The organism is Azospirillum sp. TSH58 (assembly GCF_003119115.1).
Classification (GTDB): Bacteria; Pseudomonadota; Alphaproteobacteria; order Azospirillales; family Azospirillaceae; genus Azospirillum.
On the sequence record NZ_CP022363.1, the window covers coordinates 719,225 to 775,076 of the forward strand.

Sequence of the window (55,852 nt, forward strand, 5' to 3'; positions counted from 1 at the left end):
GTTCCCCCGCGCCCGGACGGGCTGACCGGAGGGCGGACCCCGATCGCCGTGCTGCTGATCGACGACCGCTCGCTGTTCGGCGAAAGCCTTGCCGCCGCCATCAACGCGTTCGCGCCGGACGTGGCGGTCAGCCACCGCCGCAGCGCCGTGGCGCTGGCGGACCTTCCCGCCGCGCTGCGCGGCACCGACGTGGTTCTGGTGAGCATCGGCCGCGCCGACCCGGCGAAGGGCGGCATCGGCCAGCTTCTGGACGCGCTGTCGGGCGGCAGTTCCCATCCTCCCGTCGCCGTTCTGGCGGACCGGCCCGGCGTCGCGGTGGCCGCCGCCGCGGCGCGCCTCGGTCTGCGCGGTGTGCTGAGCGGGCGGATGCCGCTGGCCGAGGTGATCGCCGCCCTGCGGCTGATCCACGGAGGCGGCACGGTCAGTCCCGAGTCCGGCCCCGGCCCCAATCCCGGTTGAACGGTTCCTGAGCGGCCGGTTCGGCCGGTTGCCAGACCTTGCGCACGGCCTCGGCGCGGTTGGAAGCGCCCAGCGCCCGCAGGATGCCGCGGACATGGACCTTCGTCGTGTTCTCGCTGATTCCCAATTCCTGCGCGATGACGCGGTTCGATTTCCCCTCGCGAAGCCGTTGCAGCACGCCGCGCTGACGCGCGGTCAACGCCGCGCCGCCGGACGGCATCGGCGGGTCGTCCTTCATGTCCTCGCGACGCTGCAGCCGGTGGAGGAAGGGGGAGGGGAAGAAGGTGCCGCCGCCCGCCACCAGACGCAGCGCCTCCTGGGCGACGACGAGGCCGACGCTGGTCGGCAGACACCCCCGGACGCCCAGCCGGCTGGCCTCCAGCGGCAGGTCAGCCTCCTCCCCGTCGGACAGGATGACCAGCGGCGTGCCGCCGAGGGCACGGGCCACGTCGCGCAGCGTCGCCAGGACGCTGCCGTTCGGCGGGGTCAGGCTGGCGAGGTTGCACAGCACGACCGTGGGTGGCGTTCCCGCGGCGAGCGCCGTCCTGGCCTCGTCCACCGACGCCGCGGTCCGCATCTGCAGGGACGGGTCGCGCAGGCTGAGGCCGGCGGACAGGCTTTCGCGGGTCAACGGGGTTTCATCCAGAAGAAGGGCTGCGATGCTCCCGCGCCCGTTCACCGGTTCCGGGCCGCGTGCGGCGGCGCAGGGCGATGGAACCGCCTTCCCGCTCGATGCCATGAAGCATGTCTCCCGACCCGTTTTCCTGGTCTGATGCTGCGCTGCACCCAAGCTCCCGTCAACGTCAATCCCGCGCAGAAATAACTATGTCGGTTCTTGCCTTTACCACCTATTTGAAGTGTTTCCGTTCGAATTCCGTGTATTCCGGAGGGGTTCTGGCCAAAGCCATCCGGAAGCGCAGTGCCTTGTCCTTGATATATTTCCATTGGTCAGAGTGCGTCAGTCCCTGACTTGTGTCGTTCGGGTCTGTTCTTTTGGCCGCAGAGCGGAAGACAGCGACCGGCGGTCCCCTGCGGTCCGGCGGTGGGGTGGGGGTGAAACAGGCGCTCTACTCCGCCGCCATCCTCACAAAGGCGTACGAAGCCGGCGAGGCACGGCGCGATGAGCGCCGGAATGGGTACGGAATAAAACGGCGGGTCGTCACAACCTTGCATCGAAGTGCGTATTTACCAAGCCTGCTGTTCTGGTAACGTTGAAAACATCAAATGCAAACCGCGCAAGCATTCCTGATGATCTTCCAACAGAAACAATCCATGTGGTCGACAGGGAAAGGCGCTTAAAATGAAAAAAGTGAAATCTTTCCGAGTATCCGCGAGCGGACGCGCTCACCCGAGAATTGAGGTCCTTCTCACCGGCGAGGACGGGTCACGGCCTGCAATCCTGGTTTGAAGAGGTGAGAAGAACTGGTGTTTGACCGATAGGGGGAGCGGATGACGACGGACATCAAAAAGCAATCTGCGGTTGTTTCAGGAATCGCCCCAGGCGTTGCCCCGGGCATCGCCCCAGGGATCGCCCCAGGGATCGCCCCAGGGATCGCCGTGGTCCTGGCGGACCCGAACAGCCTGACGCGGGACTGCTTCTCGCTCGGGCTCAGCACGCTGTGCCAGGATATGACCGTGCGGTCGGTGGCCTCGCTGAAGGACGCCGCCGGTGTGCTGGCGCGGGACGGGCGGACCGAGGTCGTGTTGTGCAACATCGGTGCGCAGATGGGACTGAATGACGTCCTGTGCGCCGCCATCCGCGACGCCGTGTCGGCCTGTCTGCCGGTGCCGCTGGTGATCATCTCGGACCGCGACGACGGCGGGATGATCCTGGAAAGCCTGCGCCTCGGCGTGCGCGGCTACATCGTGCCCAACCTCGGGCTGGGGGTCATGCTGGAGGCGATCCGGCTGGTCGCCGCCGGGGGGACCTTCGTGCCCGCCACGTCCCTGCAATCGCTGATCGAGCCGGTGCCGGGCGGCATCGCCCTCCCGCAGACGCCGCCGGCGGGCGCCTCCGTGCCGGTGACGGACCGGATCGGCGGGCTGACGCCGCGGGAAATGGCCGTGCTGACCTGCATGCGCGAGGGCAAGTCGAACAAGCTGATCGCCTACATGCTGGGCATGTGCGAGAACACCGCCAAGGCCCATGTGCGCAACGTGCTGAAGAAGCTGGGCGCCACCAACCGGACGGAGGCCGCCTTCATGGCGCACGCCCATCTGTCCCGCGGGGCGTCCCTGGAATCGAACCAGCCCTGATCGGTTGGCGCCGCAACGGAACGGTGCGGGACCAACCCGCGCCGTTCTTCCGCGTTGCGCTCAGTTCTCCTCGCGCATGACGCGGCACACCGCTTCCGTCCGGTTGGTGGCGCCGAGCCGCCGCAGGATGTTCCGGACATGCACTTTGACCGTGCTTTCCCGCATTCCCAGCTCGTGGGCGATGAGCTTGTTCGGCTTGCCCTCCTGAAGGCATTCCAGGACGGCGAGCTGACGGGGGGTCAATTGCGTGAGGTGCGGCTTGCCGTTGACCGCGGGCGCCGGGACGGATAAGGCGGCGTGAAGCACCGGTTCCGACATCTCGGCCTGGTCGATGATCAAGCGGTGCAGAATGGGTGCCGGAACGAAGATGCCGCCCGCCGCGACCAGACGGATCGCCTCCAGCGCCATGGTGAGCCCGACGGTGGTGGAGATGTAGCCGTGCGCGCCCTGGCGGATGGCTTCCAGCGCGGTCACCGTTTCGTCGGAATCCGACAGCATGATGAGCGGGATGCCGTCCAGCACCTCCAGAAGTTCGGCCAGCCTCGGGCGGAACTCCGGATCGGAGGGGAGCCGCCCGCTGAAATTGACCAACGCCACATCCGGTGAATCGTCCCGCCGCATCACGCTTTCCAGATCGGCCACGGACGCCGCCGTCAGCACCCGCACACCCCGTCCGCACAGGTTCAGGCTGGTGGACAGACTCTCCCGCGTCAGCGGCGTTTCGTCGTGAAGGATGGCTGTGACGATCTGATCCTCCCCCAGGGGGCGCGTGCCCCCGGACATCCGGTAATAGGACCCGAAGGAGCCGGAGTCGTTCATCGGTGCGGCGGTGAAGGGGGTGGCCGTCAACGGGGTGGCGGCTAGGATGTGTTTGGGCGTGAAGGATGTGGCCGATGGGGCGCGGCGGAAGGCGTTGGGCAGGCGCGTTCCGTCTTTGCACGGCAACATACAGGATCTCCCTCAGCCACACGCCATGGACACGCCGACCCGTGGAACCGCCCGGGATCGTCGCCAAGGTCGCCGCCGACATCACCGGAGCGAAGACTTTGGCCCTATTCGATCAATTGAACCGGATCAAGCGGGAAGGCGATGCTGCAAGAGGTCTGTGCGACCGCTTCGAGCCTATAACATCGCAGCCGGTTTTGACCGTCAATCGCAAACAAGATCATAATACTGTGCGCGGATATCCGCAAAGTACCTCCAAATTAGTAACTTTTTCAAAGTTGTAACAGTGGGGCTGAAACCTATGCTTGCCTGAGGCGTGTATTGCGCTCTCCTGAGAGGAGTGGGCCGAGAGGAAGGTCATCGAACCCTGTCCATTTGGGCCATCGCAGGGCAGGCCAGCGACCTCTTCTGCGGAATATCCGTATGCATGACGCTGTCCATTTCCTGTCCCTGGGCGCGGATGGCGTTCCAGTCGGCCTCCGCGTCGTTCCAGAACCAGACGCGCTCCCCCGGATCCGCCAGATGGTAGCGGTTGCGGTAGAGCCGGTTGCCGGCGGCGACCATGGCGTTGTCGGCGTCGACGTCGGTGACGGCGCCGACCCGCGCGTTGGCGTTGCGGATGACGATGCTGTTGTCGAAGATCTCGTTGCCGACGGCGGGGGTGTAGGGCGCGCGGTCCTGGGACACCACCGTCACCGCGTTGCCGTAACTGCCCGGCACGTCGATGTCGTTGCCGTAGACCTTCACGCCCTGCGCGCTGGAGATCAGGATCTGGGCGCCCCAGAACCAGCCCTGGCCGCGTTGCCCGTTGTCGGCGACCCGGTTGTTGCGGATCACCCCGTCGTAGCTGATCTCGTAGGTGATGCCGTTGTCGGCGTTGCCGAAGACCAGATTGTCCTCGATGAGCAGCCGGTGCACGTCGATGTCGGCCCAGATCCCGGCGCCCACATTGTCATGCACGCAATTGCCGCGGACGATGCCGCCGCCGCCGGATTCGGTGATCTTGCCGCCGCCGCCCTCCCAATGGAAGTCGACGCCGGCATAGCCGTTGCGGGCGATCTCGTTGCCGGCGATCAGGAAATCCGTCCCCGATCCGGAAAAGCCGGCGTGGCCGTTGTCGAGGATGCGGTTGCCGAGGATGCGGCTGCCGTTGCCGGCGTTGACGCCGACGCCGTGGTTCAGGCGCAGCACGCTGTCGCGGACGGTCCAGCCGGGGCCGAACTCCGCGTCCACGGCGGCGGCCTGGATGGGGGCGGCGTATTTCTCGATGGTCAGAGCCTGGATGACGACGCCCGACGCCGTGCCGCCGAAGGCGCGGGGGTGACGCTGGTTTCCACGGTCCGTCCGGTGGGATCGTCGCCGATCACGATCTCGTCGGCGTCGTAATCGAAGAACCAGCGCCCCGGTCCGACGGCGGACCGGTCGCCGACATGCAGCATCGGCGTGTCGTCGATGAACAGGTCCTCCGGGCGGGCGCAGCGGGGAAAGCCGGAACGGCAGAATTCGGCCGCGTTGACCCGGCCCTCCTGCGTCTGCCCGCGGGCCACCCAGACGGAGCCATGGCGGACGAAGGCGGTGAGCCGCCGCGCTCCGCTCAGCACCGCGCCGGGGGCGCCCTCGAACAGATCGCGGTCCTTCGGCACGATGGAGTGCAGGCGGTGGATGCCGGCCTCCAGCCGGAAGCGCGTGCCGGGGGGATGGCGGTCCACCGCCGCCTGGATGTCGGCGCCGGGCCGCAGGGAGACGGTGGGAGGCTCCGCCGCCGCCGCCCCACCCGCAGCCATCGCAAGACCGGCGAGAAGGAGGGCCGCCGCCGCGAGACGGGCGGGTCGGGGGGCATGCCGCCGGGGCGTGGCGCGTCCGGTGTCCATGGTGGCCTCGATGGGTCGTCCTTCGGCGATGGGCCTCCGGCGATGGGTCAAGACGCTAACACGCGGGTCCGGCGGCCAGAATCGTCAAACCGGATGATCGACCTTCGTCGGCTCCGGGGCCTGACCGGAGGGAACCGGAGAGGTCACGGGCCGTTGCCCAAGGGCACACCCCCCAATCGTTCGAGAGCGTACCATGGCCTCCCGCATCGAGGATTATGCCCTTTTGGGAGACTGCGAGACCGCAGCCCTGTTGTCCGCCGAAGGTTCCATCGACTGGCTGTGCTGGCCGCGCTTCGATTCCGATGCCTGTTTCGCCTCGCTGCTGGGCACGCCGGAGAACGGGCGCTGGCTGCTGCGCCCGAGCGATCCCGATGCCCGCACGACCCGTCGCTACCGTGGCGACAGCCTGATCGTGGAGACGGAGTTCGAGACGGAGGGGGGCGCCGTCACCATGATCGACTTCATGCCGCCGCGCGGCGAGGCGTCCGACATCGTGCGCATCCTGCGCGGGCGGCGCGGGCGCGTCGCCATGCGGATGGACCTGACGCTGCGCTTCGGTTACGGGCACGTCGTGCCGTGGGTGACGCGGATCGGCCCGAACACCCTGCGGGCCATCGCCGGGCCGGACATGGTCGTCCTGCACACCAGCGCCCCGATCCACGGCGAGAATCTGAGCACCGTCGCCGACTTCACCCTGGCGGAGGGCGAGAGCATCAGCTTCGTGATGATCTATTCGCCGTCGCACCTGCCGCTGCCGCAGCCGGTCGATGCCGAGCAGGCTCTGTCCGAGACCGAACGGTTCTGGGCGGAATGGAGCGGGCGGTGCACCTACAGCGGTCTCTGGCGCGACGCGGTGGCGCGGTCGCTGGTCACGCTGAAGGCGCTGACCTACCGCCCGACCGGCGGCATCGTCGCGGCGCCGACGACCTCCCTTCCCGAACAGCTCGGCGGGGTGCGGAACTGGGACTACCGCTATTGCTGGCTGCGCGACGCCACCCTGACCCTGCTGGCGCTGATGAACGCGGGCTACCTGCAGGAGGCGCGGGATTGGCGGGACTGGGGCATGCGCACCATCGCCGGCAGTCCGCAGCAGATCCAGATCATGTACGGCATCGCCGGGGAGCGGCGCCTGCTGGAATGGGAGGTGCCGTGGCTGCCGGGCTACGAGGGCGCCAGCCCGGTCCGCGTCGGCAACGCCGCGGCTCCCCAGCTCCAGCTCGACGTCTATGGCGAGATGATGGACGCGGCGCATCAGGCGCGGATGCGCGGCATCGAGATCCAGCCGGAGGCCTGGCACGTCCAGTGCGCCTTGCTCGACCACATGGAATCGGTGTGGGACCAGCCCGACGAGGGCATCTGGGAGGTGCGCGGCGGGGCGCGGCATTTCACCCATTCCAAGGTGATGGCCTGGGTCGCCGTGGACCGCATGGTGAAGAGCGCGGAGAAGTTCGGCCTGGACGCGCCGCTGGAGCGCTGGAAGGCGCTGCGGCAGGCCATTTTCGAGGATGTCTGCGCCAACGGATTCTCGAAGGAGCGGAACAGCTTCGTCCAGCATTACGGCGCCAGCCACGTCGATGCCGCTCTGCTGATGCTGCCGATGGTCGGTTTCCTGCCGGTGGAGGACCCCCGCATCCAGGGCACCGTCGCCGCCATCGAGGAGGAACTGCTTCAGGACGGGCTCGTCAAGCGCTACCGGACGGAGAGGACCGACGACGGGCTTCCCGACGGGGAGGGGGTGTTCCTCGCCTGCTCCTTCTGGCTGGCCGACGTCTACGTGCTGCAAGGGCGTCAGGCGGAGGCCGAGGCGCTGTTCAACAGGCTGCTCGCCCTGCGCAACGATCTGGGCCTGCTGTCGGAGGAGTACGACACGAAGGCGAAGCGGCTGGTCGGCAACTTCCCGCAGGCCTTCTCGCACATCGCGCTGATCAACACCGCCTTCAACCTGACCCGCGCCGAGAAGCCGGCGGAGCAGCGGCAGGACGGCGACTGACGGCGGACAGGAAAAGCCCCTCCCGCCGGTGAGAGCGGGAGGGGCGGATCGGTCACGGTCAGCGGATGTTGCTGCCCGTGGTGGTGCCCGTGGTGGTGCCGGAGGTGCCGGTGCGGCTGGTGCTGTCCGTGGTTCCGGAGGTCCCGCTCATGCCGGTCCCGGAGGTGCTGGAGGTTCCGGACGTGCCCGTCGTGGACCCGCCCATACCGGTGCTGCCCATCCCGGTGCCGCCCATGCCGGTGCCTGAGGACCCGGTGGTGCCGAGCCCGGCCATCGCCGACGCCCCGGCGGTCGTGCCAGTGTCGCCGAAGCTCCGCTCGCGGACGCGTAGGTTGTTCTGCACATGGCGGACGCCGGAGATGGTTTCGGCCATGTCCTCGGCGCGGCGCTTGGTCCGGCGGTCGTCCACCGTGCCGCTCAGCGTGACCTCGCAATTGCTGACGGTCACGTCGATCTCCGACGCGTCGATGTAGGGATCGTCGGTCAGACGGTCGTTCACATCCTCGCGGATGCGGTCGTCGGAGCGGGTATAGCCGCGCGGCCCGCGGCCCCGATGGTGCTGGGCGCCGGGATCGTCGTTGCGGGCGTCCATGCGGCGGCGGCGTTCCGCATCCTCGTCGCCGAACCAGGAGGCCATCTCGTCGCCCGCCCGTTCGAAGAAGCCGCGCTCCTCGTTGCGGCCGGAGCCGCCACCGCCGTAGCCCATCCGGCCGTAATCGCGGTTGCCGTAATCACGGCTGCTGTAATCCCGGTTGCCGGTGCCGCGGGACCCGTAGTCCATGCCGCCGTAGTCGCGGCTGCCGTAGTCGCGGCTGCCGTAGTCACGGCCGCCATAGGCTCCGCTGCCGTAATCGGAGCGGCCATAATCGGAACGCCCGAAGCCGCCGCGGTAGCCGAAGTCCTGGCCGTAGTCGCCACGGTCCTCGTAATTCTGGCGGTCGTCGCGGGAGCGCCAGTCGCGCTGGCCCTGGCCGAAGGAGCCGCGGGACCCGTAGTCGCGGCCATACTCGCGCCCATACTCGCGCCCGGACTCGCGATTGCCCGAACCTTGGCCGTAGGAACCTTGACCATAGGAGCCCTGGCCGTAATCACCCCGGCCTTCCTGCTGGCGCCAATAGTCGCGGCCATAGTCGAAGCCTTCGCGGCCCTGGCCCTCATAGCCGTAGCCGGGCTGGCGGCCACCGCCGCCCATCATGCCGGACCGGCCGGACTGGCCCGAACCGGATTGGCCCGAACCGGACTGGCCCCAATTCGATTGACCGAACTCGTCACGGCCACGGTTCTGGCCACGGTTCTGGTATGAGCCGGCGCTCCACTCGCGGCTCTCGCCGCGTCCGTGGTCGCGCTCCCACCGGTCGTCATCGCGGCGGGTGCCCTGGTCGTTCCTCCACCTGGATTCATAGTCGGACATGGGATACTCCCCATTTGGACAGTGCCCGTTCGCCGGGCGTCCGCAAACAACAGGGGAGGCGGCGAAGGATCGCGGGCCGGCGGCGGCGTCGCCATGCCTTTGGCTTTCATCGTTGCCATGCGCCTTGCACAGGCCAGCCAATCGGAGCGCCTTCGGGAGCCCGCAACCGCCCGCAATTCCAGCCTTCGCGCCGTCCGCCGCCGTGCCGCGCGGAGTCCGCAGGGATTCAGGCGCGGACCCGGGCGCGAACGGCCCCTTGAACGGCGCGGGAAAGGAAACATATGTGCAACATCGCCGGCGGATGGCCGTAACCTTCGGGTGACCGACCGGCAAACCCCTTTGCGGGTCGTGATTCAGCGGTTGACCGGCGTCTCCATCTGGATTACTGGCTCGAACACCGCTCTCCCTGGCCGCTTCGGCCGGCTGCCTCGACCCATCCCCATGGTCCTGGCGCCGCCGTTGGCCGGGGAGACCCCCGAGATCCGCATCGACACGCGATGCACGCCCGTCCGGCAGCGTTGAATGCCGGCTGAGATGTTGTGAAGCAGAAGGACGTATGACGTTTGATAACAAGCGCCGCCGCGCGGCGCCCAAGGGCGGCAACCGCCCGAACTCGAATTTTGGCGGCAACCGCCCGAACACGATTGTTGGCGATGTGCGCAGCGGCAAGTCCGGCGGCCCGCGTTTCCAGAAGAACCAGAACCCCAAGCCCTACGAGCGCCCGAAGGCGACCCGTCCGCCTGGCGCGCCGGTCCCCGGCCCGGTGCCGGGCAACGACGAAATCCTGTTCATCCCGCTCGGCGGCTGCTCGCGCATCGGCATGAACATGGCGCTCTACGGCCATGCCGGAAAATGGCTGATCGTGGACGCCGGCGTCGCCTTCATGGGCGACGAGGCGCCGGGCATCGACAGCCTGATGGCCGATCCCTCCTTCATCGAGGAGCGGATGGACGAGGTGGTCGGGCTGGTCGTCACCCACGCCCACGAAGACCACATCGGCGCCATCCACCATCTGTGGCCGGGGCTGGAATGCCCGATCTACGCGACCCCCTTCGCCGCCCACGTCATCCGTGAACGGCTGAAGGAGTCCGGAGGTCTGCGCCACGCCCGCATCCGGGTGTTCGAGCCGGGTGCCTCCTTCGAGATCGGCCCCTTCGGCATCGAGACCATCACCGTCACCCACTCGATCCCCGAGCCGGTGTCGGTGGCGATCCACACCAAGGCCGGCACCGTCCTGCACACCGGCGACTGGAAGTTCGACCCGCACCCGCTGGTCGGCCCGACCATGGACCTGGACGCGCTGAAGCGCCTGGGCGACCGCGGCGTGCTGGCGATGATGTGCGACAGCACCAACGCCAACGTCGACGGCACCACCGGCTCCGAGGCGGACGCCCGCGCCGGCCTGATCGAGGCCTTCGCCGGGCGCAAGGGCGCCATCGCGGTGACCGGCTTCGCGTCCAACGTCGCCCGCATGCAGGCGGTGGCGGAGGCCGCGGCGGCCCACGACCGCAAGGTGGTGCTGGTCGGCCGGTCGATGCTGCGCATGGAGAAGGCGGCCCGCGCCAGCGGCTATCTGGAGAAGGCTCCGGAGTTCATCTCCATCATGGAAGCCTCCTGGACGCCGCGCCGGAACCTCGTGTTCCTGTGCACCGGCAGCCAGGGCGAGGAGCGGGCGGCGCTCAGCCGGCTCGCCCGCGACGGCCATCGCGAGCTGTGGCTGGAGAGCGGCGACACGGTGATCTTCTCCGCCCGCGCCATCCCCGGCAACGAGGTGGTGCTGGCCGACGTGCAGGACCATCTGAAGGCCAAGGGCGTGACGGTGGTGACTCCGGCCGACGCGCCGGTGCATGTGTCGGGCCACCCGAAGCGGGATGACCTGATCCGCATGTACGACCTGATCCGCCCGCGCTTCTCCGTGCCGGTGCACGGCACCATCGAGCATCTGGAGGCCCACGCCCGCCTTGCCCGCGCCTGCGGCGTGGAGAGGGCGCTGGTTCCGGAGGACGGCGACATCCTGCGGATCGCCCGGGAAGGCACCGCGGTGATCGGCCATATGGAGGCCAAGCGCCTCGCCAACACCGGGCGGGAACTGATCCCCTGGACGGGCCTGCCCGTCGCCGAGGACGCCGACGCCCTGGCCGAAGCCCTGGAGTCGATGGCCGCCTGACGCGGCCATCCCCTCCCTCACCGCCACGTTCCATAGGGCCACGAATCACCAGAAGGGGGACACCCGCCCTCCGTTCGCGCGCACCAGGGGCCGGTTCACGGCCCTGTTTTTTTCTTGGAGAGTTGCCCATGGCTGGCTATCCCGCCGACCGGCTTTCCTTTCCCGACATCCTCGACCCGGTGCTGGAAGCGCCGGACGGGGACGACACCGCCCTCGACCGCGCCATCAACGAGGTGGCCGAGGCGCTGGCCGACAGCGGGACCCTAATCGTCGATGCCCTGGGCCAGGCGGCCTACGGCGTGACCGACGAGGAGGCCGTCCTCGGCCTGATCGACACCTACATCCGCGTCCTCCTGCATCTCGGCGAGGTGGAGGAGGCGGCGGACATGGGCGAGGTGATCGAGCGGATCCAGCGTTTCCAGCGCCGCCGCAAACGCCGCGGCTCGCGCGCCTCCTGACGCCATACTTTTCCCGGACCGGCGGGCCTCTCTTCTTCAGACCGGCGGGACGGTTCCGCCGGTCAGCCAGCGGTTCGCCAGGGCGCGCAGCCGCGCGGTCTGCTGCCGCTGGCGGTGGACGGACACGGCGTAGCCGATCCCGATGAAGCCGACGATCACCACCCAGAAGCCGAACAGGTAGCGCCAGTCCGCCCCCGCGGTCAGCAGCACCAGCAGGACCAGCGTCACCACCCCCGCCACCACCCCGCCGATGATGCGCATCCGCAGGAAGGCGGCCTCGTCGCTCTGCTCGAAATCCTCGGCCAGTGCCTGGATTTCCAGACCGGCCTGACGGCGGGCCTCCGCCGCCGGGTTCAGCGCATCCATGCGATCTCCATTCCGTTTGTCGGGCTTTGGACCCCAGGCGCGATGATCCGTCACATTCGCCTGCTATGAAAGGAAGAACAGGCGAAACGCGCTTCCGGCCCTCCGCGCTCACGGTGCGAGCGGGCCGCTTCAGGAGGGGAGTCTCCGACCATGCAGACCGGCCCGACCAAGCAGACTGGCCCAATGATGCAGACCGGCCCAATGATGCAGACTGGCTATGTGCGCACCTACGAACGCATCGCCCCGCTCTACGACGCGCTGGACCTCGGCTACGAGGTGATGTGGAAGCGGCGCCTGCGGCAGGGCACGTTCCGCGGCCTGTCCGGGCGCATCCTGGACGCCGGGGCGGGCACCGGCTGCAACATCCCCTTCTATCCGGCCGGCGCCCGCGTGACCGCGGTGGACGCCAGCCCGGCCATGCTGGCCCGCGCCGCCAGGCGGGCGGACCGGTTGGGGCGGGCGGTGGAGTTCCAGGTGCTGGATCTGGCCGCCACCGGATTTCCCGACGGCCATTTCGACCATGTGGCGGCGACCTTCGTCTTCTGCGTCCTGCCGGAGGAACTCCAGGTGCCGGTGCTGCGCGAGATGCGGCGCATTCTCAAGCCGGAAGGGACGCTGCGCATCCTCGACTACACCCAGTCGGAGCGCTCGGCGGTCCGGCTGTGGATGCGCGTGGTGTCGCCCTGGCTGAGCTTCGCCTTCGGCGCCCGCTACACCGCCGGCTATGAGGCCCATCTGCCGCAGGCGGGCATGGGGGCGGTGGACAGCCGCTTCGTGATGGGCGACTGCGTGAAGCTGGTGGAGGCCCGCGCGGCCTGAGCCGCCGGGCCATCGCTTAACCGGTCGACAGGCGGTCAGCCGGCGCGCCGCTGCTCGTGCGCCGGGCCGTCGCCGAAATGGTCGAGCGCCTGGGCGAGCGCGTCGTCGAACACCTCCGGCTTCTCGGTGAAATAGTCGAAATAGCCGTAATGACGGCGCAGCGGCAGCTCGGTCAGGGACCGGATGCGGTAGGCCGGGTCGTTCAGCGTGCCGCGCTCCATCAGTTCGATCACCCGGCGCAGCCGTGCGACCTCCGCCTTGTAGGAGTTGGCGAACCACTGGCGGATCTTCCAGTTCTCCACCTCCAGCTGGTTGCGCGGCACCGGCCCGATCCAGGAGACGGGGAAGGGGGCGGCCACCGTCACCTCGTCGAAGCCGTGCAGTTCCGACAGGATGATGCTGCGGTGGTAGGCGCCGTCGATCAGCCCGCCGGGGGCCTCCTCGAACCCATAGAGATAGAGCCAGAGGGCGCTTTCCACCGCATCGGCGGTGATGTCCTCCAGCCCGACCTCCCCGGCCATCAGGCGCCGGGCGGCGGCGTTGCCGTGAAGCAGTCCGTTGCCGGAGCGGAAGTCGTAGGTGTTGAAGACGACGCCGATCTCGGCCTCGTTCAGGGTGCGGGCGATTTCGGCCACGGTGTCGCGGTCGCGCACCGGGGCGTACTGGCGGGCCGGCATCAGCCGCTCCAGAACCGCCGAGGGCGACAGCGGGACATCCAGCCAGCGCCGCGCATGCTCGCCCAGCACCGGGCGGAAGACGCCCTTGTGCCCGAACAGGGCGGTCTGCCAGGCCTGAAGGAGCCCGCCGGACGCCCCCGTGTGTTCGAGAAGCAGGCGGCGCACGTCCTCGCCGCGCAACCAGGCGGCCAGAACGACGATCTGCCCGGAGGTCACGGTGAACAGGTCGGGCATCCGGTCCAGGCGGTCGAGCGCCGTCAGCACGCCCGCGCCGTGCAGGTTGAACCCACCGAAGCCGCCCAGGGCGACCGCTCGTTTCTGCATGTCAAAAACTCCAACCAAAGAACAACCGGCCCGCACGGCGCCGCTGTCGCGGACCGCCGCCGGGCCAGCCCCGCGACCGCGCCAGCGCAGACAGGACTGCGAAGCGCGGCGGGGCGTTACCGCCGATGTGTCAGGGAAGAATGAGGCCCGTCCGGCGTCAGCCGGCGGCCCGGCCGCCATCCAGGCGGTGGGGATCGAGGTCGGCCGCCCGCCCTTTCAGAAACGCGGCCAGCCGGCCCAGCAGGGACCGGAGATGGTCGGCGCGCATCCGCGCGGCCTTGCGGCGGATGAGCTGCATGTCGCGTTCGGAGGGAAGGGCGGAAGCGAAGTGCGAAGGCGTGTTCATAAGGGACCTCCTCAAAGGATTGAGAAGGCGTCTCCCCCTCGGGAAAGGGTTTATCGTTATGTTGCAGTGCACAATATAGGGCAGCGCCACTGCCCCGTCAAGGCTGGTCCGCTTTTTGTCCGCCGGTCGCCGGTCTCGGCGGGCGCTCAATCCCCGGTCTGGCTCAACGGATTGTGGTTCAGAAGGTCCTGGATGGCGCCTTGAAGCTGCCGCGGGGTGATCGGCTTGCGCACCACGCCCAGGCCGAGCGCCGCCGCGTCGCGGTCGCAGTCGGTGCCGATCTCCCCGGTCAGGATGATGGCCGGAACCGGGATTCCAACCAGAGAACGGATCTGCACGATGGCTTCGGTGCCGATCCGCCCGTTGCGCAGCCGGTAATCGGCAATGATCAGGTCCGGGCGGCGGGTCAGTCCGCGCAGCCGGTCCAGCGCCTGCTCCGCGGAGCCGGCCACCACCACCTCGTACCCCCATTCCTGGAAGATGGTCCGCAGCCCCATCAGGACGATCACGTCGTCCTCGACCAGAACGGCCAGCTGCCCGTCGCCGGACGGGGTGGTTTCGGCTTCGGGCGAGGGAAGGGCGACGGCGGGCGCGGCGGCGCGCGGCGCCTCGATGGAAAAGACCGAGCCGTGGGCCGGTTCGGAGCGGACCGTCACCGGATGGTTCAGCAGCCGGGACAGCCTCTGCACGATGGCCAGCCCGAGGCCGAGCCCCTGGTTGCGGTCGCGTTCCGGGTTCCCGACCTGATGGAACTCCTCGAAGACCTTGGTCTGCTGCTCCGCCGAGATGCCGATGCCGCTGTCCTGCACGGTGATGCGGACGCTGCCGTTCGGCGCCTCGCAGGACACGCGGACATAGCCCGTCTCGGTGTAGCGGATGGCGTTCTCCACCAGATTGCGGAGCATCCGGCCGAGCAGCAGCCGGTCGCTGCGCACCGCCAGATCCGGGGCCGGTTGGACGACGCTGAATTCCAGCCCCTTGCTGGCCGCGATGGGGGCGTAGGCCGCTTCGATCTCCTCCAGCATCGGGCGCAGGGGCAGGGTGCCGATCTGCGGGGTGATGACGCCGGCGTCCAGGCGCGACACGTCCAGCAGGCTGTCCAGCAGGTTCTTCAGGGTCTCCAGCGCGCGTTCCAGCGAGGCCAGCGGGCCGCGGCCCTTGTCGGGGTCGACGTGGCGTTGCAGGACGCCGGCGAACAGCAGGGCGGATTGCAGCGGCTGGCGCAGGTCGTGGCTGGCTGCGGCCAGGAACTTCGACTTGGAGATGTTGGCCTCGTCGGCCTTGGCCTTGGCATCGCGCAGCGCCTGCTCCATCGCCTTGCGCCCGGTGATGTCGAGATTCAATCCGCTGAGCCGGACCAGGCGCCCGCTGTCGTAGACCGGGCGTCCGATCGCCATGATCCAACGCACCCCGTCGCGCGGATGGAGGATGCGGAACTCCCCACGGTAATCGGAGCGCCGGGCCTCCAGCACGTCCCTCGTGAAGCGGCGCACCGTGTCCCGGTCCGCGGGGTGGACCAGCTCGAAGAAGCTGTCCTCGCCGGGCGTGAAGCTGTCCGGGGTGACGCCGTACAGCCGGTACATGCCGTCCGACCAGGCCAGCGTCCGGTCGCGCAGGTCGAAATCCCAGATGCCGGCTTCCGACGCGGCCAGCGCGATGGTCAGCCGCTCCTCGCTGCGGCGCAGGGCCTCCTCCAGCGCCTTGCGCTCGGTGATGTCGAGGTTCAGGCCGTTGAAATGCAGCGGCGTGCCGTCCGGACCATAGCTGACGCGTCCGATCGACGAGACCCAGCGGACGGCGCCGCCGGGCTGGATGATGCGGTATTCCAGCCGGATGTAGGCGCGCCGTTCGGCGAGCATTTCCGTCTGGGCCTTCAGCGTGGCGATGTCGAAATCGTCGGGATGGACCACCGACCGCCAGACGGCGCTGGTCGGCTCGTGCACCGCCGGGTCCAGGCCGAAAATGCGGAAGGTTTCGTCCGACCAGTGCCCCTGGCCGTTCACCAGATTCCAGTCGAAGGAGCCCGCCATGGCCGATTCCAGAGCGAGGCTCAGCCGGTCCTTGCTCTTGCGCAGATCGTCCTCGGCCTGGCGGCGCCGGGTGATGTCGAGAAGATAGACCGACATGCCGTCCGCGCTGGGAAAGGCCCGCATCCAGAACCAGCGCCCGGTGCGCGCGCCCTGGAACTCGGCGTCCGTGGGCATATGATCTGCCATCGCCTGATGAGCCTTGCGCCACAGCGGCGTGTCCACCAGTTCCGGAAAGGCCTCCCACAGCGACCGGCCGCGCAGATCGCGGCCCTGGGCGATCAGGGAGATCGCCTTGTCGTTCAGGGAGGTGAAGCGCCAGTCGCGATCCAGCTCGATCACGCCGTCCACCGTGCTGCCGAGCACCGCGGCCATGCGCAGCGCGTTGCTGCGCGCCATCTCGTGCGCCCGCAGGAAACGCCACAGGCTCCAGCCGGCGATCAGCCCGGCGAACAGGAACAGCCCGGCGAAGATCAGAAGGGTGCGCCGGGCCGCCTCGTTGACCGGCTGCATCGAGCGGTCCTTGTCGAGGCTGACATGGACGTAGAGGTTGGGGACGCCGGCGGCCAGCGGCGAGACCGCGGTGACCCGCATCCGGCCATCGGGACCCGGCGCTTCGACCACACGCCGCTCACCCCGGTCCAGCATGGCCTGATAGGGCGCCATCAACGGCCGGCCGACGGTGTCCGGCGTTTCGGGCTGGTGCGCCAGGACGATGCCGGAGCGGTCGGCGATCACCACCTCCGCGTCGTCCGGCAGATTCTTCTCGCGAAGGAACAGGTTCAGCCAGGTGGTGTCGAGGAGCACCGTCACCACCCCCGCCGGAGTGCCGTTCTCGTCCTTGTAGGCCAGGGCGAAGGGGATGGAGGGGCGGCCCGTGGTGCGGGAGGTCAGGGTGGCCCCGTTGCTCTGCTCTCCGGTGGTCAGCGCCTCCTGCCAGTAGCTGCGGTCGGCGACCGACAGGCCGCGCGCCTGCGGTTCGGTGGAACACCAGATGGTCCCGGACCGGTTGCTGACGCTCACGGCCAGATAGGGTGGGTATTTGGCTTTGATCCGGAGAAGCGTGTCCTGGCAGGCCGTTGGCGACAGCCGCCCGACCCCCATTTCGGTAAGAGCAACCAATACGTGTTCAATGTCGTCGGCGATGCGCTGCTGTTCGGATTCGACCTGGTCCAGAAGCTGCATCGAATCCACACGGATTTCCGCTTCCCGGGACTTGCGCAATTCCAGGATGCTGTGCACTTCGAAGGCGATCAGCGGTAATACAACCACAAGGAAAAGAATCGACAACCGACGCGCCGACCATCCAGGCCGCTGGTCCGGCTCGCTGGTCTTCACCCGTATCTCCTTACTCCACCCTTCCGCGGGCAAAGATTGCCAGAATACGATGGTAATTAAAACAGGCTGTCCGTTCTATCCCGATTGCTGGCTCTCCATTTCTTGGAAAAGCTGTTACGGCAAGGGTGGCGTGTAACCGCAGGTGGCCTCCACCGCGGCGGCCAGCCGCAGAACCGCCGCATCGGACAGCCGCGGACCGGCGATCTGGAGCCCCACGGGAAGCCCGCCGCTCTCCGTCAGCCCGCAGGGGACCGAGCAGGCCGGCGCGTAGCAGTGATTGAACAGCGGCGTGAAGATGGCGTGGCCGCGCGGCGTCACCGGACGCCCATCGATGGTGGCGGGGCCGAGCCGGTCGAACGGCCATGCGGTGACCGGAGTCGTCGGGCAGACCAGCAGGTCGTAGCGTGCGAAGAGGGCGGCCAGCGCGCGGTAGGCCTCCTCCCGCAGATGCAGGGCGCGGGCGACCTCCGCGCCGCCGGTGCGCAGGCCGGTCTCGATCTGCTGCCCGATGTCCGGGTCGAACAGCTCCGGCGCCGTGCGGTAGCGCTCGCCGTAGAGCGCGGCGAGGCCGGCGAACTGGAGGGGCATCAGGCCGCTTTCCCCGGCTCCCTCGGGCCAGACCGGGTCGGCCTCCTCCACGATGGCCCCGGCGTCGGCGAGGCGGTGGACGGCGCGCTCCACGCAGGCGGCGACCTCCGGATCGACCGGGGCGTCCAGCCCCAGCCGCCGGCTGTAGGCGATGCGCAGGCCCGCCGGCCCGGGGTCGGCGGCGGCGCGGGCGAAGGAGCCGGACACCGCCACCGACTGCGGATCGCGCGGGTCCGGCCCGGCCAGCGCGTCGAGCATCAGCGCCACGTCGGCGACCGAGCGGGCCATCTGGCCGATCACCGAGTTGCCGAACACCGGCTCGGCGAAGCCGACGGGGTGGGGGACGATTCCGGCCGACGGCTTCATGCCGACCACCCCGGCATGGGCGGCGGGCCGGCGGGTGGAGCCGCCGCCGTCGGTGCACAGCGCCAGCGGCGCCAAGCCGGCCGCCACCGCGCTGGCCGCCCCGCCGGAGGAGCCGCCGGGCGTCAGCGACCGGTCCCAGGGATTGCGGGTCGGGCCATGCAGGAGGTTGGTCGTCACCCCCTTGCAGGCGAATTCCGAGCAGTTGGTGATTCCCGCGAAGACGGCGCCCGCGGCGCGCAGCCGGGCCACCGCCACCGCGTCCTCCGGCGCCACGAAATCCTGAAACAGCCGCGATCCCTGGCGGACCGGCTGGCCGCGCACCCAGATGTTGTCCTTCACCGTGAAGGGCACGCCCAGCAGGGGCAGCGCCTCGCCCCGCGCGGCGCGTTCGTCGGCGGCCCGCGCCTCCGCCCGCCCGGCCTCCGGGTCGAGATGGACGATGGCGTTCAGCCGCGGGTTCTCCGCCGCGATCCGCTCCAGCAACTCGTCGTAGAGGGCGACGGCGCTGACCGCGCGGGCGGCGACCTGTTCGGCGATGCGGCGGGCGCTCATCAGGCGCATGGCGTGTCCTCGGCAGCGGTGGAAAGGTCGGGCGTGGGGGCCGGCGGCAGGGGGATGATCAGCGCCGCGACGCCGGCCAGCGCGGCGGCGGCGGCGGCCAGATAGCCGGCGGAGTAGCCGAAGCCCCCGGCGACCAGAAGGCTGAACAGCGCCGGTCCGGCGACCAGCCCGGCGTAGGCGATGGCGAGCATGCCGCCCGTCGCCTCGCCCGCCCGGCCCGGCGGGGCGAGGTGGGCGACCTCGGAGACGAACAGGCCGTTCCAGCCGCTCGCCGACAGGCCGAAGGCGGCGCAGACGGCCAGGAAGGCGGGCACCGGCCAGCCGGGGGAGGCGATGGCGACCAGGGCGGCGGCCACGCTCATGGCGACGCCCAGCCCGGCGAGGATGACGCGGGGCGGCGCCCAGCGCGTCGCCACAAGGCCCCAGCCGACGCGCCCGACCAGCCCGGCGCCCTGCGCCACCGCCAGCGCCGTCCCGGCCAGCGGCAGGCTCCAGCCCAGGCCGGTCACCGCGAAGCTGACCAGAAAGCCGTTCAGGCAGAGCTGCATGGCCGAGAAGGCGCAGACCGCCATGGCCAGCCGGCGCAGCGCCGGTTCCCCGGCGACCAGATCGAGCGCGCGTTTCAGCGTGCCGCGTCCGGCGGGGCGCGGGGCCGCGCGGTCGTCGCCGTCGTGGCGGCGGGCCAGCGGCTCCAGGACGAGCGCCAGGACGGCGGTGGCACCCGCCACGACCAGCAGGCTCGCCTGCCAGCCGACGGAGAGGACCAGCAGCGGCACGGCGAATCCCGCGGCCATGCCGCCGAACTGGTTGCCGGTCTGGCGCAGCGAGAAGACCAGCGGCCGCTTCTCCGGCGGGGTCAGCCGGGACAGCAGCTGCGTGCTGGCCGGCGTCTCCGGCCCGAAGGCGAAGCCCAGCGCCAGCGCCCCCAGCAGGAAGGCGATGGGAAGGGCGCTGGCCGACAGCAGCGCGGCCCCGGCGGCGGCGAGCAGGCAGGCCTGGCAGGTGCGGATCGCCCCCCAGCGCGCGATCAGCCCGCCCGCCCCCAGCGACGCGGGGATGGCGGCGGTGAAGACGACCGCGGTATAAAGGCCAAGAAGCCCCGGATCGACCCCCAGGTCGGGCGCCGCCTGCGGCGCGATCACCGGGATGGCGAAGAGACACAGCCCGACGAACGCCTGAACCGCCGCCATGGCGATCAGAGGCAGCAACCAGACGTTCATGGGGACTCCACAAAGGAAAGGGACGGGCCGATGGCCGGCGGGATTTCGTTGCATGCGGTGGATGTGGCGCGCGGGGTGCCCGCCGGGGGGATGAGGGTGGAACTCTATGCTTTGCGGGGCGGACAGCGGGACAGGCTAGCGGAAAGCCGTTTGTGTGCCAATGGCGCGCTTGACCATCCGGTGGTCGGCGGCGACGGCGTGACGGCGGGCGTCTACGAGGCGGTGTTCCACATCGGCCCCTGGCTGCGCGCGCAGGGCGTGGGAGCGGCGGAGCCGGCCTTCCTGGAGGAGGCGCCGTTCCGCTTCACCGTGACCGACGTGGATCAGCACTACCATCTGCCGCTGAAGTTCACCCCCTGGGGCTATTCCCTGTTCCGCGGGGCGTGAGTCTCGGGTCTTGGGCTCAGCGGAGCTGGCGCGACAGGCCGGCGACCCGCTCCATCACCACCATCGCCAGGACGGTGACGGCGATCAGCACGCCGGACACCGCCGCGGCGCGGACGTCCAGGCTGTTCTCCAGGATCTGCCACATGCGGATCGGCAGCACCTCGTTGCGGGCGTCGGCCATGAACAGCGACACCGGGATGTTGTCGAAGCTCGACATGAAGGCGATGAAGGCCCCGGCGCCGATGCCGTTGCGGATGGTCGGCAGCGTCACCCGGCGGAAGGTGTAGAGGCGCCCGGCCCCCAGGCTCTCGGAGCTTTCCAGCAGCGCGGGGTCGAGCTGGGCGAGGCTCGCCAGCGTGGTGCGCAGGACGTAGGGCACGCTGACCACGATGTGGCCGATGGCCAGCGTCAGGAAGGACAGCTCCACCCCCGCCGTGCTGAAGAACACCAGCGAGGCGAGGCCGAAGGCCAGCGCCGGCAGGACCAGCGGCGACATGAACAGGGCGTCCAGCCCGCGCGCCCAGGCGCGGCGGCTGCGCCCGATGGCCAGCGCCGCGGCGGTGCCCAGCACCACCGACACGGCGGTCACCACGGCGCCCAGCTTCAGGCTGACCAGGGCGGCGTCCTGGAGCTGCCACGCGTCGATCAGCGAGGCATACCAGCGCAGGCTGTAGGACGGCGGCGGGAACTTCAGCGAATAGCCGTCGGTGAAGGAGGTGACGAGCACCACCAGCGTCGGCGCCGCCAGCAGCAGCAGCGCCGCACCGGCGAGCGTGCCCATGACGAGACCGAAGGAGGCGCTTCCCAGGGTTGGGCGCTGCATGTCAGGCATGGACGTACCCCTTGCTGGCGCGGCCCAGCAGATTGAACAGCATCACCACACCGAGCACCGACACCATGAAGACGATGGAGATGGCGGCGGCGAAGGGCCAGTTGTGGAGCGTGATCGTCTGTTGATAGATGTATTGCGGCATGAACAGCATCTGCCCGCCGCCGACCAGCGACTGGGTGATGAAGGCGGTGACCGACGCGGCGTAGGTCAGAAGGCACCCCGCGACGATCCCCGGCAGGCTCAGCGGCAGCGTCACCTTGAGGAAGCCCCGCCACGGCCCGGCGCCCAGCGCCGCCGAGGCGTCGAGCAGGTTGGGGTCCAGCCGCGACAGGGTGGTGATCAGCGGCAGCACCATCAGCGGCATCTGCACCTGCACCAGGGCGGCGACCAGACCGCCCTCGGTGTAGAGCAGGCGCAGCGGCGTCTCCGCCAGCCCCAGCGACAGCAGCAGGTTGTTGACGATGCCGTCCCGCCCCAGGATGACGATCCAGGCGAAGGTGCGGACCACGACGGAGGTCAGCAGCGGCAGGATGATGACCAGGATCAGCGCCGACTGCATCCGCGGCCCGCTGCGGGTGTAGAGCCAGGCCAGCGGGTAGCCGAACAGCAGGGTCAGCGCCGTGACCTTCACCCCCAGCAGCAGCGTGCTGCCGAGCACGGCCAGATTGAAGGCGTCGCCGAAGAAGCGGATGTACTGGTCCAGCCCGAACCGCGTCATCTCGGCGTCGGCGTAGAGGCTGACGGCGACCAGCAGGAGCAGCGGCGTCACGAAGAACACCGCGAAGAAGGCGGCCAGCGGCAGCGCCAGCGTCCATTCCCGCCCGATGCGGGGCCGTGCGGCGGTCGCGGGTCCGGCGAGGCCGGGGGCGGTGATGGCGGTGGCTGCGGTCATGGGCGGGAGTCCTGTGGGGCGTGAAGAGTGGTCGCGGTGGGCCCCCACCCAAACCCTCCCCCGCCGCGCAGGGGAGGGCTTTTCTCCTCCCCCTGCGCAGCGGGGGGAGGTCGGGAGGGGGGCCGTTCCGACGCCTTACACCTTGATCTCCTTGTTGAACCGCTCGATCCAGCCGGCGCGGTTCCGGTTGATCACCGACCAGTCGTGGAACACGAAGGACGCCTTCAGCTCCTCCTGGTCCTTGGCGATCATGCGGGCGATGTCGCCGTCCATCTGCACCTTGGAATTCGTCGGGATGACGTAGAAGGGCGCCTGCATCAGCTTGGTCTGGACCTCCGGCGCCATGGCCGATTCGATCAGCGCCGCCGCCAGCTTGGCGTTGGGGGAGTTCTTGGTGATGTGGGCGGTGGTCAGGAAGGCGATGGTGCCGGTCTTCGGCTTCGCGAACTCCACCGGCACGCCGCGGGCGCGCAGGATCTGGATGGCGTTGAAGTTGCCGGGCGAGATGTCGATCTGGCCCTGCTGGAACAGGGTGGCGAGCGCGCCGGGGTTGGGGGCCACGGCGCCGAGGTTCGGCTGAAGCTCCTTCAGCGCGGCGAAGGCCGGCTCGATGTCGTTCTCGCCGCCGCCGCGGGTCTTCGCCAGCTCGACCATGAAGGCGGTGCCGAGCGTCGAGTTCATGTTGGTGATGCCGACGCGGCCCTTGTATTCCGGCTTCCACAGGTCGTCCCAGCTCGTCGGCGGGGTCTTGACCTTCTCCGGGTTGTAGGTGATGCCGACGGCCTGGAAGAAGATGCCCGGCCCTTCGGGAAGCTGGGCCACCGGCAGCAGGTCCTTGTAATTCTTGCTGTCGTCGACGGGGAAGGGGGCGGCCAGATCCTGGCCGATCACCGACAGGCGCGGGCCGGGGTCCATCAGCATCACGTCGATCGGCGGGTTCGCCTTGGCGGCGGACACCTTGGCGATCATGTCCACCGACAGCATCGGGTCCAGCGCGATGTCGGCGTTGCCCGTGGCCTTGCGGAAATGCGGGACGATCACGTCGCGGTGGGCTTCCTCCCAGCTTCCGGTGAAGGTGGCGAACACCAGCTTGCGCGCCTGCGCCCAGCTCATGCCGGGAAACAGGGACATGGCGCCGAGCGTGAGGCCGGCGGCGAGGATCTGGCGGCGGTCGAGGGTCATCGGCGGGCACTCCAGGGGGAGGAGGAGGGAAGGGGGATTGGGTCAGGCGCCCGCGGGAACGGCGAAGGCGCGGCAGGTCTGGGGGGAGACGGGTTGCAGCCGGACCGGCGTGCCGGGCGCGCGCAGAGCGGCGCCGGCCACGCGCGGCTCGGTCACCTTCACCTGCCCGCCGTCGGCGGTGCGCACCTCGTAGACGACGACCGGGCCGAGCGGCAGGGCGAGGTCCACGGTGCCGGCGATCTGCTGGGGCGCCGCCTCGGTGGCGAGCCGCAGGTTCTCAGGGCGCACGCAGAGGATGGCGGGGTCGCCCGCGGCGAGCGCGGCGTCGGGGGTGACGGCGGTCAGGACGGTGCCGGCTTCCAGCGCCACCTCGGCGATGCTTCCGGAGGCGCGGACGACCCGGCCCCGCAACTGGTTGGCGCTGCCGACGAAGCCGTTGACGAAGAGGGTGCCGGGGCGGTCGTAGACGTCCTCCGGCGTGCCGAACTGCTCCAGCCTGCCCCGGCTCAGCACGGCGATGCGGTCGGCCATGCTCAGCGCCTCCTCCTGGTCGTGGGTGACCATGATGGTGGTGATGCCGAAGCGGCGCTGGAGCTGCTTGATCTCGATCTGCATGTCCAGCCGCAGATTCTTGTCGAGCGCCGCGAAGGGCTCGTCGAGCAGGAGGATGCTCGGCTGGATCGCCAGGGCGCGGGCCAGCGCCACGCGCTGCTGCTGCCCGCCGGAGAGCTGCTTGGGAAAGCGGTCGCGCATGGCGTCCAGCTTCACCAGACCCAGCATCGCCTCCACCCGCGCCCGCACCGCGTCGCGGGCGGCACCCCGCGCCTCCAGCCCGTAGGCGACGTTCTGCGCCACCGTCATGTGCGGGAACAGGGCGTAGTTCTGGAAGACGATGCCGACGCCGCGACCGGCGGGGGGCAGGCTGTCGACCACCCGGTCGCCGATGACGACGCGGCCCAGCGTCTGCGCCTGGAAGCCGGCGAGGATGCGCAGCAGCGTGGTCTTGCCGCAGCCGGACGGCCCCAGCAGGGCCACCAGCTCGCCCGCCTTGATCTCCAGCGTCACGTTGTCCACGGCGGTGGAGGCGCCGAAGCGGTGGGTGATGCCGTCCAGCGTCACCGCGACGCCCGCGGGCGTCGCGGACTCCTCCGAGGCGGGCTGCGGGGCCGGGGGGCGGTGCGAACGGGCGGATTGGAGTGCGGCCATGGGGCGTATCCTGGTGGGGCGCACCGGCGGGAACCCCCGGTGGCGCGGCGCAGGACATGGGGAGAGCAACCCGCGTGCCATTCCGGCGCGTTCAAGGACGGTCCGGCCCCGGCTCCCCACATACTCCGGTGTTCGCCCGGACAGCCCTGTTCGGGCGCGGCGCGAAGCTGGGCAGTCTGCCCGCCAAATATGCCTAAGATTTAGCCATAGCCTTAACCGTGGTCATGATGCCTGAAGCGTGGGCATAGAGGCACGGCGCACCGGCGGGGGCGAGGGAGTCAGGAGAGACGGTCTCGCTTGTGCGCCACGCATGGCGGGGGAGGGGGCGGTGAGAATTGGATTGTTCTTGTTGGCACCTGTCGTCGTGTGTTGGCATCGCCCAATTCAGAGCGCGCCAGCGCTATGATCGCTCACGCCGCCGCCGGCTTCTCTTGCTGGATTTTGCAAAAACTGCTATGAATATAGAATTGTGTAGATTTTTTCCATCCTTCTTCTTAGGTCGTCATCTTAGAGGCGCTCGCCATGAAAATTCTGTTCCCGGAAAATAAAGGCCAGCGTTACTATGATATTCATTTTCGCTATATTCTAGAGATATTTCGGCACTCCGGCGCGGATATTGATTTTGCAAACATATCCTCTGAAAATGAAACCGTGTTGTTCTGTAATGTCGATGGGCAGTGGATTCTCTTTGATTTCTCTGATGCCGGTCTTTGGACGTACGATAGCAAACTTCCTGTCTTCAAATTCCACTGCAAGGCGGGGGAATCCTATCTGAATGTTTTCCCTTTTGCTCCAGTGTCCTTCTATGATTGGAATGAGTTCTACCGCCTGCGGTCCGGTGTGACATACGCTCCGGTGGGCCGTCTTGGCATCACCATGCGCCAACGCCCTTACGGCAATGCGCTTCAGCGGCGCCTTGAGGTCATGACACAGCTCCGTGTCACCTTCGGTGACGCCTTCGCCAACGACCAGCTGTCCCAGGCCGCGTTCTGGGATGACGTGTCCAACATCCGGCTCAGCGTGTGCGTGCCAGGCCAGAACAACAACATGCTGGACCGGGGCCAACTCCAATACATGGCCTTCGGCGCCGCGACGGTGTCGCCTCGCCTGCCGGAGGTCCTGCCGTTCAATGCGACTCTGGACGGCTGCTATCTCCCCTGTGACGACGGGTATGAGGATCTGATAACCGTGATCGCCAACGCGGATGACGCGACCCTGGAGGCGATCGGGCGCAAGGCCGCGGACGTCTTCGAGCGCACCTGCACGCCGGTCCGGCTGGTCGAATGGGTCGAGCGCTGCATCCACGCACATGAGCGCTTTGATTGATGGGAGGCTCGCAGCGTCGTTGCGAGCGCGGACGCCGGGATCGGCCGGTCGGCGGACGGTGAGCGGCCAGCGGCGTAAAGCGGCACAGCCCGTGGCCGGTGGGGGCGAACACCGAGCCGGCGGACGGGGCGTTCGGCGGGTCCGGGATTGGCGGTCCGGCACGGTGCTGCAAGGTGGCAGGGATGCGCCGGGCGTCGGCGGAGGATCGCCGTGCACCGTCCGCCGAGCCGATTGCCAAGACGGAAACACCGTGCCACGGTGCGCCGCACACGAAACAAGGGCGGGGTCGGGCGGTGGCGTCGGGCGGGAAGCGCGATCTTCGGTTGGACTTTTTCCGCGGGCTGGCCCTGTGGTTCATCTTCGTGGACCATATTCCGGGCAATCAGATCGCCTGGGTGACGATGCGCAACTTCGGTCTCAGCGACGCGACCGAGGTGTTCGTCTTCATCTCCGGCTACACGTCGTCGCTGGTCTATGCCCGGATACTGGAGCAGCATGGCTGGCGGTTCGCCGCGGCCAAGGTGCTGGACCGCTGCTGGACGCTCTACATCGCCTATCTCTTCCTGTTCATCGCCTTCACGGCGCAGGTCGCCTACACCGCGCGCGTCTTCGACAACCCGCTGTTCACCGAGGAAATGGGCATCGCCGGTTTCTTCGCCGATCCCGCGGTGTCGCTGGTCCAGGCGCTGGCTCTGAAGTTCCGCCCGGCCAACCTGGACATCCTGCCGCTCTACATCGTGCTGCTGCTGTCCCTCCCGGTCGTTCTGCCGGTGCTGCGGCGCTGGCCGCTGGCCCTGCTGGCCGGGTCGGTGACGCTCTACGCGGCGGCGCGCCTCCTGGACTGGAACCTGCCGACCTATCCGGACGGCGGCGTCTGGTTCTTCAACCCCTTCGCCTGGCAGCTCCTGTTCGTTCTGGGGGCCACCATGCAGCGGCTGCCCAAGGTGGCGGCGGCGCTGACGAAGCGGCGGACGGCGCTGCTGTGGCTGGCGGGCGGCTATCTCTTCGCCTCGCTGCTGCTGGTGATCTCCTGGCAGGTCGCGCCGATGGCCGCGCTGATGCCGGTGTGGCTGGCGGAGATCCTCTACCCGATCAGCAAGACCGACCTCGACCTGCTGCGGTTCACTCATTTCTGCGCGCTGGCCTACGTCGTCCTGCAGATCGCGCGGTTCGACAGCGCGTGGCTGCGCTGGCCGGCGCTGGCCCCGGTGATCCTGTGCGGGCGGCAATCGCTTCAGGTCTTCTGTCTGGGCATCTTCCTGTCCTTCGCCGGCCAGACGGTGCTGAACCACTGGTCCGCCTCGCTTTTGGCGCAGTTTTCGGTCACACTCGCCGGCATCGCCGTGATGGTGGCCGCCGCGCGGGTTCTGACCTGGTATCAGTCCGTGGGACGGCCGCCACGCCAACCGGCGTCCGCCCCGCCCGCGGCACCCGCTGCCCCACTGGCCCCTGCCGCTCCCATGGCCCCTGCCAAGGACCCGAGCGCATGAAGCGCGCGACCGTCTTGACCCTGGCCGTCCTCGCGGGACTGACCGCAACCCCCGCCATCCCCGCGGGCGTCGCGCGGGCGGCGTCGGAGACGCCCGCCGATCCCTGCGCCGTTCCGGAAACCGTCTACACCGTCGATGGCGTCCTGCCGCGCGCCTGGGAGCGGTTGAAACGCGGCGGCGCGCTGCCCATCCTGGTGCTGAACTCGGCAAGTTCGCGCCCCGACACCGCCTATCCGGCGCTGCTGGAGAAGGATCTGGCGGCCCGGCTGCCCGACCGCAAGGTCAGCGTGACCGTCCGCAACGCGCCGGGGGCGACCGCGCAGGAGATGCTGCCGGTCCTGAGCCGGGAACTGGCCGCGTCCTCCGCCTCCCTGCTGGTCTGGCAGGTGGGGACGGCGGACGCCATGCGGAACATCGGGCCCGACAGCTTCGGGGAGGCGCTGGGCCGCGGCATCGCGGCGGCCCATGGGCGCGGCGCCGACGTGATCCTGATGGACATGCAGTACAGCCCGCAGACGACCCAGCTCATCACCTTCCAACCCTACCTGGATTATGTGGAGTGGATGTCGCAGAACAGCGACGTGGTCCATTTCCCCCGTTTCGAGATGATGCGGCATTGGTTCGAAGAGGGCCGCGTCGGCTTCGCCCCCGACTCCAAGGAGGAAAAGCTGCAGGCCTACCAGTTCGTCCACCGCTGCCTCGGCCGCATCCTGGCCGACACCGTGTCCACCATGATCGACCGCGCCGGGAGACCCGCTCCGTGACAGGCACGCCCGCCCCCCGGACCCATGGCCGGAGGGCCGCCGTCCTCTCCGCCGCCCTCTTGTCCATCATCCCTTTCCTCGTCGGTCTGACGGCCCGGCCCGATGCGGTGAAGGCGGCGGCCTGCGCCGTGTCCGTGCAGACCGCCGACCTCGCCGTGCCGCTGCCGCACAGCGCGCGGGCGCTGGCCGCCGGCGGGCCGCTGCGCATCGTCGCCATCGGTTCCTCCTCCACCGCCGGGGCGGGGGCCAGCAAGCCGGAGCACAGCTACCCGGCGCGGCTGGCCGAGCATCTGGGGGCGCGCTATCCCGGCCTCGCTTTGACCGTCCTCAACAAGGGGGCCAATGGGGAAACCGGTCCCGACATGCTGAAGCGATTCCAGCGCGACGTGCTGGACGAGGCGCCCGATCTCGTGATCTGGCAGGTGGCGGCCAACACGGTGCTTCGCGGCGACGACCCCGACGCGGCGGAGCAGGTGATCCGTGACGGCGTGCGGACGCTGAAGGCCGCCGGGCTCGACGTCGTGCTGATGGACCTGCAATACGCCCCGGCCATGCTGGCGAAGCCCCGGCACGAGGAGATGGAGGACCGCATCGCCCGCGTCGCGGCGGAGGAAGGGGTGGGCCTGTTCCACCGCTACGCGGTGATGCGCCAGTGGGTGGAGACGCGTCAGGCCGCCCTGAGCGATCTGGTCGGGCCGGACGGCATCCACCAGAACGACTTCGGCTATGACTGCGTGGCCCGCACACTGGCCGCCTCGCTGCACGACGCGCTCAGTTTGCGGACCGCGGGGACGGTGTCCGCAAGGCCGTGAGGGTGGGATTAAGAGGCGTTTGCCCCCACCCCGGCCCTCCCCCGCTTTCGCAGGGGAGGGTGCCTTCTGCGAAGCGGCGGCAGTCCCCTCTCCTGCGTCAGCGGGGGAGGGTTAGGGTGGGGGCCACCGTCACAGCCCCTCCGGCCAGCGGTGGCGGAACCCCACCTCCCGCTCCAGGAAGCGGGCGCAGCGCAGCAGACGGTCCTCCTCGTAGGGGCGGGCGATCAGTTGCAGGCCGATGGGCAGCCCGTCCGCCGTCCAGCCGCAGGGGATCGACAGGCAGGGGAAGCCGATCAGCGACACCGTGTAGGTGATCGCCAGATAGTCGATGATGGTGGACAGCCGGAAGCCGTTGATCTCCGTCACGTCGCCCTGGGCGTTGGGGAAGGGCGGCACGCTGGCGCTCAACGTCATCAGGATGTCGTGGTCGCGGAAGAAGGCGGCGAAGCGGCGGTAGAGCGCGCTGCGCTGGGCCTCCGCCCGCAGATAGTCGGCGGCGCTCAGCCCCTTGCCCCGCGCGATGTTCCAGGCGACCGACGGGCTCAGCCGGTCGCCGTCCTGCTCCAGCGTCCGGCCGTAGGTGTGGAAGATGTGCGCGGCGCGCAGCGTGCCGAAGGCGGCGCCGGCCTCGCGGCAGTCGGGGGTGGCCTCCACGAACGCGCCGAAGCGGCCCTCCAGCCCGCGCATCACCGCCTCGAACCGCTCGGCCAGCCCGAGGTCGATCAGGGCGGAGCCGAGGTCCGTGCTCCAGGCCACCCGCAGGGATGACGGGTCGAGCGCGTCGAGGTCCGGCACCGTCCAGGCCGGAACGGGGAGCGAGGTCGGGTCGCGCGGGTCCGGCCCGCTGACGGCGGCCAGCGCCAACGCCGCGTCGGCCACGTCGCGGGCGAGGAATCCCTGCGTCGCCAGCCCGTCCCAGGCCAGCGCGCGGCCGGGGCTGGGGATGCGTCCGGGCGTCGGGCGCAGCCCGACCACCCCGCAGAAGCTGGCCGGCGTGCGCACCGACCCGCCGAAGTCGGTCCCCTGGGCCAGCGGCACCAGCCCGGCCGCCACCGCGGCCGCACTTCCCCCGCTCGACCCGCCGCTGGTCTTGTCGAGGTCGTAGGGGTTGGCGGTCGGCCCGCACAGCTCGTTGCCGGTGATCGCGCCGAAGCCGAACTCCGGCGTGTTGGTCTTGCCGACGATGATGGCGCCGGCCGCCTTCAGCCGGGCGACGCTGAGGTCGTCGGTGTCGGGGATCAGGTCGGCGTAGAGGGTGGAGCCGTAGGTGGTGCGCAGCCCCGCCGTCAGCGTCAGGTCCTTGACGCCCACCGGCACGCCGTGCAGCGGGCCGAGCGGCGCCCCGGCCTCCACCCGCCGGTCGGCCGCCTCCGCGGCGGCGAGCGCGCTGTCGGGGGCCACGGTGATGAAGGACTTCAGCCCGCCGTCCAGAGCCGCGATGCGTTCCAGGCTCGCCGCGACGAGATCGCGCGCCCGGAAGCGGCGGGTGCGCACGCCCTCCGCCATCTCGGAGGCGCTGAGGCGGAACAGATCGGGCGTGCTCACGGGCGAAATCTCCTGTTGCTGCGGGCCGAGTTTAGAACGGCAGGACGGGGGCCGGCGAGCCCTTGGGCCGCGCCGGGGCGGGCAGGCCGCAGGACAGGAACGCGCCGCGCCCCGGTTCGGCCAGCAGTTCGCCGTCGCGGCAGATCACCTCCCCGCGGGAGAGCGTGACGACCGGCCAGCCGGTGACTTCGATCCCCTCATAGGGCGTGTAGTCCACATTGTGGTGGAGGATGCCGTTGGTGATGGTCACCGTGCGCGACGGGTCCCACAGGGCGATGTCGGCGTCCGCCCCCACCGCGATGGTGCCCTTGCGCGGGTGCAGGCCGTACATGCGGGCCGGGTTGGCGGACGTCAGCTCGACGAACTTGGTCAGCTCCATCCGGCCCTTCATCACGCCTTCGGAGAACAGCAGCGGCAGGCGCGTCTCGACGCCGGGGATGCCGTTGGGGACGCAGCGGAAGGGCGCCTGTTCGCCATGAACCTTCTTGCCGCCCGGCCCGTCGAAGCGGAAGGGCGCGTGGTCGGAGGAAAAGACCTGGAAGGCGCCGCCGGTCAGCCCGTCCCAGATCACCTTCTGGTTCGCGGCGTCGCGCGGCGGCGGCGAGCAGACGCACTTGGCGCCCTCGAATCCGTCTCCGCCGAGGTCGTCGGCGGTCAGGAACAGGTACTGCGGGCAGGTCTCGGCGTAGATCCGCAGGCCGCGTCCCTGCGCCCAGCGGATCTGCTCCACCGCGTCGGCGCCGGAGACGTGGACGATCAGGATCGGCACGTCCACCAGCTCGGCCAGCGAGATGGCCCGGTGGGTGGCCTCGCGCTCCGCCACGCGGGGGCGGGAGACGCCGTGGAAGAACGGCGCGGTCTGGCCGGCGCGCTCCAGCTTCTCGGTCAGCCAGGCGATGCAGTCGGCGTTCTCCGCGTGCATCATGACCATGGCGCCCTCGGACCGGGCGATGTCCAGCACCTCCAGAATCTGGCGGTCGTTCAGCTTCAGCGCGTCGTAGGTCATGTAGATCTTGAAGGACGTATATCCCTCGCGGATCAGCGCCGGCAGTTCCTGGCCCAGCACCTGCTCGGTGGGGTCGGTGACGATGAGGTGGAAGGCGTAGTCGATCAGCGGCTTGCCGGCGGCGCGGCGGTGATAGTCGTCCACCGCGGCGCGCAGCGTCTTGCCCTTCTCCTGGCAGGCGAAGGGCAGCACGGTGGTGGTGCCGCCGAAGGCCGCGGAGCGGGTGCCGGTCAGGAAATCGTCGGCCATGACCGACCCGTCGCCGGTCGGCTGGTCGAAATGGACGTGCCCGTCCACCCCGCCCGGCAGGACGAGCAGGCCCGCGGCGTCGATCTCCTCCCGTCCGGCGGCCAGCCCCTCGCCCAGCGCGGCGATCCGCCCGCCGCGCACGCCGACGTCGGCCTTGAACACGTCCGACGCGGTCGCGACCGTGCCGTTGCGGATGACCAGATCGAAGTTCATGGCAACCCTCATGTTGGATGAGCAGTCTGTTCCCTCTCCCCTCCGGGGAGAGGGTTAGGGTGAGGGGGCGGCATGGGCGATAGCCCATGCCAGGGGATGGCGAAGGGGCAGTATGCCCCTTCGCGGTGCGCACGCGCACCGGCCCCCTCACCCTCCCCGCCGCTTGCGCGACGGGTCCCCTCCCTCTCCCCAGAGGGGCGAGGGCATTTTCAGGCCCTCAGCCATGCAGCTCGCGGAACAGGCTGCCCCAGCCCTCGACACGGCGGGTGTCCACGCCGGTCATGCGCAGCGCCTTCCACACCACCGTGGACACCGTGTCGTAGACGGGGATGCCCAGCGCCTTCTCCATGCGCTCGGCCACCGGGGCGCCGCGCATGTTGGTGCAGATGATCGCGATGGCCTCCGGCTTCGCCTCCGCGACCTCCAGGCACATCCGCTCGATCGTCTCCTCGGTGACCTCGGAGAAGGAGAAGTTGCCGCGGTCGTTCAGGTGCCGCTCCGCCACCACCTCGAAGCCGGCGGCGTTGTAGTTGGCGACCATCTTCTCCTGGATCTCGTCCAGATAGGGGCTGACGATGGCGAAGCGCTTGCGCCCCGTCGTCTCCAGGATCTCGTTCAGCGCGAGCATGGAGGTGCAGGCGGGGATGCCCGTCTCCGCCTCGATGGAGGCGCACAGCTTCTCGTCGGCCGCGAAGCCCAGCCAGCCGGCCGAGGTGCCGTTCCAGCCGATCACGTTCAGCCGGGCGTCGGCCAGCAGCCGGGCGGCGTCCAGGAAGGGCGCGTCGGTGAACTGGTCGAGTGCGGCGGCGCGCAGGGAGATTTCCTTCACCGTGAAGCGCCCGAAATGGGCGGTCACCTCCGGCAGGCCGCTCAGCATCGCGGAGGTGACGGGCTCCAGCACCGTGTTGGAGGAGGGGGTCAGCATGCCCAGAAGGACGCGGTTGCTCATAGCCATGGTTCTTTCGGTCAGGCGCGCGCCCACAGCGCGCGGGCGGCCTTGTCGGCCTCGATGCAGATGTCGTTCAGGTCGGCGCGGACGGGGCGCCCGTCCTCGACCAGCGTTTCGCCGTCCACCAGCACCATCTCCACGTCGCGCCCCTGCGCGGTGTGGACGAGCGTGCCGAGCGGATTCATCAGCGGGCGCAGATGCGGGCGGCGGGTGTCGAAGACGACGAGGTCGGCCTTCTTGCCCACGGCCAGCGTGCCGATCTCGTCGGCCATGCCGACCGCCTGCGCGCCGCCCAGCGTCGCCATGCGGAAGACGTCGGCGGGCTGCCAGTCGGCGGTGACGCCGCCCTGCTGGATGCGCGCGGTGGCGAGCGCCCAGCGCATCGCCTCCACCATGTCGCCGTGCTGCGTGTCGGTGCACAGCGCCAGATTCACGCCCGCCGCCTTCAGCTTCGGCGTTGGCGCCAGCCGGCCCGAGGCGGCGTTGCATTTCGGCACATGGACCGCGTGCGCCCCGGCGCGGGCGAGCCGCGCGATGTCGGCGTCCTCGACATAGAGGCAATGGGTGGCGAGCAGCCGGTCGTTCATCAGCCCGCATTCGTCCAGCAGCTCCGCCGGGGTCAGGCCGGTGGAGGCCTTCACCCGCTCCACCTCGACCCGGCTCTGCGCCAGATGGGTGTTGACGCGCATGGAGCGCGTCGCCGCTTCCTCGGCAAGGGTGCGCAGGAAGGCGGGAGAGCAGGTGTCCGGCGCGTGGGCGGCCATCTGCACGCGGATGCGCCCGCCGTTGGCGCCGTTCCAGCGGTCGTGCAGGTCGAGCGTCCGCCGCAGCAGGTCGTTGCCGATGGCCGGGTCGAAGCGCCATTCTCCCTGGGCCACGCGGGCGAAGTCCACGTCGTGGACGCGCCAGCTCGCATGGACGCGCAGGCCAAGCTCGGCGATGGCGTCCAGCGTCGCGTCGGCGTGGACGAAATGGTCGCAGATCAGCGTGGAGCCGGAGAGCAGGGCCTCCACCGCGCCCAGCCGGGCCAGCGCGCGGGCCTCCTCCGGCGTGGCGTCGGTGCCCTTGGGCACGCCCGGCGTGTAGGAGGGGGCGAAGCCCAGGTCGGCGGCCACGCCGCGCACCATCACCAGGACGGCGTGCAGATGCGCGTTGACGAAGCCCGGCGTCACCACCCGACCCGGCAGGCGCCGGGTCTCGGCGGCGGCGGGCAAGCCCTCCGCTTCCGGGGCGAGATGGACGATGCGCCCGTCGCGGATGCCGATGGCGGCGTCGTCCACGACGCTGCCGAGCGTCTCCCCGGTCAGGGCGGTGACGCCGGTCAGCAGCAGGTCGAGCCGGCCGGTCACGCGACGGCGGCCTGCCGTTGCTGCAGGCCCTCCTCGCGGATCAGGTTGAGGATGTGGCGCTTGTGGTCGTTGAAGCGCGGGCCGGTGGTGTCGCGCGGGCGCGGCAGGTCCAGCGCGATCAGCTCGCGGATGCGGCCCGGACGGCTGGTCATCACGGCGACGCGGGTGCCGAGCACCAGCGCCTCGTCCACGCTGTGGGTGACGAAGACGACGGTGCAGCGCTGCTTCTGCCAGATGGCGACCAGCTCCTCCTGCATGTCCATCTTGGTCTGGGCGTCGAGCGCCGCGAAGGGCTCGTCCATCAGGATGACCTGCGGGTTCAGCAGCAGGGCGCGGGCGATACCGACGCGCTGGCTCATGCCGCCCGACAGCTCCGCCGGGAAATGGTTCTCGAAGCCGCGCAGGCCGACCATGTCGATGTATTCCTGGGCGGCCTCGCGCCGGTCGGCCTTGCGCCAGCCCTTCAGGCGCAGGTGGAAGGCGACGTTCTCCCACACCGGCAGCCAGGGCATCAGGTTGGCCTGCTGGAAGACCATGCCGCGGTCCGCGCCCGGCCCGTCCACCGGCTTGCCGCCCACCGTCACGGTGCCCTCGGTCGGCTTTTCGAAGCCGGCGATCATGTTCAGCAGGGTGGACTTGCCGCAGCCCGACGAGCCGAGCAGGCAGAGGAACTCGTTCTTCTCCACCGACAGGCTGACGTTGTCGATGGCCAGCAGGTCGCGCTTGCGCTTGGCGTCGCGGAAGATCTTGGTGATGTTCTGAAGGTCGATGGAAGCCATCGCTCAGCCCTCCCGGCTCTGGAGCGTGGAGCCGTGCTGCCAGTGCAGCGCGGCGGACATCAGGACTTTGATGAGCGCGTCGGTCGCGTAGCCGAGCAGGCCGATGCTGGCCATGGCCGCGAGCACGAGGTCGTAGCGCAGGAAGTAGTAGCTGTCCCACAGCACGTAGCCGAGGCCGCTCTTCACCGCGACCATCTCCGCCGTGACGGTCAGCATCCAGGCGGCGCCGATGCCGATGCGCAGGCCGGCGAAGATGCTGGGCAGGGCCGCCGGGAACACGACGTGGCGCAGCAGCTGCTGTTCCGTGGCGCCCATCATCGAGGCGGCGCGGATCAGGTTGCGGTCGGCGGTCTTCACCCCGTGGATGGTGTTCATCAGGATCGGGAAGAAGGCGCCGAGGAAGACCAGGAAGATGGCCGGCTTGTTGGCGATGCCGAACCAGATGATCGCCAGCGGGATCCACGACACCGGCGGCACCGGGCGCAGCATCTGGATGGTCGGCTCCACCGTCCGCTCGACCCAGCGCCACCAGCCGATGGCGATGCCCAGCAGGACGCCGCTGACCACCGCGATGCCGTAGCCGGCGGCGACGCGCGTGGCGCTGGACAGGGCGTCGGCGAACCAGCGGCCGGTGTTGCCCTGCGAGGTCTCGTCGAAGCCGAAGATCCAGTCGCCCCAGGTGTGCAGCACCACCGACGGGGCCGGCAGCAGGGCCGCCGGCAGGAAGCCGGACCGGGAGAACACCTCCCAGGCGGCGAGGATGAAGAGGGGAACGACGGCGCGCTCCCAGGATTTCGACAATGCCGTCATGGCCCGGTTTCCCTATCCCGTCATGTTCATAGCCCTCTCCCCTCTGAGGAGAGGGTGGCCCGTAGGGCCGGTGAGGGGGGCGCATGGCGGAACGTCCGGCACAAGCGCAACCCTCTCACCCTGACCCTCTTCCCGCTTTCGGCGGACCAATGGTCCGCCTGCCGCGTCAGCGCAAACTTCGTTTGCGCGTGAGCGGAGGGGAGAGGGGAAATTCTCAGAAGCCCAGCTCGCTCTTCGGCTTGCTGGTCACCGCTTCGAGGAAGCGGTAATCCAGGTTCTTCTCCGCGGCGGCGGTGACGTCGTTGGAGATGTATTTCAGCTCGCGCATCATCGTGGCGATGGCCAGCGTGCTGTCCTTGTGGATGGCGTAATCCGGGGAGGCGTTCTTCAGCGCCTCGGCGGCGATGGCCTTGTCCATGCCGGTGTATTTGTTGATGACGTCCACCCACACGGTCTGGTCGGACTTCAGCTTGTCGACCAGGGCGACGACCGAGCCGACGGTGGCCTCGACCGCCTTCGGATGGTCCTTGATGACGTCGGAGCGGGTGACGATCAGGTTGGTCAGGTTGCCGGCGGCCTGGTCGTAGGGCAGGGCGAAATGCGTGCCGACGCCGGTCTGGCGGATCTGCGAGGCGAAGGGCTCCACCGTGCAGATCACGTCCACCTCGCCGCGCTGGAGGGCGGCGGCGTGGTCGGACGGGTTCGGGATGTTGATGAACTGCACGTCCTTGTTGACGTTGATGCCGTGCTTCTGGAGGGCGCCGCGCATGTGGATGTCCTGCGCGTTGCCGCGCGACGCCGCGACGCGCAGCGGCTCGCCCTTCTCCTTGCGCTCGGCGATCAGCTTTTTCAGACCGTCCCAATCATCGGCCTTCAGGGTGATGCCCTTGCCGACGACGATCTCCGACCCACCGTTCACCTGGCCGGACACGGCCACCACGTCGAAGCCCTTATCGAGCGCCGTGATGTAATGCAGGTAGGTGACCTGGGCCATGTCGATGCTCTTCGACACCAGCGCGGTCAGCACGTCGTTGCCGGAGTTGAAGTTGATCGCCTCGATCTCCACGCCCTTGGCGAGTTCCGGGGTCAGCGCCATCGGCAGGCAATGGGCGCATTTGGCGAAGCCCAACTTCAGCTTCTCCGCGTCGGCGGCCTGCGCCGTCGCGGCGGCGGAGAGGGCGAGGAAGGCGGCGGTGACGGTCGTCAGGGTGAGGGACCGGAACGTCATGAAGGGGGTGCTCCCGATGCGGTTGCGTCCCTCATCCTTTCGCAAGGCTCGTGCCAAATTGTATACAATATTATAATCGCCAATTTATTGGCTGTTTTCAGCCGTTTAGGGCATATTGAATGAGGCTGGCCGCGCGGGAGCGGGCTTGCCTGAATTTTGGGCATGACGCATCATTTCGGTATGCATGCCCAAGTATGCAGCACGTTCGGGGGGCAGGGTCAGGATGGACAGGATCAAGACCATGAAGGCGCCGGCCCGGCCGATCCGCCGCGCGACGCTGCACCATTCGGCGGTGGAGGAGTTGCGGGCGATGATCCTGGGCGGCGAACTGCCGCCCGGCGTCCGGGTGCCCGAGGTGCAGCTGTGCGAGCAGTTGGGCATCTCCCGGACGCCGCTGCGCGAGGCGCTGCGGGTCCTGTCGTCGGAAGGGCTGGTGGAGCTTCGCCCGCACCGCGGGGCCATCGTCGCCCCGGTGGACGCCAACGAGATCGGCGCGATCTTCGAGGTGATGGACGCGCTGGAGCGGCTGGCCGGAACGCTCGCCTGCCGCAACGGCTCCGACGCGGAGTTCGCGAAGCTCGACCGGATGCACGACCAGCTCGTCACCCAGCACGAGGCGGGGGAGCGCGCCGCCTACTTCCTGACCAACCGGCAGATCCACACCCAGATCGTCGCCATGGCCCGCAACCCGGCGCTGGAGGCGACCTACGCCGGCTTTGCCGCCAAGATCCTGCGCGCCCGCTCGCTCGCCAACTACGACACGGGCCGCTGGCAGGAGTCGGTGGACGAGCATGAGGGCTTCATGGCGGCGTTCCGCCGCCGCGATGCCGAGGAGGCCGGAGCCCTGCTGGCCGATCACAGCCGCCGCACCGCGGTGGCGGTCATCCAGGCGCTGCGCCAGCCGCCGGCTCAGGGGATCGATCAGGAGGGCGGGCAGGAGGGCGGGCAGGAGGGCGGGGCGGTCACCGACGTCGCGCCGATGGACGCGGGGTGAGTCGTTCGATTAAGGCTTGAATTATGCTGCGCTGCGGAATATATTAGTTTCACTGACGCCTTTTCGGGCGTTTCCTCCCTAGACTCGGGCCGCCGGAGCAATCCTGGCGGCCTTTTTCTTTGCATGCCGCGCCACCTCGCTTCTTGTGCGCTGCAACAAAAAAATCGCAATGTCTGGTGGAAAGCAAGGCCCTGAAAGTGAAACACGCTGCCGCCGTCAAAGCCCTGCGGGGGTGCGAGGGCTTGAGGCATGCAGCGTGTTGCATTGTGTGCGCGCCTTTGTTTTTGTGCGGCGCGCCCCTGCTTTCACGGACTACCGAGTCCTCCCTAGACTCCGGCCTGACGCTGTTCGCAGCGCTACGAAAGATAGACCATACGTACCCGCATGATGTCAATGGGCACAGTGGCCGGGGGAGTATGTTTTTTAGCCTATGACCTTGCGCCGCAAGCCAAGAGTTCCACGCGAATCGGGACATGATCGCCTGCCATCGTAGGGGCGGGCCGTTTGCAGCGCGTACCATCGCCGTCTTGGTTCGCGTCATGCCCGCCGGGCATCGGAACCGACACTGCGGAGGAAACACCATGGCCGACGAACGGAACCCGAACCAGATGGGCAGCCAGGACGAGCGGAAGCAGGGGCAGCAGACCCAGGACAACCCGAAGAACCGGCAGCAGGGGCAGGACCAGGCGAACCGGCAGCAGCAGGACATGGATCGCGACCGGAACGAGAAGGGCGGGCAGCAGCGCTGAGCGGACGCCGCAAGGGACGTCGCAGGGGCGGGACATGATGTCCTGTTCCCCGCGATGGGTTTGCGGCGTGCTGGTTTTTTCGGCATACACTGGGGCGGCCAGCCGGCCGCCCCTTTTTGCGTGGGCGGTCCGGCTTCCGCTGGGAGGAGAGAGGACGGACCATGACCTACTGCGTCGCCCTGTATCTCAAGGACGGCTTGGTGATGCTGTCGGACACGCGCACCAACGCGGGGGTGGATCACATCTCCATCTTCAGCAAGATGCACGTCTTCGAAGAGCCGGGCGACCGCATGATCGCCCTGATGACCGCCGGCAACCTGTCGCTGACCCAGTCGGTGATCGCGCTGATCCAGGAGGGGGTGGAGCTGGACGGCGAGATCCGGACCATCTCCAGCGTGAGCGGCATGTTCCAGGCGGCCCAGCTCGTCGGCGCCGCCGTCCGTCAGGTGTGGAAGCGGGACGGCCACGCGCTGAAGGAGCAGCGGGTGGATTTCGACCTGTCGATCATCCTGGGCGGCCAGATCCGCGGCGACCGGGTGCGGCTGTTCCACGTCTACGCCGCCGGCAATTTCATCGAGGCGACGGCCGACAACGCCTTCTTCCAGATCGGCGAGCACAAATACGGCAAGCCGATCCTCGACCGCGCGTTGAACCACAACACGCCGCTGGAGGAGGGGATGAAGCTGGTGCTGATCTCCATGGACAGCACGCTGCGTTCCAACCTGACGGTCGGTCTGCCGCTCGACCTGATCGCCTACCGCCGCGACGCGCTGAAGCTGGAAACGCGGCGGCGGATCGGCGAGGACGACCCCTGCTTCAAGGAGATCAGCGACGGCTGGTCCCAGGCGCTCCGCGAGGCCTTCCGATCCCTGCCGCCGCCCAAGTGGGCTGATTAAACCGACGCCGCCACCTTCCGCACCCGCACATGGCTGTCGTGGAAGGCGGCGCCGCCGAAGGGCGCCACCGGGTCGGCGCCGGTCAGGCTGTTGATGCCGCGCCCGCCCTCGTGCGCGGCGTTGGGCCAGATGGATTCCGCGATGACCACGCCCCGCCGCACCCCGTCGAACAGCCGCGCGTGCAGCAGGACCGCGCCGCGCCCGTTGGCGGCCTCCACCCGGTCGCCCTCCGTGATGCCCAGCGCCGCCGCGTCCTCGGGATGCAGCATCAGGCTTGGGCGGCGCTCCCGCCCGGCGGAGGTCGGGGTCTCGGTGAAGCTGCTGTTCAGGAAGTTGCGGGCCGGCGCGGTGACCAGCCGGAAGGGATGCTCGTCGTCCGCCTCCTCCGTCACCGCCCAATGGTCGGGGAAGGTCGGCATCGAGTCGACCGGGCCGAAGGTGGACGGCGCGGCGTAGGGCACCTTGGGCCAGTCCGGCTTCAGGCGGAACTTGCCGTCGGGCCATCGGAAGCCCTTCACGAAATGCGCGTCCTCGAAATCCGGCTGCACATCGAGGAAACGCGCAGCCTCCAGCGCTTCCAGCGTGCCGTGGCCGGAGGCGCGCAGCGTGGCGTCGATCAGCTCCCGCTCGGTCATGGCGAAGCCGGGGTGGGAGTCGCTGCCCAGCCGCCGCGCCAGCTCCGTGATGACGGCGTGGTTGGGCCGGCAGTCGCCGGGCGGATCGACCAGCTTGGGCCCGAGCAGGATGTGCTGGTTGCCGCCGGCCTGATAGAGGTCGTCATGCTCCAGGAACATGGTGGCGGGAAGGACGATGTCGGCCATGCGGGCCGTCTCGGTCATGAACTGCTCGTGCACGCAGACGAACAGGTCATCGCGGGCGAAGCCGCGGCGCACGCGCGCCTGATCGGGGGCGATGGTCACCGGGTTGGTGTTCTGGATCAGCAGCGCCGTCACCGGCGGGCCGCCGGCCAGAGCCTCCGGGTCGCCCTCCAGGATCGGGCCGATGCGCGACTGGTCGAGCATGCGCACGGTCGGGTCGCGCAGGTCCAGCCCCTCGATGAGCGTCTTGTTCCAGCCGTAGATGCCGCTGTTGGAGTGGAAGGCGCCGCCGCCCTCGACCTGCCAGGCGCCGCTGACCACCGGGATGCAGGAAGCGGCGTGCATGTTCACCGCACCGTTGCGCGAGCGGGTGAAGCCGTAGCCCAGCCGGAAATAGCTGCGCGGCGTCCGCCCGACCAGCCGGGCGAAGGCCTCGATCTCCGCCGCCGGCAGGCCGGTGATGGCCTCGGCCCATTCCGGGCTGCGGGTGGCGAGATGCGCCTCCAGCCCGGCGGGATCGTCGGCGTGGCTGGCGAGATAGGCGCGGTCGGCCAGACCGTCGCGGAACAGCACATGCATCACCGCGCAGGCGAGCGCCCCGTCGCTGCCCGGACGGATCAGCAGCGGGATGTCCGCCTGCTCCATGGTCGGGGTGCGGTAGACGTCGACGACAGCGATCTTGGCCCCGCGCTCCTTGCGGGCGCGGACGGCGTGGGTCATCACGTTGACCTGGGTGGACACGGCGTTGGTCCCCCAGATCACCACGAGGTCGGACTTGGCCATCTCGCGCGGGTCGGCCCCGGCCAGCTTGCCGGCGCCGGCCAGCCAGCCGGCCCAGGCCGGGTTGGTGCAGATGGTGGCGAAGAAGCCCGACCAGCGCCGGGCGTGGCGCAGCCGGTTGATGCCGTCGCGCTGCACCAGCCCCATGGTGCCCGCGTAGTAGTAGGGCCACACCGTCTCCGGCCCGTGCCGCCGCTCCGCCTCCAGGAAGCGCTCGGCGACGATGTCCAGCGCCTCGTCCCAGGCGATCGGCTCGAACTGGCCGGAGCCCTTGGGGCCGGTGCGGCGCAGCGGTTGGGTCAGCCGGTCCGGATGGTGCACCCGCTCGGCGTAGCGGGCGACCTTCGCGCAGATCACCCCGGCGGTGTAGCTGTTGTCGGCGGCGCCGCGGATGCGCCCGATGCGGCGCTCGTCCAGCACCTCGACCTCCAGCGCGCAGGTGGACGGGCAATCGTGCGGGCAGGCCGAGGCGTGCAGGCGGGGGGCGGTGCGGTTTGACATGGGTCTACAGATGGGTTTGGAGCAGGGTCAGGGAAGGGCGGCGGTGCTGTGCAGCGTCACGCGCAGGCCGCCGTGCGACACCGACGGGCCGGACGGCTGGAAGGGCAGGCCGGTCGCCTGGGCGAGCGACGCCTCGTTGGTGACGAGGCCGACCCGCCAGCCGGAAAAGCGCGACAGCAACGTCTGGCCCAGCGCGCCGTAAAGGGCGAACAGCGGCTTCTTCTCGCCGATCCGCGCGCCGTAGGGCGGGTTGACGATGACGAGGCCCGGCGGCCCCTCCGGCGGCATCAGGTCGCTGACCGCGTGCTTCTGGAAGTCCGTCAGGGCGGCGACACCCGCTCGCTCGGCGTTGGCGCGGCTCATGGCGATGGCCCCGCCGTCGCGGTCGCTGCCGTAGAAGCGGACGGCGGGCGCAGTGTTTACGCCGCCCGCGGAACGCATTGCCTGCCACGCCGCGTTGTCGAAGGAGGCGAGCTGTTCGAAGGCGAAGCGGCGGCTGCGTCCGGGGTGCAGGCCGGCGGCGATCTCCGCCGCCTCGATGACGAAGGTGCCGGACCCGCACATCGGATCGACCACCGGCTCCGTCCCGTCGTAACCGCAGTGGCGCAGGAACAGGGCGGCCAGCGTCTCGCGCAGCGGGGCCTTGTGGATCTCCTCCTTGTGGCCGCGCTTGTGCAGGGATTCGCCCGACGCGTCGACGCTGATGGTGCAGAGGTCGTCGTCGATGCGGGCCTTGATGGAGACCTCGGCCTCGGCGGAGATCGGGGCGCCCAGCTCCTCGGTGATGGCGCGCTCGATGCGCTGGGCGGTGGCCCCGGCGTGGTAGATGCGCGAGCCCTTGCAGGACGCCTCGACGCGGACCGGCACGTCGGGGCGCAGGAACTCGGCCCAGGGCACCCGGCGCGCCCGCTTGTCGAGCTGGGCGAGGTGGAAGGCGCGGAAGGAGGCGACGCGGGCCAGCACGCGGGTCGCCCCGCGCAGTTCCAGGTTCGCCCGCCAGACCTCCGGCCAGCCGCCGCGAACGGTGACACCGCCCTTGATGGCGGTGGCGTCGCGGAAACCCTTGGCCTTCACCTCCGCGCAGAGCACGGATTCCAGGCCCGGCGCGGTGACGATGAAGATCTCGAAATCGGTGCCGGTACGGTCGGCGGCGGTGTCGCTGGTCATGGCCCCTAGATATCCCGAAGCCTCGCCGCCTTCGACATCTTTCTAGCAGCCGGTCTTGCCGATGGCGGCGGTCAGCCGCTCGTAGCCCGCACGGCTCAGATGCACCGGGTCCTTGTAGAGCGGGCAGGCGCTCTCCGCCGGGCAGGCGTCGCGCAGCGGCCCATGCACGTCCACCACGCGCAGGCCGGGGCCGGCGAGCGCCGCCAGCCGCCGGTTCACATCGGCGATGCGCTCGGCGAACACGGCGTTGCCGTCGCGCCGCGGCAGCAGGGTGAGCAAGGTGACGCAGGAGCCGGGGGCGAAGCGCTTCACGTCCGTGGCGATGGCGGCGATGGTGTCGGCGATCTCCGCGGCGGTACGCGTCGGCAGGTCGTTCGTCCCGACCAGGACCAGCGCGGACTCCAGACTCATGCCCGGCCCGAAGGACTGCCGCACCCGCCACAGCAGGTTTCCCGTGCTGTCGCCCCCGGCCCCGAAATTCATCGGCTCCGCGTCGAACAGCCGGCGGGCGAGGTCGGGCGGCCAGCCGACGACCAGAGAGTCTCCCAGCAGCATCGCCTTCGGGTCTTGCCGCCGCAGCGTCTCCATGCGCGTCGTCAGCCAGTCCGGGTAGGGCGGCTGGGTGCGCGGCCCGATGGGCGTTTCGCCCTGCGCCGGGGCGGCCAGGAGCGCCAGCAGAGCGGCAACCCCGGTCCAGCCCGTCCGCCGGATGGACCGCATCACGCCGCCTTCGCCGTGTCCACGGCCCGCACCGGCTGAGCGATGGCCGGGACCTGCTCCGGGTGCAGGGCAGGCGGCGACAGGTCCAGAACGGCGCGCTCCCCCTCGGCCAGCGGGCGCACGGCGTTCACGGTCAACGCGATGGTCAGCGGTCCCTTCGCGGCGGGGGCGTCGAGCACAAGGTCGGTCGCCCGTCCGGGATGCACCTCGAACCGCTCCTCGGCCAGCGCCGCGCCATCCTCCAGGGCGATGGTCACGGCGACGCGGAGCGGGACGGAGTCGCGCAAGGGGCAGCGCAGGCTGGCGCCGAGATGGAAGGGGCCGGGGGCATGGACCCCGGTCCAGCGCAGCGTGGTGCCCGGCCGCTCCGGATCGGGGCCGTGCAGGCGGAACAGGCCCTCATAGGGGCGGCACCAGCTGTTGCCGTTCAGCAGCCGGACGGTCCCGGCGCGCAGATCGCCCGTGAGGGGTTTGCCCATGTCCTGATCGGGGCCGAAGGGGAAGCGGAGCTGCACCAGCGCGTCCGGCGTGCCGATGCGCAGGGCGGCGTGGCGCTGCGTCCAGTCGTGGCAGGGGAACAGGTGCAGAGCGCCCTGGACGATGGCGAACCACGCCGTGGCGTCGATGTCGTCCGCCTGATGATAGGGGGCGAAGCGGGTGACGTAGCCGCGCATCAGGCCGGGCCGCTGCCAATCCACGCGGCCGATGCGGGTGGGGTCGTCCGTCGCCTGCACCTCCAGCAGGGCGAAGTCGTCGTGGCCCGCCAGGGCGGCCAGCGCCTCGTGCAGCCCGTCGATGGTGGCGGGGGCGATGCCGGGGTTCGACTTCACGACGAAGATCACCCCGCCCATGGCGGCCCGCGCGGTGAACTTGGCCTGGAGATACTGGATCTTGCGGGTCTCCCGGCGGTGCAGGGCGCGCCGCGTCGCCTCGTCGTCGCGGAAGACCAGCCGCCCGCCGGTGACGTCGGACTTCATGTCGCTGTGCCAGCCGATGCCGTAGGCGGAATCCAGCACCATGCCGGTGCGCAGCGGCGCCAGGTTCTCGAAGCGGTACATGCCCTCGAAATTGGCGCGCAGCTTGGTCAGAAGCTGATCCGGCTTCATGGAGGCCCAGCGGAACAGGCTTCCCGCCTCGCAGGACAACCGGCGCAGGACGAAGCCGAATTCGCAATTGTCGCCCAGACTCTCGAACCGCAGAAGGTCGTCCGCGCCGATGCCGATGGTCATGCTGTTGTCCCGTTTCGCTGCCAAGCCGTGGTTTCGGCAAGCCTAGCGCGAGCCGGTCGGGCCGCGTCAACGGGCGGTGGCGACGGCGCCGAAAAGATCACCGCGAATTCGACTTAATCCGTTCAGACTGTCCGCCTGTTCAGATTGTCCGCCTGTTCAGATTGTCCGGGTGACCTTGCGCAGGTGGCGGGGCCGGTCGGGGTCGAAGCCGCGCGCCACCGCCAGCCGGGCCATGAAGGGGTAGAAGGCCTGGATCGCCGCGATGGGATCCAGCACCGGGTGCAGCGGCGGCGGCAAGGGCAGGGGCGTGTCGGCCAGGGCGAGCGCCCGCTCCTCGGCGGAGGCGACCAGCAGATGGGCGCCGGCCTGCTTCAGCGCGCGGGCGGTGTCCAGCACGCCGTCCAGCGTCTCGTCCCGCACTGCCACCACCAGCACGGGGAAGCCCGGCTCGACCAGCGCCATCGGGCCGTGCATCACCTCCGCCGCGCTGAAGGGTTCGGCGTGGGCGGCGGCGGTCTCCTTGAACTTCAGCGCCATTTCCTGCGCGATGGGGTAGCTGCGGCCACGCGCGACGATCAGCAGGCTGGACACGGATTCCAGCACCGGCAGCGCCGCCGACCAGTCCGCCGCACCGGCCCGTTCCAGCCCTCGGGGCAGTTGGGGAAGGGCGTCGAGAAGCGCCTCGTCATCCGTCCAGACGGCGGTCAGCCGGGCGATGGCGGCGAGGCTGGCGACGAAGCTCTTGGTCGCGGCGACGCTCAACTCCGGCCCGGCGTGCAGCGGCAGGGGATGGGCGACCCGCTCCGCCAGCGGCGACTCTTCGGCGTTGACCAGCGCCGCCGTCAACGCGCCGCCGGCCCGCGCCGCCTCCGCGACGCGCAGCAGGTCGGGGCTCTGGCCCGATTGGGAGATGGCCAGGACGAAGGCGTCCTTCACCCGCAGAGCGGCGCCGTAGGCCGTGACCACCGACGGCGCCGCCGAGGCGGTGACCAGCCCCAGCGCCGTCTCGAACAGGTAGCGGGCGTAGCCGGCGGCGTGGTCGCTGCTGCCCCGCGCGATGGTCATCGCGAAGGGCGGCGGCGCGGCCCGCAGCCGGTCGGCGAGGGCGGCCACCGCCGTGGCGTCGGAGTCCAGCAGGCGCCGCACCGCCGCTGGGGCGGTGGCGGCCTCCTGCATCATCAGGGGAGCGCTGGTCATGGGTCGGCCTCCGTTCCAGGCCGATCATAACACGGTCTCTCCCTCACTTCATGGCGGGCCAACCTCACGGCAGGCCAACCTCACGGCGGGCCAACCTCACGCCGGGTCCACCTCATGCGGGGCCGGTCGGGGCCTTCGCCAGGACGGCGGCGTCGGAGGCGTCCATCTCCTCCGCCGGGGCGGGTTCGGCCTGGGGCGGTTTCCAGTTGCGCAGCCGGCTCAGCATCGTGCCGGCCTGGGTCTTCCAGCGGTCGACCTGGGCGCGCATCGATTCGCCGCTCTGGACCAGCAGGCGGCTGGGCAGCGGGCCGGGCGTCTCGAAGGTGCCGAGATGGACCGTTTCCACCGGATGCTTGCCGGCGAGGCCGCGCTTGAACTGGTAGACGCCGGGATTGGTCTGGGCGTTCACCCCGTGCAGGTCGTAGCGCAGACCGCCGTTCGCCTTGATCCACAGCATCGCCCGCCATTGCAGAAGATAGGCGGCGTTGACCCGCAGACCGGCCTCCAGCGTCGCGGAGTTCTGCATCTGCCCGGTGGTGCCGAACAGCGACACCACCACCCCGGCCACCGGCCGCCCCTCATGCATGGCGAGGAAGGCGCGCATCTTGCGCCGCGGCGGCAGCGCCTCGTTGATGCGGGTGAAGGTGCGGCTGTCGTAGGCCTTGAAGCCCTTGCGGCGCTGCGTCTCGACGAAGATGTCGTCGATGGTCTCCAGCAGTTCGGCGTGGGAGCCTTCGACGACCTCGATCCCCATCCGTTCGGCCTTGTTCAGCCCGCGCCGCCAGTGGTGGGACAGGTTGGAGCGCAGGCCCGCCTCGTCGGCGTTCAGGTCGGTGATGAAGGTGCGGTAGGGGGCCTTCTCCTCGCGGAACCGCATCCCCAGCGACGCCAGGGCCGCCGTCACCGCCTCCCCGTCCGCCTGGGAGACGTGGGGCAGCAGGCGCAGCATCAGGCCGCGCCGGTCCGCGTATTCCGCCTTCAGCGCGTGCAGCGCGGTCGTCAGGGCGGCGTGGTCGGGACCCTGGCCGCGCGGGTGCCACATCGGCCCCCACATGACCAGCGCCAGGCCGCCGATGCCCGGCACGCGGCGCAGCAGCACCTGCACCGCGGCCACCGGGCGCCCGTCGCGCCGCACGACGAGGTGGCTCAATTCACGCCCGGCGTGGGCGATGCGGCCATAATCCCAGGTCTGGAAGATGTTGGCGTCGTCGAAGCCATCGAGGATGGCGTACCAGCCGCTGCGGTCGACCCGGTCGATCTCGATGGAGGACGCGGGGCACAGGACATCGCCACCAAGCGCGTCGGTGTACATTCAGGTTTCTCCCCTGGAATTCACGGCGATCGTTTTTTGTGGAAGCGTTTGGTAACGGTCGGATGATTGGGCAGACGATGGGTCACACGGTTCCGCCGGAGCGGTAGAAGGTGCTGAAGGCGGGGCGGGCCGAGAAGGCGGCCTGCGGGATGTCGAGCAGACGGCGCAGCCGGTCGCGCACCGCCGGCTCCAGGACCGCGGCGACCAGCAGGGCCACGGCGATGGACAGGGCGCCGCCCGTCACCGCCCCGGCCATGGAGGAGGCCCCGGCCTGCATCGCCAGCGCCTTGGCCGAGGCGCCGATCACCTCGTGCAGCAGGTAGAGCGGGTAGGTGGCCAGCCCGACCACGCGCAGCAGGGACAGGATGGCCGGCGGCAGCGTGGCGATCTCCGCCCGCCAGCGCGCCGAGGCGACGATGGCGAGAAGCGACGCGCCCCAGATCAGCAGCGGATTCATCCACAGATCGGCGAGATTCAGCGGGACGGGCGAGCGCTCCACGAACTCCACCGACCGGGCGGTGATCTCCAGCGGCGCGGCGATCAGGGCCAGCAGGGCGGCGGCCATGCCCGTCCGGGTCAGCTTGCCGCGCGACCACAGCCACAGGAAGATGCCCAGCGCGAAGAACACGCCGTGGCGCAGCAGCGTCATGTTCAGCATGCCGTACTCGAACTCCAGGAACGGCAGGCTGACGACGCCGAAGACGTGCAGGCTGTAGACGCCGAGATAGGCCGAGCTGGCGGCGGTCAGCGCCAGGGCGAATTGCGGCAGCCGGTGGAAGTTGCCGCTGAGCAGCAGCAGGAACACCGCGGCGTAGAAGGCGATCTCGACCGGCAGCGTCCAATAGGCCGACGCGATGTAGGGGCCGGCCGGGGCCAGCGTGAAGGAGGCGATGAAGCGACGCGCCAGATCCGGGTCGGGGCCGGGCATCAGCACAAGGGCGACGAGGCACAGGATGGAGCAGACCCAGGCCGCCGGATAGAGGCGCAGCAGACGCGACCGGATGAAGGCGATCGGGGTGGCGTTGTTGGCCGAATTCGCGATGACGAAGCCCGACACCACGAAGAAGACCTGCACCCCGGCCCAGCCGGACCACATGACGTCGGCGACCGCCGGGTCGCGCCAGGTCAGGTGAAAGCCGGTGACCAGCAAAGCCGCGGCGAACCGCACCATGTCGATCCCGTAGACGTAGTCGGTCCCGGACCTGTGACGGGCCTGCCCGTCCCCCGGCAGAGTGTGCTTTATCGGCATTTCAGGCACGATTCCTCCCTTCCTGCATGGGATGTGCCCATGTGCAGGTTCTCGACGTCTGTTGATTCCGGAAGACGAGCGCGGTGCGGCCTCTGGACGCAACTTGCGTGCTGCCGGGGAGCATACCCGTTGGTGGGCGCGGATACAGGGGCCCGAACGGATTCAACAGGAAATCTGCGGGAGTATACTGTTCAGATGACCGTCCGTTACCGAAGCCATGGCACAAAAGGGCGGCACGCGGCGCGAACGGTCGGCCCGATCCCGGGCGTCCTACCGTGAAGGGATATCGCGGTGGGCGAATGGCACACGGCCCGCTCCCGGCTTGGAGACCGGGAGCGGGCCGTGCGTATCAATGGGCGATCCGCCGCCGGCGTCTTACGGCCAGCGGTCTTGCCACCAGCGACTTACTGGTAGTTCAGGCCGCCGTTGATGTTCAGGGTCGAGCCGGTGACGTAGCCGGCGATCTCCGAGGCGAGGTAGGACACCGCGCCGCCGATCTCGTCCGGACGGCCCAGGCGCTTCATCGGAACGCTGTCGGTGATCGCCTGGCGGATGTCCTCGCGGATGGCCATGACCATGTCGGTGCCGATGTAGCCCGGGGCGATGGCGTTGACGGTGACGCCCTTGGTCGCCAGCTCGGCGGCCAGCGCCTTGGTGAAGCCGATCACGCCGGCCTTGGCGGCCGAATAGTTGGTCTGGCCGGCCTGGCCCTTAACGCCGTTCACCGAGGAGATGTTGATGATGCGGCCCCAGCCGCGCTCGGCCATCTTCGGCGACACCTGCTGGGTGACGTTGAACAGGCTGCTCAGGTTGGTGGCGATGACCGCATCCCACTGCGCCTTCTCCATCTTCGCGAAGAACTTGTCGCGCGTGATGCCGGCGTTGTTCACCAGGATGTCCACCGGACCCAGGTCGGCCTCGATCTTGGCGACCATCGCCTTGCAGCTTTCGAAGTCGGAAACGTCGCCTTCGGCCACGTAGAACTTGAAGCCGAGAGCTTCCTGCTGGCCCAGCCAGGCGGCGGCCGGCTCGAAGTTCGGCAGGCAGTTCGCCGCCACGATGTAACCGTCCTTGGCCAGGGCCTGGCAGATGGCGGTGCCGAGACCGCCCATGGCACCGGTGACGAGCGCGATCTTCTGAGACATTACAATCGCTCCAGTAATAGAAACGGCCAGCTCCTGGTGAGGCAAGCCCGCTGGTGAACCGCAGAAGCAAAGGGGTTGCTTCTTGTTACGGATGCTGTCGTGCCGATGGTCCCTGCGGGGTGCCCATCAACTGCGGCGGCAGGCATAACATAGAACAAGTCCGGCCCCGGGCCAATGCGCTGCAACATCGCAGATGCGAGCGGATGCGATTTTTCACAGGAATGTCAATAAGAAATGACTTTTCAGGGCCTTACTGCACCGCACCAAGTGGTGTGACCAGTCGAATTCGGCTCAAATCCGCAGGATTCGCTCGCCGGCCTTGAGCGCGAGCGGGAACAGCTTGGGCGCCACCGCCCCCAGAAGCCAGGGCCGCAGCTTCGCCAGCGCGGCCGGAGCGGCCAGAAGGGCGAGCGTCGCGCCGCTGTGCGCCCATCGCCCGGCGGTCATCTGCTCGAACCCGTTCCACAGCAATACGCCGCCGCTGCACAGCCCGGCCACCGCGGTGACGGCCTCTCCCAGCGCCTGCAGCGCGTCGATGCCCCACAGCGGGTTCGTCGTCGTGACCCGTCCCACCAGACGGCGCAGTTGCGCGGTCAGGCGCCTTGCGGCCGCGGCGTCGAACCGCCCGTCCTCGACCGCGGCGCGGGGCAGCGCGACCAGGACGTCGCCGTCGGGCTGGATCGACACGCGGACCGGGATGGTGCGCAGGGCGCCGACGGACGATGGCGCGGCCGCCGGCACGCGCAGGCCGATCGTCCGTCCGCCCTGGGCGAAGAACTGGAGGGCCAGGGCGATGCCATGCCCGCGCCGCGGGATCAGGCCGGCCTTGCCGCGGCGCAAGCGCCCGACCATCTCGGCCAGGGCGTCGCGTCTCCAGGTGAAGCCATGCGGCAGGTCGCTGAGGAAGCGCCGGCGCAGCGGGCTACCCCGTGTCTCCCACCAGGGTGTTCACGGCTTTCCCGGCGAACCGCCCCAACGCGTCGATCAGGAAGCTCCAATAGCGGAAGGAGACGTCCACCGCGTCCTTGTGGACGCCGATCATGACGGTGCTGCCGGCGTTGTCCCGCCCTTTCAGCAGGCGGGTGACCACGTCGCCGTCGATCTGGATCGTCGACTGCATGACCACCAACTCGGTCCCCACGTCCCACGCCTTGCGGATGGTCACCACGTCGGCCGTCTTCAGCGCCGGCATGCGGCGGACCTCCTCGTCCATGCCGCGCAGATAGCTGACGGTGTCCAGCCCGCGCCGCCGCAGCACGTCGTTGATCTGGTCGGAGTTGCGCTGGATACGCATCAGGATCGGCAGCGTGTCCTGGTCGATCATCGCCGCGGCGGACACCACGTCGGCGGTGGCGCCGGGTTGCCGGGCGGCGTCCAGGGTGCGGTCGGTCATCTCGCGCAGCCAGCTCGCCACCTCGCGCAGGTCGTCGAAGACCTTCAGCGTGGTGCCGCGGGCGGGGTCGTTGCCGGGCAGGTCGCGGCTGAAGAAGAACGGGTCGTAGCGGTCGGGCCGGGCGGCGTCGGACGGCGGGACGAACGGCGCCATCCCCCAATGGAAGCTGTCCGATATCTGGCCGGCCCAGGGGGCGAGGATCGCCGTCTCGCGGCTACCGAAGACCTCCAGCGCCTCGCACAGGAAGACATAATACTCCTGCGCCAGATCGATCAGCGCGTCGCCCGCCATCGGCATCTTCTCCGCCGAGATGCCGGTTTTCAGCACGGTGTTGATTTCGAGCGCGAGAAGGTTGCGCGCCAGATCGACGAACTGGGACATCGGCCACCTTGCTGGGTTGGGGGCGCTGGGTTGGGGGCGCTGGGTTGGGAGGAGCGTCGGGGAGGCGGCAGGGAGAGGAAAGGCTCCCCGCCGTTCCGGAGGCGCGTCAGCCCGTGCGGCCGGAGATCTGGACGGCCAGGTCGCGGATCGCCTTCAGGTTGGTGCTGACGATGTCGCTGCTCTTGGTGACCTGGGCGAGATGGAACTCGGTCAGGCTGTGATAGGCGGTGTTGGTCGCGAAATCGCGGCTGATCAGGTTCTCGATGTCGCCGGTTACCAGATTGACCTGGGTCTGGAACGCCTCGATGGTCGTGCCGGACTTCGGACGGCAGGTGAAGCCGACCTGATTGGGGTCGTCCTGGACCACGTCGATGTCGGCGATCGCGGTCACCACCGTCAGCGTGACCAGCCGGTCCAGCTTGTCCGCGATGGTGTTCAGCAGGGAGTTCGCCTTGCCCTGCTCGTTCTGGATGACGGCGGCGCCGCTCGGCGGGGGGGCGGACGGCGCCGCCGGCGCCTGGACGGCCGGCAACTGGATGGCGGGGTCGGCGGGGTCGGCGACGGCGGTATCGGACATGGCATCACCTTTTGGAGACGGATGGCGTAACATTGACCAAGCGTCACGCAAGAGTCGAGTTCCGTCTAGTGACTGCCAGCGAAACGAAAGTGTGACGAAAAAATTCTATTTCGTGCCGCTCCGCTGCCCCGTCACTCGCGCAAAAGGGCGTCGATGGCGTCCCGCAGGTCGCGCAGCTCCTGCCGCTGGTCCTCGGCCAGCGCATGGCCCGACGCGCGCAGGCTGTGGATCTTGTCCACGTTGCTGCGCAGCGCCCGCAGGGCGGGTGCCGCGGAGGGGATGGCGGTGCGGGCCGCCTTGCGCTCCTGCTTGGCGCCGCGCACGTCCTTCACGGTCAGGCCGTTGCCGGCCCGCGCCCAGAGCGCGAACTGGGCCTCCTCGTCGGGCAGCTCCGCCAGCTCCATCAGCAGGGAGACGGAGACGGTGGGCCGGTCGGGGGCTTCCTCCAGGATGCGGGGGGGCAGGCGCAGAATGCCCAGCAGCCGGGCCACATACTCCTGGGACTTGCCGATCAGGACGGCCGCCTGCTCCTGCGTCAGCCCCTTGTCGCCGATCAGCTTGGCGAGCGTCAGGGCGAGGTCGATGGGGTGCAGGTCGACGCGCTGGGCGTTCTCGATCAGGGCCAGCGCCTGCACGTCGTCGGTGTCGATGACCAGCGCCGGAATGGTCTCCCGTTCCAGCGTACGGAAGGCCCAGTAGCGCCGCTCCCCCGCCACGATCTGGAAGCGGTCGGGGGCGACCTCCCGCACGTTGATCGGTTGCAGCAGGCCCCGCTCGCCGATCGACGCGGCCAGCGCCGCGATGTCGGCCCCGCGGGCGTTGCGGCGCGGCTGGTCGGGGTTCGGTTCGACCTGATCCAGCGGAATCTCGCGGTGGCGCATCTTGCCGGACAGGCCGAACAGGGCGGCGTTGCTGCCCCCGCCGCTGCCGGTGCGGCTGAGCGCCCGCTTGAACAGGCCGGCGTTGGAGGTGTCGAGCTTACGCGCCATGGCGCATCTCCTCCCCGGCGAGGGCGAGCAGGGAGTCCGCGATCTCGCGGTAGCTCTCCGCGCCCGCGGAGTTCGGGTTGTAGGCGAGGCCGGGGCGCCCGGCCATCACGCTCTTGGAATAGTCGGCGGCCCGCTTGACCGGCGAGAAGAGGCGGAGCTGCTCCGCCGCGGCAAGCTCGCGCAGCTCCTTCATCACCGTCTCGTCCTGGAGGCGGCGCGGGCTGTACATGGTCGGCAGGACGCCGAGGATCTGCAGGCGCGGATTCACCAGCTCGCGCACGCCGGCGATGGTCTCGAACAGCTGCGGGATGCCCATCATCGACAGCATCTCCGTCTGGGTCGGAATCAGCAGCTGGTCGGCGGCGTTCAGCACCGAGACGGTCAGCTCGCCCAGATGCGGCGGGCAGTCCAGAACCACGAAGTCGTACTGGCCGGCGAGCTGCGCGATCTTGGCGCGCAGGATCAGCGTGCCGTTGGGCTGGCGCAGCAGCTCCCGGTCGGTCGCTGCCAGCGAGATGGAGGAGGGCAGCAGATCGAACGCCCCGTCGCAGACCGGAGTCATGAACTCCTTCATCGGGCGGCTGGCCTTCAGCGCGTGGGTCAGGGTCGCCTTGGCCAGCTCCCGCTCGTGCGGATCGACGCCCAGATGCACGGTGGCGTTGGCCTGCGGGTCGCAGTCGATCAGCAGCACGCGCCGCCCCGACATGGCGAGCAGCCACGCGACATTGACGCAGGTGGTCGTCTTGGCGACCCCGCCCTTCTGGTTGGCGGCGCAGAACACCACCGGGGCCGCCCGCACCGCCGCCGCCGCGGGGATTCCCACCGGCTCCGTCGCGGTCTTCAGGGCGCCCGCGACGATCTGCGGAATCCGCTCCGCCCCGGTTTCCCAACGGGAGATCTTGGCGCGGTCGTAGCGCCGGTTCAGCCGTTCGTTCAGCCAGCCGACGAGAGCCTGCTGGTTCATGCCGCGCTGCTCGCGGTAGCGGCGCAGCTCCTCGCCGCTCATCTCATGGGCCACGGGGGCATCCCTTGTTTGGGGTGGTCGCGGAAGCACCATGAGTCATGTTGATGGTGGTGTCAACATCCGTGCCGCACATGTGATGACGCTCCGAAACGGACACGGAACTGTGCTGCGGCATGGAACATGGGGGCGCGCTGCGGCTTTCCTGTGCTGCGAAAGGCCGCTATGGTCGCGGCCGAAAATCCTGCGCCAGGAATCGTGAGGGAGACCCAATGGACGCCGACTCCATCCGCGCCGCCTACCGGCGCTACGCGCGCTTCTACGACCCCGTCTTCGGGAACCTGCTGGCGTCCGGCCGGCACGCCGCCGTGAAGTGGATCAACCGGCGGGGCGGCTTGCGCGTTCTGGAGGTGGGCGTCGGCACCGGCATCTCCCTGTCCGACTACCGCAAGGACAACCGCGTGGTCGGCATCGACCTGTCCTCCGAGATGCTGCGCGTCGCCCAGGACCGGGTGGACCGCGAGCGGCTGGAGAATGTGGAAGGGCTGCTGGAGATGGACGCCGGCAAGCTGGGCTTCGCCGACGGCAGCTTCGACCTCGTGGTCGCCATGTATGTGATGACGGTGGTCCCCGACCCGCAGGGCACCATGAACGAGCTGGAGCGCGTCTGCCGTCCCGGCGGCGACATCCTGATCGTCAACCACTTCGCCGCCGACAAGCCGGGCATCCGCCGCTCGGTGGAGAACTGGATGGCGCCCTTCTCCAAGAAGCTGGGCTGGCGTCCCGACTTCACGCTGGACACGCTGATGTCCGGCTCCCGCCTGAAGGTGGAGGAGTTGCAGACCGTGCCGCCCTTCGGCCTGTTCAGCCTGCTGCACTGCCGCCGCGACGCCGTCACGCCCGCCTGACGGGCCGGGGCATAAGCGCCAGGGAACTCGACCGCGGCCATTGGAGTTTCCCATCCGGACCTGGTGAACCGGGCCAGGATGAACCGGAAACGGGTGGGCATTCATGGCGCGGCGGTGCGCGTTGCTCTTGGCTGGGGTGCTGACGGCCTTTTCGGCGCTGCCCGCCGCCGGGGCGACGGTGACTCTGGCCTGCAGCGGGCTCGGCATCAGCTTCGACCTGTGCCGCGACGGCGCGCAGGAGTGGGCGCGGCGCAGCGGGAACGAGGTCCGCTTCGTCTCCCCGCCCAAGGGGGCGAGCGAGCAGCTGGCGCTCTACCAGCAGCTTCTCGCCGCCGGCTCGCCGGACATCGACGTCTTCCAGATCGACGTGGTCTGGCCGGGCATCCTCGGAAACTACTTCATCGATCTGAAGGACCGCGCCGGGCCGGACATCGTCCGCCGGCATCTTCCGGCGATGATCGAAGCCGCGACGGTGAAGGGTCGGCTGGTCGCGATGCCCTGGTTCGCGGACGCCGGGGTCCTCTATGCCCGCAAGGATCTGCTGGAGGCCCACGAGCGCCCGGTGCCGCAGACCTGGGAGGAGCTTCAGGACACCGCCGCCCTGATCCAGCGGGCGGAACGCGCCGCCGGGCGCGACCGCATGTGGGGCTATGTCTGGCAGGGCCGCGCCTATGAGGG

Annotated in this window: 50 protein-coding genes and 1 pseudogene (2 of these 51 cut by a window edge); 16 read left to right on the forward strand and 35 right to left on the reverse strand. The window is 69.4% G+C overall.

What is annotated here, in order from left to right:
- Positions 1-459, forward strand: the 3' portion of a protein-coding gene (locus TSH58p_RS02950; protein WP_109071289.1) for a response regulator transcription factor. The gene continues 78 nt to the left of window position 1, outside the view; the window shows 459 of its 537 coding nt (coding positions 79-537); its start codon lies off the left edge, out of view; the stop codon is at positions 457-459.
- On the opposite strand, the gene TSH58p_RS02955 is transcribed toward TSH58p_RS02950, so the two are convergent.
- Positions 422-1,198, reverse strand: coding sequence for a response regulator transcription factor (locus TSH58p_RS02955; RefSeq protein WP_109071290.1), 777 nt, complete (start codon positions 1,196-1,198; stop codon positions 422-424). The genes TSH58p_RS02950 and TSH58p_RS02955 overlap by 38 nt on opposite strands.
- Before the next feature lie 818 nt (positions 1,199-2,016).
- Here TSH58p_RS02955 and TSH58p_RS02960 point away from each other — a divergent pair.
- Positions 2,017-2,715 carry a response regulator transcription factor gene (locus TSH58p_RS02960; protein WP_247874162.1) on the forward strand — a complete coding sequence of 233 codons (699 nt, stop codon included), beginning with the start codon at positions 2,017-2,019 and terminating at the stop codon, positions 2,713-2,715.
- Positions 2,716-2,775: 60 nt separating this feature from the next.
- On the opposite strand, the gene TSH58p_RS02965 is transcribed toward TSH58p_RS02960, so the two are convergent.
- From TSH58p_RS02965 to TSH58p_RS32920, 3 genes are all read right to left on the reverse strand, one after another.
- A complete protein-coding gene (locus TSH58p_RS02965) occupies positions 2,776-3,663 on the reverse strand; it encodes a response regulator transcription factor (protein WP_109071291.1) in 888 nt (295 codons plus the stop codon).
- Positions 3,664-4,017: 354 nt separating this feature from the next.
- Positions 4,018-4,893, reverse strand: coding sequence for a right-handed parallel beta-helix repeat-containing protein (locus TSH58p_RS02970; RefSeq protein WP_162600005.1), 876 nt, complete (start codon positions 4,891-4,893; stop codon positions 4,018-4,020).
- Between the two features lie 38 nt (positions 4,894-4,931).
- Positions 4,932-5,531: a hypothetical protein gene (locus tag TSH58p_RS32920; RefSeq protein ID WP_162600006.1), complete on the reverse strand. Its 600-nt coding sequence runs from the start codon at positions 5,529-5,531 to the stop codon at positions 4,932-4,934.
- A 193-nt stretch (positions 5,532-5,724) separates the two neighbouring features.
- Here TSH58p_RS32920 and TSH58p_RS02975 point away from each other — a divergent pair, with 193 nt between their 5' ends.
- Positions 5,725-7,521 carry a glycoside hydrolase family 15 protein gene (locus TSH58p_RS02975; RefSeq protein ID WP_109071292.1) on the forward strand — a complete coding sequence of 599 codons (1,797 nt, stop codon included), beginning with the start codon at positions 5,725-5,727 and terminating at the stop codon, positions 7,519-7,521.
- A 58-nt stretch (positions 7,522-7,579) separates the two neighbouring features.
- Here the strand turns inward: TSH58p_RS02975 and TSH58p_RS02980 are convergent, their stop codons facing one another.
- On the reverse strand, positions 7,580-8,932 hold the full coding sequence (locus TSH58p_RS02980; RefSeq protein WP_109071293.1) for a BON domain-containing protein: 1,353 nt from the start codon (positions 8,930-8,932) through the stop codon (positions 7,580-7,582).
- A gap of 556 nt (positions 8,933-9,488) precedes the next feature.
- On the opposite strand from TSH58p_RS02980, the gene TSH58p_RS02990 reads away from it, so the two are divergent.
- Together TSH58p_RS02990 and TSH58p_RS02995 are read left to right on the forward strand one after the other, a co-directional pair.
- Positions 9,489-11,099 carry a ribonuclease J gene (locus TSH58p_RS02990; protein ID WP_247874164.1) on the forward strand — a complete coding sequence of 537 codons (1,611 nt, stop codon included), beginning with the start codon at positions 9,489-9,491 and terminating at the stop codon, positions 11,097-11,099.
- Between the two features lie 128 nt (positions 11,100-11,227).
- A complete protein-coding gene (locus tag TSH58p_RS02995; RefSeq protein WP_109071295.1) occupies positions 11,228-11,557 on the forward strand; it encodes a hypothetical protein in 330 nt (109 codons plus the stop codon).
- Between the two features lie 36 nt (positions 11,558-11,593).
- Here TSH58p_RS02995 and TSH58p_RS03000 read toward each other — a convergent pair whose 3' ends face one another.
- The gene (locus TSH58p_RS03000) at positions 11,594-11,923 is read right to left on the reverse strand and encodes a hypothetical protein (protein ID WP_109071296.1); all 330 of its coding nucleotides are present in this window, start codon (positions 11,921-11,923) and stop codon (positions 11,594-11,596) included.
- A 201-nt stretch (positions 11,924-12,124) separates the two neighbouring features.
- On the opposite strand from TSH58p_RS03000, the gene TSH58p_RS03005 reads away from it, so the two are divergent.
- A complete protein-coding gene (locus TSH58p_RS03005) occupies positions 12,125-12,742 on the forward strand; it encodes a class I SAM-dependent methyltransferase (protein ID WP_247895487.1) in 618 nt (205 codons plus the stop codon).
- A 35-nt stretch (positions 12,743-12,777) separates the two neighbouring features.
- Here the strand turns inward: TSH58p_RS03005 and TSH58p_RS03010 are convergent, their stop codons facing one another.
- The 5 genes from TSH58p_RS03010 to TSH58p_RS03030 all read right to left on the reverse strand — a co-directional run bounded on the left by TSH58p_RS03010 (position 12,778) and on the right by TSH58p_RS03030 (position 20,189).
- Entirely contained in the window at positions 12,778-13,743 is a 966-nt protein-coding gene (locus tag TSH58p_RS03010) for a hypothetical protein (protein ID WP_109071297.1), read from the reverse strand.
- Positions 13,744-13,900: 157 nt separating this feature from the next.
- Positions 13,901-14,089 (reverse strand): hypothetical protein, encoded by a 189-nt coding sequence (locus TSH58p_RS03015; protein WP_109071298.1) that lies wholly within the window; start codon positions 14,087-14,089, stop codon positions 13,901-13,903.
- A gap of 146 nt (positions 14,090-14,235) precedes the next feature.
- A complete protein-coding gene (locus tag TSH58p_RS03020) occupies positions 14,236-17,301 on the reverse strand; it encodes a PAS domain-containing protein (protein WP_146205909.1) in 3,066 nt (1,021 codons plus the stop codon).
- A gap of 267 nt (positions 17,302-17,568) precedes the next feature.
- Complete coding sequence (locus TSH58p_RS03025; RefSeq protein WP_109071300.1) at positions 17,569-18,969, reverse strand: amidase; 1,401 nt, start codon at positions 18,967-18,969, stop codon at positions 17,569-17,571.
- A complete protein-coding gene (locus tag TSH58p_RS03030) occupies positions 18,960-20,189 on the reverse strand; it encodes an MFS transporter (protein WP_109071301.1) in 1,230 nt (409 codons plus the stop codon). Before TSH58p_RS03030 ends, TSH58p_RS03025 begins: the two co-directional genes overlap by 10 nt.
- A gap of 30 nt (positions 20,190-20,219) precedes the next feature.
- Between TSH58p_RS03030 and TSH58p_RS03035 the strand changes: the two genes are divergently transcribed.
- Positions 20,220-20,576 carry a hydroxyisourate hydrolase gene (locus TSH58p_RS03035; protein WP_109071302.1) on the forward strand — a complete coding sequence of 119 codons (357 nt, stop codon included), beginning with the start codon at positions 20,220-20,222 and terminating at the stop codon, positions 20,574-20,576.
- A gap of 16 nt (positions 20,577-20,592) precedes the next feature.
- Here the strand turns inward: TSH58p_RS03035 and TSH58p_RS03040 are convergent, their stop codons facing one another.
- From TSH58p_RS03040 to TSH58p_RS03055, 4 genes are all read right to left on the reverse strand, one after another.
- On the reverse strand, positions 20,593-21,408 hold the full coding sequence (locus TSH58p_RS03040) for an ABC transporter permease (protein ID WP_040136197.1): 816 nt from the start codon (positions 21,406-21,408) through the stop codon (positions 20,593-20,595).
- Positions 21,401-22,300: an ABC transporter permease gene (locus tag TSH58p_RS03045; RefSeq protein WP_109071303.1), complete on the reverse strand. Its 900-nt coding sequence runs from the start codon at positions 22,298-22,300 to the stop codon at positions 21,401-21,403. Before TSH58p_RS03045 ends, TSH58p_RS03040 begins: the two co-directional genes overlap by 8 nt.
- 135 nt (positions 22,301-22,435) lie before the next feature.
- Positions 22,436-23,482 carry an ABC transporter substrate-binding protein gene (locus tag TSH58p_RS03050; RefSeq protein WP_109071304.1) on the reverse strand — a complete coding sequence of 349 codons (1,047 nt, stop codon included), beginning with the start codon at positions 23,480-23,482 and terminating at the stop codon, positions 22,436-22,438.
- A gap of 42 nt (positions 23,483-23,524) precedes the next feature.
- The gene (locus tag TSH58p_RS03055) at positions 23,525-24,688 is read right to left on the reverse strand and encodes an ABC transporter ATP-binding protein (RefSeq protein WP_109071305.1); all 1,164 of its coding nucleotides are present in this window, start codon (positions 24,686-24,688) and stop codon (positions 23,525-23,527) included.
- Between the two features lie 522 nt (positions 24,689-25,210).
- Here TSH58p_RS03055 and TSH58p_RS03060 point away from each other — a divergent pair.
- From TSH58p_RS03060 to TSH58p_RS03075, 4 genes are all read left to right on the forward strand, one after another.
- Entirely contained in the window at positions 25,211-26,014 is an 804-nt protein-coding gene (locus tag TSH58p_RS03060) for a hypothetical protein (RefSeq protein ID WP_146205910.1), read from the forward strand.
- Between the two features lie 323 nt (positions 26,015-26,337).
- Positions 26,338-27,504, forward strand: coding sequence for an OpgC family protein (locus TSH58p_RS03065; protein WP_247874166.1), 1,167 nt, complete (start codon positions 26,338-26,340; stop codon positions 27,502-27,504).
- Positions 27,501-28,268 carry a hypothetical protein gene (locus tag TSH58p_RS03070; RefSeq protein WP_109071308.1) on the forward strand — a complete coding sequence of 256 codons (768 nt, stop codon included), beginning with the start codon at positions 27,501-27,503 and terminating at the stop codon, positions 28,266-28,268. The genes TSH58p_RS03065 and TSH58p_RS03070 overlap by 4 nt, the downstream gene beginning before the upstream one ends.
- Positions 28,265-29,080: a GDSL-type esterase/lipase family protein gene (locus TSH58p_RS03075; protein WP_109071309.1), complete on the forward strand. Its 816-nt coding sequence runs from the start codon at positions 28,265-28,267 to the stop codon at positions 29,078-29,080. The genes TSH58p_RS03070 and TSH58p_RS03075 overlap by 4 nt, the downstream gene beginning before the upstream one ends.
- 129 nt (positions 29,081-29,209) lie before the next feature.
- Here the strand turns inward: TSH58p_RS03075 and TSH58p_RS03080 are convergent, their stop codons facing one another.
- The 7 genes and pseudogenes from TSH58p_RS03080 to TSH58p_RS03110 form a co-directional block, all read right to left on the reverse strand.
- Positions 29,210-30,625 (reverse strand): amidase, encoded by a 1,416-nt coding sequence (locus TSH58p_RS03080; protein WP_109071310.1) that lies wholly within the window; start codon positions 30,623-30,625, stop codon positions 29,210-29,212.
- A 31-nt stretch (positions 30,626-30,656) separates the two neighbouring features.
- Positions 30,657-32,114, reverse strand: a pseudogene (gene hydA / locus TSH58p_RS03085) (dihydropyrimidinase); the annotation flags it as partial.
- Between the two features lie 196 nt (positions 32,115-32,310).
- The gene (locus tag TSH58p_RS03090) at positions 32,311-33,042 is read right to left on the reverse strand and encodes an aspartate/glutamate racemase family protein (protein WP_109071312.1); all 732 of its coding nucleotides are present in this window, start codon (positions 33,040-33,042) and stop codon (positions 32,311-32,313) included.
- Between the two features lie 17 nt (positions 33,043-33,059).
- Complete coding sequence (locus TSH58p_RS03095; protein WP_109071313.1) at positions 33,060-34,391, reverse strand: amidohydrolase family protein; 1,332 nt, start codon at positions 34,389-34,391, stop codon at positions 33,060-33,062.
- Positions 34,388-35,170 carry an ABC transporter ATP-binding protein gene (locus TSH58p_RS03100; RefSeq protein WP_109071314.1) on the reverse strand — a complete coding sequence of 261 codons (783 nt, stop codon included), beginning with the start codon at positions 35,168-35,170 and terminating at the stop codon, positions 34,388-34,390. The genes TSH58p_RS03095 and TSH58p_RS03100 overlap by 4 nt, the downstream gene beginning before the upstream one ends.
- A 3-nt stretch (positions 35,171-35,173) precedes the next feature.
- Entirely contained in the window at positions 35,174-35,980 is an 807-nt protein-coding gene (locus tag TSH58p_RS03105) for an ABC transporter permease (RefSeq protein ID WP_040136228.1), read from the reverse strand.
- 214 nt (positions 35,981-36,194) lie between these two features.
- Positions 36,195-37,208 (reverse strand): ABC transporter substrate-binding protein, encoded by a 1,014-nt coding sequence (locus TSH58p_RS03110; RefSeq protein WP_109071315.1) that lies wholly within the window; start codon positions 37,206-37,208, stop codon positions 36,195-36,197.
- Between the two features lie 223 nt (positions 37,209-37,431).
- On the opposite strand from TSH58p_RS03110, the gene TSH58p_RS03115 reads away from it, so the two are divergent.
- From TSH58p_RS03115 to TSH58p_RS03125, 3 genes are all read left to right on the forward strand, one after another.
- Complete coding sequence (locus tag TSH58p_RS03115) at positions 37,432-38,202, forward strand: GntR family transcriptional regulator (protein WP_247874168.1); 771 nt, start codon at positions 37,432-37,434, stop codon at positions 38,200-38,202.
- Positions 38,203-38,783: 581 nt separating this feature from the next.
- A complete protein-coding gene (locus tag TSH58p_RS33545) occupies positions 38,784-38,951 on the forward strand; it encodes a hypothetical protein (protein ID WP_199230182.1) in 168 nt (55 codons plus the stop codon).
- Between the two features lie 161 nt (positions 38,952-39,112).
- Positions 39,113-39,847, forward strand: coding sequence for a proteasome-type protease (locus TSH58p_RS03125; RefSeq protein ID WP_109071317.1), 735 nt, complete (start codon positions 39,113-39,115; stop codon positions 39,845-39,847).
- On the opposite strand, the gene TSH58p_RS03130 is transcribed toward TSH58p_RS03125, so the two are convergent.
- The 13 genes from TSH58p_RS03130 to TSH58p_RS03200 all read right to left on the reverse strand — a co-directional run bounded on the left by TSH58p_RS03130 (position 39,844) and on the right by TSH58p_RS03200 (position 54,323).
- On the reverse strand, positions 39,844-41,946 hold the full coding sequence (locus tag TSH58p_RS03130) for a molybdopterin-dependent oxidoreductase (RefSeq protein WP_109071318.1): 2,103 nt from the start codon (positions 41,944-41,946) through the stop codon (positions 39,844-39,846). The two genes, TSH58p_RS03125 and TSH58p_RS03130, sit on opposite strands and share 4 nt — an antisense overlap.
- A 27-nt stretch (positions 41,947-41,973) precedes the next feature.
- The gene (locus tag TSH58p_RS03135) at positions 41,974-43,113 is read right to left on the reverse strand and encodes a class I SAM-dependent RNA methyltransferase (RefSeq protein ID WP_109071319.1); all 1,140 of its coding nucleotides are present in this window, start codon (positions 43,111-43,113) and stop codon (positions 41,974-41,976) included.
- A gap of 42 nt (positions 43,114-43,155) precedes the next feature.
- On the reverse strand, positions 43,156-43,833 hold the full coding sequence (locus TSH58p_RS03140; RefSeq protein ID WP_109071320.1) for a GDSL-type esterase/lipase family protein: 678 nt from the start codon (positions 43,831-43,833) through the stop codon (positions 43,156-43,158).
- The gene (locus TSH58p_RS03145; RefSeq protein WP_109071321.1) at positions 43,833-45,062 is read right to left on the reverse strand and encodes a hypothetical protein; all 1,230 of its coding nucleotides are present in this window, start codon (positions 45,060-45,062) and stop codon (positions 43,833-43,835) included. Before TSH58p_RS03145 ends, TSH58p_RS03140 begins: the two co-directional genes overlap by 1 nt.
- A gap of 156 nt (positions 45,063-45,218) precedes the next feature.
- Positions 45,219-46,259, reverse strand: coding sequence for an SIS domain-containing protein (locus TSH58p_RS03150; RefSeq protein ID WP_109071322.1), 1,041 nt, complete (start codon positions 46,257-46,259; stop codon positions 45,219-45,221).
- 112 nt (positions 46,260-46,371) lie between these two features.
- Positions 46,372-47,571: a peptidoglycan bridge formation glycyltransferase FemA/FemB family protein gene (locus tag TSH58p_RS03155; protein ID WP_109071323.1), complete on the reverse strand. Its 1,200-nt coding sequence runs from the start codon at positions 47,569-47,571 to the stop codon at positions 46,372-46,374.
- An 82-nt stretch (positions 47,572-47,653) separates the two neighbouring features.
- Complete coding sequence (locus tag TSH58p_RS03160) at positions 47,654-48,820, reverse strand: acyltransferase (protein WP_247874169.1); 1,167 nt, start codon at positions 48,818-48,820, stop codon at positions 47,654-47,656.
- A 404-nt stretch (positions 48,821-49,224) separates the two neighbouring features.
- Entirely contained in the window at positions 49,225-49,965 is a 741-nt protein-coding gene (locus TSH58p_RS03175) for a beta-ketoacyl-ACP reductase (RefSeq protein ID WP_109071327.1), read from the reverse strand.
- 291 nt (positions 49,966-50,256) lie between these two features.
- Positions 50,257-50,817 (reverse strand): hypothetical protein, encoded by a 561-nt coding sequence (locus tag TSH58p_RS03180; protein ID WP_109071328.1) that lies wholly within the window; start codon positions 50,815-50,817, stop codon positions 50,257-50,259.
- 70 nt (positions 50,818-50,887) lie between these two features.
- Positions 50,888-51,739 carry a hypothetical protein gene (locus tag TSH58p_RS03185; protein WP_109071329.1) on the reverse strand — a complete coding sequence of 284 codons (852 nt, stop codon included), beginning with the start codon at positions 51,737-51,739 and terminating at the stop codon, positions 50,888-50,890.
- Between the two features lie 106 nt (positions 51,740-51,845).
- A complete protein-coding gene (locus tag TSH58p_RS03190) occupies positions 51,846-52,316 on the reverse strand; it encodes a hypothetical protein (protein ID WP_109071330.1) in 471 nt (156 codons plus the stop codon).
- Positions 52,317-52,447: 131 nt separating this feature from the next.
- Positions 52,448-53,305 carry a ParB/RepB/Spo0J family partition protein gene (locus tag TSH58p_RS03195; RefSeq protein WP_109071331.1) on the reverse strand — a complete coding sequence of 286 codons (858 nt, stop codon included), beginning with the start codon at positions 53,303-53,305 and terminating at the stop codon, positions 52,448-52,450.
- A complete protein-coding gene (locus TSH58p_RS03200; protein WP_109071332.1) occupies positions 53,295-54,323 on the reverse strand; it encodes an AAA family ATPase in 1,029 nt (342 codons plus the stop codon). Before TSH58p_RS03200 ends, TSH58p_RS03195 begins: the two co-directional genes overlap by 11 nt.
- Before the next feature lie 215 nt (positions 54,324-54,538).
- Here TSH58p_RS03200 and TSH58p_RS03205 point away from each other — a divergent pair, with 215 nt between their 5' ends.
- Both TSH58p_RS03205 and TSH58p_RS03210 read left to right on the forward strand, forming a co-directional pair.
- Complete coding sequence (locus TSH58p_RS03205; protein ID WP_109071333.1) at positions 54,539-55,174, forward strand: class I SAM-dependent methyltransferase; 636 nt, start codon at positions 54,539-54,541, stop codon at positions 55,172-55,174.
- 103 nt (positions 55,175-55,277) lie between these two features.
- On the forward strand, positions 55,278-55,852 hold the beginning of the coding sequence (locus TSH58p_RS03210) for an ABC transporter substrate-binding protein (RefSeq protein WP_109071334.1). 697 nt of this gene lie beyond the right edge of the window; the window shows 575 of its 1,272 coding nt (coding positions 1-575); its start codon is at positions 55,278-55,280; its stop codon lies off the right edge, out of view.

Excerpts from the sequence above, each read along its gene's own strand:
- TSH58p_RS02955 (WP_109071290.1), bottom strand. The coding sequence starts at position 1,198 with ATGGCATCGAGCGGGAAGGCGGTTCCATCGCCCTGCGCCGCCGCACGC.
- TSH58p_RS02965 (WP_109071291.1), bottom strand. The coding sequence starts at position 3,663 with ATGTTGCCGTGCAAAGACGGAACGCGCCTGCCCAACGCCTTCCGCCGC.
- TSH58p_RS32920 (WP_162600006.1), bottom strand. The coding sequence starts at position 5,531 with ATGGACACCGGACGCGCCACGCCCCGGCGGCATGCCCCCCGACCCGCC.
- TSH58p_RS02975 (WP_109071292.1), top strand. The coding sequence starts at position 5,725 with ATGGCCTCCCGCATCGAGGATTATGCCCTTTTGGGAGACTGCGAGACC.
- TSH58p_RS02980 (WP_109071293.1), bottom strand. The coding sequence starts at position 8,932 with ATGTCCGACTATGAATCCAGGTGGAGGAACGACCAGGGCACCCGCCGC.
- TSH58p_RS02990 (WP_247874164.1), top strand. The coding sequence starts at position 9,489 with ATGACGTTTGATAACAAGCGCCGCCGCGCGGCGCCCAAGGGCGGCAAC.
- TSH58p_RS02995 (WP_109071295.1), top strand. The coding sequence starts at position 11,228 with ATGGCTGGCTATCCCGCCGACCGGCTTTCCTTTCCCGACATCCTCGAC.
- TSH58p_RS03000 (WP_109071296.1), bottom strand. The coding sequence starts at position 11,923 with ATGGATGCGCTGAACCCGGCGGCGGAGGCCCGCCGTCAGGCCGGTCTG.
- TSH58p_RS03005 (WP_247895487.1), top strand. The coding sequence starts at position 12,125 with ATGATGCAGACTGGCTATGTGCGCACCTACGAACGCATCGCCCCGCTC.
- TSH58p_RS03010 (WP_109071297.1), bottom strand. The coding sequence starts at position 13,743 with ATGCAGAAACGAGCGGTCGCCCTGGGCGGCTTCGGTGGGTTCAACCTG.
- TSH58p_RS03015 (WP_109071298.1), bottom strand. The coding sequence starts at position 14,089 with ATGAACACGCCTTCGCACTTCGCTTCCGCCCTTCCCTCCGAACGCGAC.
- TSH58p_RS03020 (WP_146205909.1), bottom strand. The coding sequence starts at position 17,301 with ATGCAGCTTCTGGACCAGGTCGAATCCGAACAGCAGCGCATCGCCGAC.
- TSH58p_RS03025 (WP_109071300.1), bottom strand. The coding sequence starts at position 18,969 with ATGCGCCTGATGAGCGCCCGCCGCATCGCCGAACAGGTCGCCGCCCGC.
- TSH58p_RS03030 (WP_109071301.1), bottom strand. The coding sequence starts at position 20,189 with ATGAACGTCTGGTTGCTGCCTCTGATCGCCATGGCGGCGGTTCAGGCG.
- TSH58p_RS03035 (WP_109071302.1), top strand. The coding sequence starts at position 20,220 with ATGGCCGGCGGGATTTCGTTGCATGCGGTGGATGTGGCGCGCGGGGTG.
- TSH58p_RS03040 (WP_040136197.1), bottom strand. The coding sequence starts at position 21,408 with ATGCCTGACATGCAGCGCCCAACCCTGGGAAGCGCCTCCTTCGGTCTC.
- TSH58p_RS03045 (WP_109071303.1), bottom strand. The coding sequence starts at position 22,300 with ATGACCGCAGCCACCGCCATCACCGCCCCCGGCCTCGCCGGACCCGCG.
- TSH58p_RS03050 (WP_109071304.1), bottom strand. The coding sequence starts at position 23,482 with ATGACCCTCGACCGCCGCCAGATCCTCGCCGCCGGCCTCACGCTCGGC.
- TSH58p_RS03055 (WP_109071305.1), bottom strand. The coding sequence starts at position 24,688 with ATGGCCGCACTCCAATCCGCCCGTTCGCACCGCCCCCCGGCCCCGCAG.
- TSH58p_RS03060 (WP_146205910.1), top strand. The coding sequence starts at position 25,211 with ATGAAAATTCTGTTCCCGGAAAATAAAGGCCAGCGTTACTATGATATT.
- TSH58p_RS03070 (WP_109071308.1), top strand. The coding sequence starts at position 27,501 with ATGAAGCGCGCGACCGTCTTGACCCTGGCCGTCCTCGCGGGACTGACC.
- TSH58p_RS03090 (WP_109071312.1), bottom strand. The coding sequence starts at position 33,042 with ATGAGCAACCGCGTCCTTCTGGGCATGCTGACCCCCTCCTCCAACACG.
- TSH58p_RS03100 (WP_109071314.1), bottom strand. The coding sequence starts at position 35,170 with ATGGCTTCCATCGACCTTCAGAACATCACCAAGATCTTCCGCGACGCC.
- TSH58p_RS03105 (WP_040136228.1), bottom strand. The coding sequence starts at position 35,980 with ATGACGGCATTGTCGAAATCCTGGGAGCGCGCCGTCGTTCCCCTCTTC.
- TSH58p_RS03110 (WP_109071315.1), bottom strand. The coding sequence starts at position 37,208 with ATGACGTTCCGGTCCCTCACCCTGACGACCGTCACCGCCGCCTTCCTC.
- TSH58p_RS03115 (WP_247874168.1), top strand. The coding sequence starts at position 37,432 with ATGGACAGGATCAAGACCATGAAGGCGCCGGCCCGGCCGATCCGCCGC.
- TSH58p_RS33545 (WP_199230182.1), top strand. The coding sequence starts at position 38,784 with ATGGCCGACGAACGGAACCCGAACCAGATGGGCAGCCAGGACGAGCGG.
- TSH58p_RS03125 (WP_109071317.1), top strand. The coding sequence starts at position 39,113 with ATGACCTACTGCGTCGCCCTGTATCTCAAGGACGGCTTGGTGATGCTG.
- TSH58p_RS03130 (WP_109071318.1), bottom strand. The coding sequence starts at position 41,946 with ATGTCAAACCGCACCGCCCCCCGCCTGCACGCCTCGGCCTGCCCGCAC.
- TSH58p_RS03135 (WP_109071319.1), bottom strand. The coding sequence starts at position 43,113 with ATGACCAGCGACACCGCCGCCGACCGTACCGGCACCGATTTCGAGATC.
- TSH58p_RS03140 (WP_109071320.1), bottom strand. The coding sequence starts at position 43,833 with ATGCGGTCCATCCGGCGGACGGGCTGGACCGGGGTTGCCGCTCTGCTG.
- TSH58p_RS03145 (WP_109071321.1), bottom strand. The coding sequence starts at position 45,062 with ATGACCATCGGCATCGGCGCGGACGACCTTCTGCGGTTCGAGAGTCTG.
- TSH58p_RS03150 (WP_109071322.1), bottom strand. The coding sequence starts at position 46,259 with ATGACCAGCGCTCCCCTGATGATGCAGGAGGCCGCCACCGCCCCAGCG.
- TSH58p_RS03155 (WP_109071323.1), bottom strand. The coding sequence starts at position 47,571 with ATGTACACCGACGCGCTTGGTGGCGATGTCCTGTGCCCCGCGTCCTCC.
- TSH58p_RS03160 (WP_247874169.1), bottom strand. The coding sequence starts at position 48,820 with ATGCCGATAAAGCACACTCTGCCGGGGGACGGGCAGGCCCGTCACAGG.
- TSH58p_RS03175 (WP_109071327.1), bottom strand. The coding sequence starts at position 49,965 with ATGTCTCAGAAGATCGCGCTCGTCACCGGTGCCATGGGCGGTCTCGGC.
- TSH58p_RS03180 (WP_109071328.1), bottom strand. The coding sequence starts at position 50,817 with ATGGTCGGGCGCTTGCGCCGCGGCAAGGCCGGCCTGATCCCGCGGCGC.
- TSH58p_RS03185 (WP_109071329.1), bottom strand. The coding sequence starts at position 51,739 with ATGTCCCAGTTCGTCGATCTGGCGCGCAACCTTCTCGCGCTCGAAATC.
- TSH58p_RS03190 (WP_109071330.1), bottom strand. The coding sequence starts at position 52,316 with ATGTCCGATACCGCCGTCGCCGACCCCGCCGACCCCGCCATCCAGTTG.
- TSH58p_RS03195 (WP_109071331.1), bottom strand. The coding sequence starts at position 53,305 with ATGGCGCGTAAGCTCGACACCTCCAACGCCGGCCTGTTCAAGCGGGCG.
- TSH58p_RS03205 (WP_109071333.1), top strand. The coding sequence starts at position 54,539 with ATGGACGCCGACTCCATCCGCGCCGCCTACCGGCGCTACGCGCGCTTC.